The 57130-nt window shown below is 70.6% G+C and carries 58 protein-coding genes (2 of these 58 only partly in view); 34 read left to right on the top strand and 24 right to left on the bottom strand.

Annotated features, from left to right (window positions below; translation table 11 throughout):
- A protein-coding gene (locus KF837_10315; GenBank protein ID MBX3227700.1) for a hypothetical protein crosses the window boundary here: on the bottom strand, positions 1–223 show its 5' portion. Its footprint begins 1442 nt before the window's first position; only the first 223 of its 1665 coding nucleotides appear in the window; the start codon lies at positions 221–223; its stop codon lies beyond the left edge, outside the window.
- 158 nt (positions 224–381) lie between these two features.
- On the opposite strand from KF837_10315, the gene KF837_10310 reads away from it, so the two are divergent.
- Positions 382–1239 carry a hypothetical protein gene (locus tag KF837_10310; GenBank protein ID MBX3227699.1) on the top strand — a complete coding sequence of 286 codons (858 nt, stop codon included), beginning with the start codon at positions 382–384 and terminating at the stop codon, positions 1237–1239.
- A gap of 11 nt (positions 1240–1250) precedes the next feature.
- Here the strand turns inward: KF837_10310 and KF837_10305 are convergent, their stop codons facing one another.
- The 3 genes from KF837_10305 to KF837_10295 all read right to left on the bottom strand — a co-directional run bounded on the left by KF837_10305 (position 1251) and on the right by KF837_10295 (position 3789).
- The gene (locus KF837_10305) at positions 1251–2108 is read right to left on the bottom strand and encodes an Hsp33 family molecular chaperone HslO (protein MBX3227698.1); all 858 of its coding nucleotides are present in this window, start codon (positions 2106–2108) and stop codon (positions 1251–1253) included.
- Positions 2109–2200: 92 nt separating this feature from the next.
- The gene (locus KF837_10300; protein ID MBX3227697.1) at positions 2201–3112 is read right to left on the bottom strand and encodes a hypothetical protein; all 912 of its coding nucleotides are present in this window, start codon (positions 3110–3112) and stop codon (positions 2201–2203) included.
- A gap of 8 nt (positions 3113–3120) precedes the next feature.
- Positions 3121–3789 (bottom strand): hypothetical protein, encoded by a 669-nt coding sequence (locus KF837_10295; GenBank protein ID MBX3227696.1) that lies wholly within the window; start codon positions 3787–3789, stop codon positions 3121–3123.
- A gap of 60 nt (positions 3790–3849) precedes the next feature.
- Between KF837_10295 and KF837_10290 the strand changes: the two genes are divergently transcribed.
- Together KF837_10290 and KF837_10285 are read left to right on the top strand one after the other, a co-directional pair.
- The gene (locus KF837_10290) at positions 3850–5499 is read left to right on the top strand and encodes a hypothetical protein (GenBank protein MBX3227695.1); all 1650 of its coding nucleotides are present in this window, start codon (positions 3850–3852) and stop codon (positions 5497–5499) included.
- On the top strand, positions 5499–6521 hold the full coding sequence (locus tag KF837_10285) for a hypothetical protein (protein ID MBX3227694.1): 1023 nt from the start codon (positions 5499–5501) through the stop codon (positions 6519–6521). The genes KF837_10290 and KF837_10285 overlap by 1 nt, the downstream gene beginning before the upstream one ends.
- A 2-nt stretch (positions 6522–6523) precedes the next feature.
- Here the strand turns inward: KF837_10285 and KF837_10280 are convergent, their stop codons facing one another.
- Positions 6524–7474 (bottom strand): alpha/beta hydrolase fold domain-containing protein, encoded by a 951-nt coding sequence (locus tag KF837_10280; protein MBX3227693.1) that lies wholly within the window; start codon positions 7472–7474, stop codon positions 6524–6526.
- A 34-nt stretch (positions 7475–7508) separates the two neighbouring features.
- Here KF837_10280 and KF837_10275 point away from each other — a divergent pair, with 34 nt between their 5' ends.
- Positions 7509–9314: an SUMF1/EgtB/PvdO family nonheme iron enzyme gene (locus KF837_10275; GenBank protein ID MBX3227692.1), complete on the top strand. Its 1806-nt coding sequence runs from the start codon at positions 7509–7511 to the stop codon at positions 9312–9314.
- A 5-nt stretch (positions 9315–9319) separates the two neighbouring features.
- On the opposite strand, the gene KF837_10270 is transcribed toward KF837_10275, so the two are convergent.
- Positions 9320–9751, bottom strand: a complete 432-nt coding sequence (locus tag KF837_10270; GenBank protein ID MBX3227691.1) for a hypothetical protein — start codon at positions 9749–9751, stop codon at positions 9320–9322.
- A gap of 91 nt (positions 9752–9842) precedes the next feature.
- On the opposite strand from KF837_10270, the gene KF837_10265 reads away from it, so the two are divergent.
- The gene (locus KF837_10265) at positions 9843–10970 is read left to right on the top strand and encodes an aminotransferase class I/II-fold pyridoxal phosphate-dependent enzyme (protein MBX3227690.1); all 1128 of its coding nucleotides are present in this window, start codon (positions 9843–9845) and stop codon (positions 10968–10970) included.
- Here KF837_10265 and KF837_10260 read toward each other — a convergent pair.
- Positions 10965–11774, bottom strand: coding sequence for a hypothetical protein (locus KF837_10260; protein ID MBX3227689.1), 810 nt, complete (start codon positions 11772–11774; stop codon positions 10965–10967). The two genes, KF837_10265 and KF837_10260, sit on opposite strands and share 6 nt — an antisense overlap.
- Before the next feature lie 194 nt (positions 11775–11968).
- Positions 11969–13237: a hypothetical protein gene (locus KF837_10255; protein MBX3227688.1), complete on the bottom strand. Its 1269-nt coding sequence runs from the start codon at positions 13235–13237 to the stop codon at positions 11969–11971.
- Positions 13238–13558: 321 nt separating this feature from the next.
- Here KF837_10255 and KF837_10250 point away from each other — a divergent pair, with 321 nt between their 5' ends.
- From KF837_10250 to KF837_10240, 3 genes are all read left to right on the top strand, one after another.
- Positions 13559–14503, top strand: coding sequence for a LysR family transcriptional regulator (locus tag KF837_10250; protein MBX3227687.1), 945 nt, complete (start codon positions 13559–13561; stop codon positions 14501–14503).
- 109 nt (positions 14504–14612) lie between these two features.
- Positions 14613–15686 (top strand): hypothetical protein, encoded by a 1074-nt coding sequence (locus KF837_10245; protein MBX3227686.1) that lies wholly within the window; start codon positions 14613–14615, stop codon positions 15684–15686.
- A 67-nt stretch (positions 15687–15753) separates the two neighbouring features.
- Positions 15754–16155 carry a hypothetical protein gene (locus KF837_10240; protein ID MBX3227685.1) on the top strand — a complete coding sequence of 134 codons (402 nt, stop codon included), beginning with the start codon at positions 15754–15756 and terminating at the stop codon, positions 16153–16155.
- Between the two features lie 10 nt (positions 16156–16165).
- Here the strand turns inward: KF837_10240 and KF837_10235 are convergent, their stop codons facing one another.
- Entirely contained in the window at positions 16166–16930 is a 765-nt protein-coding gene (locus KF837_10235) for a PDZ domain-containing protein (protein MBX3227684.1), read from the bottom strand.
- 101 nt (positions 16931–17031) lie between these two features.
- Between KF837_10235 and KF837_10230 the strand changes: the two genes are divergently transcribed.
- From KF837_10230 to KF837_10200, 7 genes are all read left to right on the top strand, one after another.
- A complete protein-coding gene (locus KF837_10230) occupies positions 17032–18012 on the top strand; it encodes an alpha/beta fold hydrolase (protein ID MBX3227683.1) in 981 nt (326 codons plus the stop codon).
- Positions 18009–18647 carry a DUF4347 domain-containing protein gene (locus KF837_10225; GenBank protein MBX3227682.1) on the top strand — a complete coding sequence of 213 codons (639 nt, stop codon included), beginning with the start codon at positions 18009–18011 and terminating at the stop codon, positions 18645–18647. The genes KF837_10230 and KF837_10225 overlap by 4 nt, the downstream gene beginning before the upstream one ends.
- A 184-nt stretch (positions 18648–18831) precedes the next feature.
- Entirely contained in the window at positions 18832–19452 is a 621-nt protein-coding gene (locus KF837_10220) for a DUF4214 domain-containing protein (GenBank protein MBX3227681.1), read from the top strand.
- A gap of 45 nt (positions 19453–19497) precedes the next feature.
- Complete coding sequence (locus KF837_10215) at positions 19498–20289, top strand: peptidylprolyl isomerase (protein MBX3227680.1); 792 nt, start codon at positions 19498–19500, stop codon at positions 20287–20289.
- A gap of 82 nt (positions 20290–20371) precedes the next feature.
- Positions 20372–21892, top strand: coding sequence for a serine/threonine protein kinase (locus KF837_10210; GenBank protein ID MBX3227679.1), 1521 nt, complete (start codon positions 20372–20374; stop codon positions 21890–21892).
- Between the two features lie 74 nt (positions 21893–21966).
- Positions 21967–22656 carry a PEGA domain-containing protein gene (locus KF837_10205; GenBank protein MBX3227678.1) on the top strand — a complete coding sequence of 230 codons (690 nt, stop codon included), beginning with the start codon at positions 21967–21969 and terminating at the stop codon, positions 22654–22656.
- Positions 22653–23963 carry a hypothetical protein gene (locus tag KF837_10200; protein MBX3227677.1) on the top strand — a complete coding sequence of 437 codons (1311 nt, stop codon included), beginning with the start codon at positions 22653–22655 and terminating at the stop codon, positions 23961–23963. The genes KF837_10205 and KF837_10200 overlap by 4 nt, the downstream gene beginning before the upstream one ends.
- On the opposite strand, the gene KF837_10195 is transcribed toward KF837_10200, so the two are convergent.
- The 3 genes from KF837_10195 to KF837_10185 form a co-directional block, all read right to left on the bottom strand.
- A complete protein-coding gene (locus tag KF837_10195) occupies positions 23960–24694 on the bottom strand; it encodes a metallophosphoesterase family protein (protein MBX3227676.1) in 735 nt (244 codons plus the stop codon). The genes KF837_10200 and KF837_10195 overlap by 4 nt on opposite strands.
- Complete coding sequence (locus KF837_10190; protein ID MBX3227675.1) at positions 24691–25380, bottom strand: hypothetical protein; 690 nt, start codon at positions 25378–25380, stop codon at positions 24691–24693. The genes KF837_10195 and KF837_10190 overlap by 4 nt, the downstream gene beginning before the upstream one ends.
- A gap of 261 nt (positions 25381–25641) precedes the next feature.
- Positions 25642–26952: a hypothetical protein gene (locus KF837_10185; protein MBX3227674.1), complete on the bottom strand. Its 1311-nt coding sequence runs from the start codon at positions 26950–26952 to the stop codon at positions 25642–25644.
- 42 nt (positions 26953–26994) lie between these two features.
- Here KF837_10185 and KF837_10180 point away from each other — a divergent pair, with 42 nt between their 5' ends.
- Both KF837_10180 and KF837_10175 read left to right on the top strand, forming a co-directional pair.
- Positions 26995–27315: a TMEM14 family protein gene (locus KF837_10180; protein ID MBX3227673.1), complete on the top strand. Its 321-nt coding sequence runs from the start codon at positions 26995–26997 to the stop codon at positions 27313–27315.
- A 6-nt stretch (positions 27316–27321) separates the two neighbouring features.
- A complete protein-coding gene (locus KF837_10175) occupies positions 27322–28020 on the top strand; it encodes a DUF2293 domain-containing protein (GenBank protein ID MBX3227672.1) in 699 nt (232 codons plus the stop codon).
- Here KF837_10175 and KF837_10170 read toward each other — a convergent pair.
- From KF837_10170 to KF837_10150, 5 genes are all read right to left on the bottom strand, one after another.
- Complete coding sequence (locus tag KF837_10170) at positions 28013–28219, bottom strand: hypothetical protein (protein MBX3227671.1); 207 nt, start codon at positions 28217–28219, stop codon at positions 28013–28015. The two genes, KF837_10175 and KF837_10170, sit on opposite strands and share 8 nt — an antisense overlap.
- Before the next feature lie 3 nt (positions 28220–28222).
- On the bottom strand, positions 28223–28558 hold the full coding sequence (locus tag KF837_10165) for a zeta toxin family protein (protein MBX3227670.1): 336 nt from the start codon (positions 28556–28558) through the stop codon (positions 28223–28225).
- Positions 28555–28758, bottom strand: coding sequence for a hypothetical protein (locus KF837_10160; protein ID MBX3227669.1), 204 nt, complete (start codon positions 28756–28758; stop codon positions 28555–28557). The genes KF837_10165 and KF837_10160 overlap by 4 nt, the downstream gene beginning before the upstream one ends.
- Positions 28759–28869: 111 nt before the next feature.
- A complete protein-coding gene (locus tag KF837_10155) occupies positions 28870–30732 on the bottom strand; it encodes a 2-hydroxyglutaryl-CoA dehydratase (protein ID MBX3227668.1) in 1863 nt (620 codons plus the stop codon).
- A gap of 14 nt (positions 30733–30746) precedes the next feature.
- Positions 30747–34406, bottom strand: coding sequence for a CoA activase (locus KF837_10150; protein ID MBX3227667.1), 3660 nt, complete (start codon positions 34404–34406; stop codon positions 30747–30749).
- 265 nt (positions 34407–34671) lie between these two features.
- Between KF837_10150 and KF837_10145 the strand changes: the two genes are divergently transcribed.
- Together KF837_10145 and KF837_10140 are read left to right on the top strand one after the other, a co-directional pair.
- Positions 34672–35124, top strand: a complete 453-nt coding sequence (locus KF837_10145; protein MBX3227666.1) for a hypothetical protein — start codon at positions 34672–34674, stop codon at positions 35122–35124.
- The gene (locus KF837_10140) at positions 35121–35780 is read left to right on the top strand and encodes a hypothetical protein (GenBank protein MBX3227665.1); all 660 of its coding nucleotides are present in this window, start codon (positions 35121–35123) and stop codon (positions 35778–35780) included. The genes KF837_10145 and KF837_10140 overlap by 4 nt, the downstream gene beginning before the upstream one ends.
- Before the next feature lie 6 nt (positions 35781–35786).
- Here KF837_10140 and KF837_10135 read toward each other — a convergent pair whose 3' ends face one another.
- Positions 35787–37256, bottom strand: coding sequence for a hypothetical protein (locus KF837_10135; protein MBX3227664.1), 1470 nt, complete (start codon positions 37254–37256; stop codon positions 35787–35789).
- Positions 37257–37399: 143 nt separating this feature from the next.
- Here KF837_10135 and KF837_10130 point away from each other — a divergent pair, with 143 nt between their 5' ends.
- On the top strand, positions 37400–37990 hold the full coding sequence (locus KF837_10130) for a TetR/AcrR family transcriptional regulator (GenBank protein ID MBX3227663.1): 591 nt from the start codon (positions 37400–37402) through the stop codon (positions 37988–37990).
- On the opposite strand, the gene KF837_10125 is transcribed toward KF837_10130, so the two are convergent.
- A complete protein-coding gene (locus tag KF837_10125; protein ID MBX3227662.1) occupies positions 37969–38688 on the bottom strand; it encodes a glutamine amidotransferase in 720 nt (239 codons plus the stop codon). The two genes, KF837_10130 and KF837_10125, sit on opposite strands and share 22 nt — an antisense overlap.
- A 74-nt stretch (positions 38689–38762) precedes the next feature.
- Here KF837_10125 and KF837_10120 point away from each other — a divergent pair, with 74 nt between their 5' ends.
- Together KF837_10120 and KF837_10115 are read left to right on the top strand one after the other, a co-directional pair.
- Positions 38763–40256, top strand: coding sequence for a lipase maturation factor family protein (locus KF837_10120; GenBank protein MBX3227661.1), 1494 nt, complete (start codon positions 38763–38765; stop codon positions 40254–40256).
- 15 nt (positions 40257–40271) lie between these two features.
- Positions 40272–41252 (top strand): hypothetical protein, encoded by a 981-nt coding sequence (locus KF837_10115; GenBank protein MBX3227660.1) that lies wholly within the window; start codon positions 40272–40274, stop codon positions 41250–41252.
- Here KF837_10115 and KF837_10110 read toward each other — a convergent pair.
- Positions 41245–41958 carry a MerR family transcriptional regulator gene (locus tag KF837_10110; protein ID MBX3227659.1) on the bottom strand — a complete coding sequence of 238 codons (714 nt, stop codon included), beginning with the start codon at positions 41956–41958 and terminating at the stop codon, positions 41245–41247. The genes KF837_10115 and KF837_10110 overlap by 8 nt on opposite strands.
- A 31-nt stretch (positions 41959–41989) precedes the next feature.
- Here KF837_10110 and KF837_10105 point away from each other — a divergent pair, with 31 nt between their 5' ends.
- The 11 genes from KF837_10105 (at position 41990) to KF837_10055 (ending at position 53049) form a co-directional block, all read left to right on the top strand.
- The gene (locus KF837_10105; GenBank protein ID MBX3227658.1) at positions 41990–42370 is read left to right on the top strand and encodes a hypothetical protein; all 381 of its coding nucleotides are present in this window, start codon (positions 41990–41992) and stop codon (positions 42368–42370) included.
- The gene (locus KF837_10100) at positions 42363–42869 is read left to right on the top strand and encodes a hypothetical protein (GenBank protein ID MBX3227657.1); all 507 of its coding nucleotides are present in this window, start codon (positions 42363–42365) and stop codon (positions 42867–42869) included. The genes KF837_10105 and KF837_10100 overlap by 8 nt, the downstream gene beginning before the upstream one ends.
- A 1426-nt stretch (positions 42870–44295) precedes the next feature.
- Positions 44296–45018, top strand: a complete 723-nt coding sequence (locus KF837_10095) for a hypothetical protein (GenBank protein MBX3227656.1) — start codon at positions 44296–44298, stop codon at positions 45016–45018.
- A gap of 107 nt (positions 45019–45125) precedes the next feature.
- Positions 45126–46805, top strand: coding sequence for an HAD-IG family 5'-nucleotidase (locus KF837_10090; GenBank protein ID MBX3227655.1), 1680 nt, complete (start codon positions 45126–45128; stop codon positions 46803–46805).
- A complete protein-coding gene (locus KF837_10085) occupies positions 46802–47875 on the top strand; it encodes a tRNA pseudouridine(13) synthase TruD (protein MBX3227654.1) in 1074 nt (357 codons plus the stop codon). Before KF837_10090 ends, KF837_10085 begins: the two co-directional genes overlap by 4 nt.
- Positions 47872–48606, top strand: a complete 735-nt coding sequence (locus KF837_10080; protein MBX3227653.1) for a MotA/TolQ/ExbB proton channel family protein — start codon at positions 47872–47874, stop codon at positions 48604–48606. Before KF837_10085 ends, KF837_10080 begins: the two co-directional genes overlap by 4 nt.
- Positions 48607–48611: 5 nt before the next feature.
- Positions 48612–49061 (top strand): biopolymer transporter ExbD, encoded by a 450-nt coding sequence (locus tag KF837_10075; protein MBX3227652.1) that lies wholly within the window; start codon positions 48612–48614, stop codon positions 49059–49061.
- A gap of 7 nt (positions 49062–49068) precedes the next feature.
- Entirely contained in the window at positions 49069–49938 is an 870-nt protein-coding gene (locus KF837_10070) for an energy transducer TonB (protein MBX3227651.1), read from the top strand.
- The gene (locus tag KF837_10065; protein ID MBX3227650.1) at positions 49935–50846 is read left to right on the top strand and encodes an ATP-binding cassette domain-containing protein; all 912 of its coding nucleotides are present in this window, start codon (positions 49935–49937) and stop codon (positions 50844–50846) included. Before KF837_10070 ends, KF837_10065 begins: the two co-directional genes overlap by 4 nt.
- Complete coding sequence (locus KF837_10060; protein ID MBX3227649.1) at positions 50839–52176, top strand: ABC transporter permease; 1338 nt, start codon at positions 50839–50841, stop codon at positions 52174–52176. Before KF837_10065 ends, KF837_10060 begins: the two co-directional genes overlap by 8 nt.
- A 231-nt stretch (positions 52177–52407) precedes the next feature.
- Positions 52408–53049, top strand: coding sequence for a uracil-DNA glycosylase (locus tag KF837_10055; protein ID MBX3227648.1), 642 nt, complete (start codon positions 52408–52410; stop codon positions 53047–53049).
- On the opposite strand, the gene KF837_10050 is transcribed toward KF837_10055, so the two are convergent.
- The 3 genes from KF837_10050 to KF837_10040 form a co-directional block, all read right to left on the bottom strand.
- Positions 53043–53615, bottom strand: a complete 573-nt coding sequence (locus KF837_10050) for a hypothetical protein (GenBank protein ID MBX3227647.1) — start codon at positions 53613–53615, stop codon at positions 53043–53045. The two genes, KF837_10055 and KF837_10050, sit on opposite strands and share 7 nt — an antisense overlap.
- Positions 53616–53904: 289 nt before the next feature.
- Positions 53905–54807: a trypsin-like serine protease gene (locus tag KF837_10045; protein MBX3227646.1), complete on the bottom strand. Its 903-nt coding sequence runs from the start codon at positions 54805–54807 to the stop codon at positions 53905–53907.
- Between the two features lie 235 nt (positions 54808–55042).
- Complete coding sequence (locus KF837_10040; GenBank protein MBX3227645.1) at positions 55043–56038, bottom strand: YihY/virulence factor BrkB family protein; 996 nt, start codon at positions 56036–56038, stop codon at positions 55043–55045.
- Positions 56039–56086: 48 nt separating this feature from the next.
- Here KF837_10040 and KF837_10035 point away from each other — a divergent pair, with 48 nt between their 5' ends.
- The gene (locus KF837_10035; protein MBX3227644.1) at positions 56087–56725 is read left to right on the top strand and encodes a DUF3105 domain-containing protein; all 639 of its coding nucleotides are present in this window, start codon (positions 56087–56089) and stop codon (positions 56723–56725) included.
- A gap of 2 nt (positions 56726–56727) precedes the next feature.
- Here the strand turns inward: KF837_10035 and KF837_10030 are convergent, their stop codons facing one another.
- Positions 56728–57130, bottom strand: the end of a protein-coding gene (locus tag KF837_10030) for a hypothetical protein (GenBank protein ID MBX3227643.1). It continues 1949 nt past the right edge of the window; the window shows 403 of its 2352 coding nt (coding positions 1950–2352); the start codon falls outside the window, past its right edge; it ends in the stop codon at positions 56728–56730.

Here is a 57130-nt window from a genome sequence, read left to right as displayed (position 1 = left end):
GGAGCGCGCCGAACGCCGACTGCGTCTGCTGCTTCACGGTGAGGAGGATCTGGACGTCGCTCATCCCGTCCTCGACGTACACGTAGCCCGCGAACTCGAGCTTGCGCGAACGCGCGGTGAGGCTCGTGAGGTCCCCCGTGCTCGCCGCGGCGTCCTCGGACGCGGGGCTGCAGGCGGCGGCTCCGAGGAGCAGGAGAAGCGAAGCGCGGGCGAGGATCCCCATGACGCCCTCGCTCTAGCACCGCTGTAAGATGATGCACTCACTGCCCCCACGTTGAGACGCGGTTGTGCATTGCCTCGCAAACCTTCGAAATCGCGCCCATTTCCCAGATCTTCTTGCCCGTACGGAAACGTTCGCTCCGCTCATGCGTCCAAGAGCCGGTGGCCAAAACGTACCGACTGACGCGAGCCCTCGTCCTCTTCGCGCTCGCTGCCGTGCTCGCCGCCGGCATCTTCATCGTCCGGAGCGTGGTTCGTCACGCGATGGAGCCGTGCAAGGGCACGCTCGTCGAGGTCCCGCTCGGCGAGCTCACCGATCCGGCGCACGCCGAGCGAGAGGTCGAAGTCGGCTCGAACCTCGAGATCGAGGCCGAGCTCCGAACGAGCCGCGGAGGACCGTCGGTCTACGAGCAGGTCCGCGTCGTGTGGCGGCGCCCCGACGCCGCCTGCTCGTGCACCACGATCCCGCTCCCCGGCGGCGCGAAGACGTTCGAGCTGCGACGCGACCGCGAGACGGGCGCGTTCATCGCCGTCGACTACGTCGGGCGTCCGACGGTCGCGTTCCGGAAGACGGAGACGAGCGGCTCGGTCTTCCGTCCCAAGCGGCTCCTCGAGCCGAACAACGTCGGCGCCCTCGTCTTCCTCGTCGCCATCGGCGCGCTCTCCCTCGCGGTGTCGAAGGTCCTCCTCGCGCGCCCGTACGCGACGCGCCTCCGCAACTGGCAGAGCGCGACGCTCCGGAACGACGGCCTCGTCGAGAGCCCCACCGGCGCCTCGCTCGGCCGCATCGGCCCGCGCATCTACATCGCGGCGGGAGACGTCATCGTCGAACCCGCCGTCTACGAGGGCCGCGACGTCTACCGCGAGATGCCTCTCTTCGCGCGAAAGGACATCGCCGCCGGCCACCACGACCGCTGGACCAACGGCACGCTGCACCGCATGCGCGACGCCCGCACCCTCGCGATCCTCGCGACCGCAACCACCGGCATCGCCGTCCTCGCGCACATCATCAGCGCATAATCACGGCAGGATCAGTTTGCCGGGGCCAGGAGCGACTTGAGCTGGTCGACGGTGAATTTGTAGGTCTTGCGGCAGTAGTCGCATTCGATGTCGAGGGTGCGGCCGCCGTCGAGGAGGGACTGGATGTCGGCGCGTGGAAGCGAGGCGAGGCTGCCCATCAGGCGCTCGGGGGAGCAGTTGCAGCCGAAGGAGACCGGGCGATCGCCGACCTTCGTGTACGGCATGCCGTAGAGGGTCTCCGCGAGGAGCGCCGCCGGGGAGGCCGCGCCGCGCGCGAGGAGCGGGACGATGTCCTCGAAGTCGCGGAGGCGCTCGGTCATCACCATGAGCGGGCCCTCCGCGACCTCGGGGAGGAGCTGCACCATGTAGCCGCCCGCCGCGACGACCTCGCCCGCCGCGACGTAGGCGCCGACCGCGATGACCGTCGCCACCTGCTCCGACGCCTGCATGTACGCCATGAGCGCGCCCGAGATGGTGGGGTTGTCCTGCGGCACCTCGACGACGCCCTGATGGAGCGCGCCGTTGTGGAGCGTGCGCGCGATCTGGAGGACGCCCTGATCGAAGGCCATCGTCTTGGCGCCGCCGATCTGGAGGAGCCCGCGCGTCGCGCCGTCGGGGTGCGTGTCCGCGACCATGCGCGCGCGGCGATCGTTGCCCTGCAGGATCGCCTGGAGGCGGTACTCCGGCGCCATGCTCTCGCGGACGAGGACGGCGCCGGTGAGGAGGTCCGCGAACACCCGCGTGAGCTCGGCGCCCTCGGGGCGCTGCGCCTCGATCGCGCCGCGTACGGTCGCGGTCGTGTCGGCGGCGATGACGCGGAACGCGCCGTCGTCCGTCAGCGCGCGCAGCACGTTGTCTTCGTGAACCACTCCGGAGGATCTTCGCACGATCGCGCGTCCGCGTCGATCCGTCACCGCCGTCACCAACCGACGTCCGGATCGCCCGCAGGCATGGCTGGAGCTTACTCGATGCCGAGGTCGAACGAGCCACGGAGGCCGAGGTTCAGCGTGACTCCGATGCCGAAGCCGCCCTCCTTGTAGAGCGGGAGCTCGTCGACCTCGGGCGAGGGACCGAAGATCGACTGCGGGCGCGGCGCCTTCGCGCGCGAGAGGAACATGAAGTCGAGGCCGAGGAACGCGCCGACGCGGAACCACTTCGTGACCCAGTAATTCGCGCTGCCCTCGCCGCCGAGGAGGAGGCCCTTCACGTCGACGTCGGGCGGGAGGACGGTCCCTTCGGGGAGCGAGGAGCGGATGACGCTCGGCTCGATGCTCTGGTCGAACACGTAGCCGAGGTGCGCGCTGAAGATCGGCGTGACGGGGCGGTACTTGAGCGCGTAGCTCGCCGCGACCGCGAAGGACCAGAGCGTGAAGTCGGACGCGTCGTAGATGCGGTAGCGAAGGCCGATCGACAGGTCCTTCTTGCGGTAGCCCGCGGCGAGGCCGAGCAGGACGCCGTTCGACGCGCTGTTGTCGAAGGCCATCGACGACACGTCGATCGTGGCGAGGTCCGGCCGCGTGTAGCCGAGATCGGCCTGGACGTAGATCGCCTTCTCGGCCTCGACCGTGTCGTCCCACTCCCCCGGCGCGGGCTGCGGCTCCGCCGGCGCGGGCGTCGCCGCGGCGGCGGCCGCTGCCTTCTTCTTCTCTTCTTCCTCCGCCGCGGCCGCGGCCTCCGCTTCCTTGCGCTCCTGCTCCTTCTTCTTCTTCGCGGCCTCTTCCTGCTCTTGCTTCCTCTTCTGGCGCTCTTTCTTCGTGAGCGGACGGTTCCGTTGGGCGTGAGCCTCGCCCTCCCCGGGCAGATATGCCGCCCCGAGCGCGACTCCGAGCGAGAGCGCGAACACGGTCGCGCGGCTCGTACGCAAGATGGACATTGGCCGCATTAGACGACGCTCTCGCGGGGAACGCCACTTCGTTTCCGGCGCCGTCGTCCGCGCCACCAGCCGAGGAGAAGGAGGACGAAGCCCGCGGCGGTGGAGAGCGACGCGACGACGGCGCCGATCGCGGCGTTCCGGATCGCCGGCGGGAGCGCGTCGTCGTGGATGACGAGGCGACGCTCGAGCAGCGGATGACGTCCGACCCGATCGGGCCCGAGATCGACGTCGACGTCGAGCGGCGTGTCCGACGCGACGAGGAACGGTCCGGTCAAGCGCTCGACCGCGATCTCGCGCGCGGCGACGCGGGCCGGCGCGTGGAGCGGGCGCGAGTAGAACACGTTGGGGCGCTCGTTCGGATCGAGCCAGCCCACCGTCTCCGCGAGCGTGGTCCCCGCCTTGTCCTTCACCCGGACGACGAGCGACATCCGAGCCTCCACCGCCGCCATGCCGTCGCGGTCGGCGACGTGGGCGGGATCGAACACGGCCTGGACCGCGAGCGTGTAGCGGCGGCCTCCCCACGGCGTGAAGGAGTGGTGCGTCTGCCCGTCCGGGAGCGGCACCGACGCGATCGGGTTGCGCCCGTTCCACGTGAAGAACGTGCCGCACCCGTTCAGGGTGCAGACGACGAGCGCGACGAGACCGAGGAGAAAGAGAGCCGCACCGCCGAAGCGCACGCGCGCACGCTAGCACGAAGACGCTTGCGCATCCGCGAGCCTACGGAGATCCTGCGGGCGGTGAAGAGACTCGCCGGGGCGGTCGTGCTCGCGCTCTTCGCTCATACGTCGCGCGCGGGCGCGGCGGAGCCGTGGTCGGACGCCGATCCGGTGAGCCCGCCGGCGCGCCTGCCGATCAGCTCGTCCGTCGGCTTCAAGGGTGGGGTCGAATACCGCGCCAACGCCGCAGTCGTGAGGCCGCTCGATCTCGCGAGCGCGCGCGACCGGAACTACGGGGTGGTGGAGCATCGCCTCCGCCTCGACGCCGGCCTCGACTGGGAGGACAAGGTCCGCATCGTCACGTCGACCGACGTCCTCGACGGCGTCTTGTGGGGCGACAACGGCACGCGCGCCGACACCGTGCCGACGACGAGCGGCGCCGACGTCGCGACGATCAACCCGAACGCGGCCGGCCCCTGCGTCGCGCTCCGGCCCGGCGACTCGCCGACGAGCCCGGACAGCTATCGCTACGGCCTCTGCAGCGCCGATCCGGTGTTCGTGCGCCGGCTCTACGGCGACGTGCTCACGCCGATCGGCCTCTTCCGCATCGGGCGGCAGCCGTTCACGGAGGGCGCCTCGGTCGTGGTCAACGACGGCGACGGGCGCAAGAACCGCTTCGGCTTCGCGCGCCGCGGCAACAGCGCCGACCGCGTCCTCTTCGCGACGAAGCCGCTCGAGGCGTTCAAGCCGCCGGCGGAGCGCGACGCGAGCGAGGGGCGCGGCGGCTTCCTCATCCTCGCGTACGACCGCCTCTCGGGCGACAACCCGCAGCGCTACGCCGACGACCTCCACGGCTGGATCACGGCGCTGCGCTGGCTCGAGCCGACCCATCGCATCGGCGGCGACTTCGAGGCGCAGCTCTACCACGCGTACCGCTGGAGCAAGGACAACGACACGGGCGTCTCCGCGATCGGCGGGCGGCTGATGTCGAAGCTCGGGAGCGACCTCCACGCCGGGATCGAGGCGACCTTCCTCACCGGCGCGACACGCGAGGTCGGTGCGGCCTACCGCGTCGTGACGAACGATCCCGCGGTGAAGCAGGACATCCACCAGCTCGGCGCGCGCGCGGTCGTGCGCTACGACCGCCCGTTCTATTCGCTTTATCTCGAAGGCGATTATGCCTCCGGCGACGCCGACCCCAACGTCAACACCGCGCTCACGCAATTCCGATTTGCGCAAGACTCCCGGGTCGGGCTCCTCCTCTTCGAGCACGTCCTCGCTTATCAGAGCGCGCGCGCCGCCGCGTCGGGCATCGCGCTACTTCGTAATCTGAACGCGCCCTCCCTCCCCGTCGATCAGGTCGCCACGCGCGGCTCGTTCACCAACGCCGCCGCGCTCTTCCCGCAGGTCGACCTTCATCCGATCAAGGACATGTTGATCCGCGGCGGCGTCCTCTTCGCGTGGGCGCCGGCGCGCGTCGTCGATCCGATCGCGTCGCTCCAGCGCCGCGACGGAGCCCGCATCGACGACGACCTCGTCAATTACGCCGGCGGCCGCCCGGGCCGTTATTACGGCACCGAATTCGATCTCCGGCTCCAATACCGCCTCTACGAACATTTCGCGGCCGACGTGGAGGGCGCGATGCTCCTCCCCGGCAGCGCGCTGCAAGACGCCAACGGCGACGCGGTGCGGAGCTTCCTCTTCCAGACCCGCGCGAGCTTCTTCTTCTGATGCTGCCCCGAACCCTCCCCCTCCTCTTCGTCGCCGCGATCGCGTGCGAGCGCTACGAGGCCCCGCCGGAGCCGGTCATCGAGGGCGGCGAGACGGGTGTGCTGGAGGACTCGCGCGCGCCGCTCGTGATCCGCTTCGGCACGGAGATCGATCCGGCGACGCTGCGCCTCGCGATCGTGCACGACGTGACCGACGCGGAGGGGAACCTCGCCGACGAGGACGCCGATCCACAGACCCAGCTCGACGTCCTCCTCCGCCACGATCCGACGACGGACTTCAACACGCGCACGGAGCTCACGCCCGACCGCACCGCCGTCGTCCTCACGCCCGCGCGCACGATGCCGGTCGGCCCGAAGCTCCTCCTCCTCGTCGAGCCCGGCCTCCGCTCGCGGATGGGGCGCACCTCGAACCGGCGCGTGAAGATCCCCTTCTCCTACGGCGTGAAGTGCACCGGCGGCGCGACCCGGCTCGAGAGCGGCCGCTACTTCATGCTCTTCGACGTCGAGCGGCCGGTCGGCCTCCAGATCCAGATCTTCGCCGACCTCACGATCGATCCGACGAACGGCGCGCTGACCGGCCGCTTCACGAGCGGCGATCGCCGGACGGACCTGACCTGCCCGACCGCGTGCAGCGCCGACACGGTGTGCCGCCTCCTGCCCGCGCCGGCGTGCGCGCTCCCGTCCGAGATCGCGAACGACGTCGAGGAGCACACCGACTTCGCCCCGAACCCGACCCCGCCGATCGGCTTCTCGTTCGTCGCCGCGGGCTGCGCCGCCGACGACGGCGAAGGCACGGGCGTGCTCACCGCGCCGGCGACGATGGCGGTGGAGCAGCCGCCGGTCACGGCGGAGGGGCTCGTCCTCACCGCCCGCTTCGCGCCGGGCCCGGACGGCGTCGTCCGCGCGAGCGGCACCCTCACCGCCGATCGCATCGTCGCCGGCGCCACGACGGAGGGCGCGCCGATCCCGCCGGTCGATCTCGGCGCCGGCACCGGCAAGATGACGGCGCGCCGGATCCCCTGAAGTCAGGGCTTCGGGTGGGCGTCGAGGAAGGAGTAGACGGCCTCGGCCCACGCCGGCTGCGCGAAGGTGGGGACGTGCTTGCCGCCGGCGATCGTCCAGAGCTCGGCCGCGCCGGTCGTGCAGGCGTGGCGGGCGACGGTGGTCTCCGCGCCGGCGAGGGTGCGCTCGAGGTCGAGGGCGTCGCGCGCCGGCTCGAGCGTGGGGCTGCAGCCGTTCTTCGCCGCCCACGTCGCGACCGTCTGCTTCGCGCTCGGGTACGACTTGCCAAAGAAGACGCCGCCTTCGTAGGTGACGGTCTCGTCTTGATCGCCGTGGACCTGCAGCACCGCGACCGGCGCGGACGGCGTGCACTTCGTCGCGTCGGCGAACTGGCCGCCGGCGAGGCTCACGATCGCCGCGATCTCGCCGGCGAGCTCGCACGCGAGGCGATGGCTCATGAAGCCGCCGTTCGAGTGGCCGACGACGTAGACGCGCTTCGGATCGACCGCGTAGCGCAGCTTCATGTCGGCGAGGACCGCGCGCAAGTAGGCGACGTCGTCGACGGCGGCGTTCACGAAGTTGCAGCATGCGTCCGTCGCGGCCCAGAACGGGTTGCCGGCGGCGTCCTTCGTGCCGTTCGGCAGGGCGACGAGGAAGCCCTTCGTCTCCGCGAGCGCGCTGATGCCGAAGTAGGCGTCTTGGTCCTTCGCGTTGCTCGTGTAGCCGTGGAGCAGCATGACGAGCGGCGCCGGCTTGCTCGCGTCGTAGCTCGCCGGCACCGTGCGCTCGTACGGCCGCGCCGTGAGGAGCGGATCGTCCGGCTCGCCGCCGCTCGACGACGACGACGACGTCGATGAAGACGACGATGACGACGTGGACGACGACGATGAAGACGCGACCGGCGCGCCGCTCGTCCCGCCGTCGGAGCAGCCAACGGCGACGAACGCGAGCGCGAGCGCGGACAGGAGCTTCACGGCCGGGACCTTAGCAGTAGAATGCGCGTGGACGATGGCGGACGGCGCGTGCCCTTCGTGCGGTCAGGCGCTCGCGGCGCCGGATGCGCGCTTTTGTCATCATTGCGGCTTCGCGATGACGCCGGCCGCGCCCGCCGCCTCGGCCGCGCCCGTCGTCGCGCGCTCGAGCGACACGCAGTTTGCGTCGACCGAGCTCGCGGCGCCGCTGTCGCCGCCGCCCGCGACGAGCCTGCCGCCGATGCGCATCCCGGAGGGCACCACGATCGGCGTGTACCGGATCGAGTCGGTGCTCGGCGAAGGCGGGATGGGCGTCGTCTACAAGGCGCGCGACATGGCGCTCGGCCGCGACGTCGCGGTCAAGTGCCTCCACCTGAACCTCGCCGGCGATCCGGAGGTGCGGAACCGCTTCGTGCGCGAGGCGCGCGTGCTCCGGACGTGGAGCCACCCCGGCGCGGTCGCGGTCTACGACTTCATCGAGCACGAGCACGTCCTCGCGATCGTGATGGAGCTCGTCGAGGGCGAGAACCTCGCGCAACACCTCGCGCGCTGGCGCGGGAAGATGCCCTACGACGAGGTCCGCACGATCATGGGCGACGTGCTGCTCGCGATGGACGACGCGCACGCGAACGGCGTCGTCCACCGCGACCTCAAGCCGGACAACGTCCTCGTGCGGAAGGACGGCGCCCGGCTCCGCCCGAAGATCGCCGACTTCGGGATCGCGAAGGTCCTCGAAGGCACGACCTACACCGTGAGCGGCGCGCTGCTCGGGACGTGCCGCTACATGTCGCCGGAGCAGGTGAAGACGCCGAGCCTCGCCGATCATCGCTCCGACATCTATTCGCTCGGCGTCACGCTCTACGAGCTCGTCGCCGGGCGCCCGCCGTTCGACGGCACGCACTTCAGCGTGATGATGGCGCACGTCACCAACGTGCCGCGTCCTCCCGGCAAGCTCCGCCCCGACGTCCCGCCTCCGCTCGAGAAGCTCATCCTCGAGGCGCTCTCGAAGGATCCGACGAAGCGCCCCGCCTCGTGCGCCGCGTTCCGCGAGCGCCTCCTCGACGCGCTGCCGCCGCCGGCGTCGGAGCGCATGACCGCGACCGCGGTCTCGTCGTCGGTCCCGCTCCCCACCACCCTGCGCGAGACCGGCGGCCGCGAGATGGTCCTCGTGCCGGGCGGCAACTTCGCGATGGGCCCCGCGCGGCGCGAGATCCATATCGATGCATTTTACATAGATCGCACCCCCGTCACGAACGCGCAGTTCCTCGTCTTCCTCGAGACGACGCAGTACCGCCCGACCGACGCGGGGGCGAAGCGCTTCCTCGCGCACTGGCGCAACGGGAGGCCGGCGCGCGGCGACGACCGCCACCCCGTCGTCTACGTGTCCTGGTACGACGCGCGCGCGTACGCGAAGTGGGCGGGGCAAAGGCTCCCGGCCGAGGCGGAGTGGGAGAAGGCGGCGCGCGGCACCGACGGCCGGCGCTACCCGTGGGGACGGGCGGAGCCGAAGCCGAGTCACGCGAACTTCGCGCGCGTCCGCGAGGGCACGACCATCGTCGGCGCGTACCCGGAGGGCGCGTCGCCGTACGGCTGCCTCGATCTCGCGGGCAACGTCTGGGAGTGGTGCGAGGACCTCTTCGACGAGGACTTCTACGAGAACGGCCCGAGCATGAACCCGAAGCTCGCGCCCTCGCCGCAAGGAAAGAAGGGCGCCGGCCACGTCATGCGCGGCGGCTCCTTCATGTACGACGCGCGCGCGCTCCGCACGTACGCCCGCATCTCGTTCGATCCGCACTACCGCTTCGCCGAAGGCGGCTTCCGCTGCGCCAAGACGCCGGCTTGACGCAGCTACGCCGCGGGGCGCCGGAACCCGTTCGCCCACGCGGCGCTGACGACGAGCGCGGGGAGCACGACGACGGCGAGCAAGAGCGCGGCGATGACGTCGTTGCCGAGCCTGCCCTGGAACTCGATCCCTCGCTCGCCGACGAACGACGCGACGAGGGTGACGAGCCAGTTGCCGTAGGTCGGCAGGAGCGCGCCGTTCGCGAGCCGCTCCTTCGCCTTCGCGTCGTACGAGAGCATCGGCAACGTCCACGCGATCGCGACGAGCCAGAAGCAGCCGAACAGCGCGTTCAAGTGCGCCGCGAGCGCGAGGTGCGGGACGTCGACCTTCACCTTGCCGGCGAGCGCGATGCCGCTCCAGATGCCGGTGAACATGCCGATCGCCATGAGGAGCGCCGCGCGCCCGACCACCTTGCGCTGGAGCGGATCGAAGGTCACGAGGAGCGACTACGTCGCTGGGACACGAACGGTTGCACCGTCCAGCTCAGCACGTACGATGCGGGCTCGTGGCGGAGGCCAGGAAGAGCGCTTGAACCATCCGTTCGACGATGTGAGCGAGGCCGCGCTGCGCGTTCGGCAGAGCGCGAAGTGGAAGGTGTACCCCGACGACGTGCTCCCGCTGTGGGTCGCGGAGATGGACTATCCGCTCGCGGACCCGATCAAGCGCGTGCTCCACGCCGCGATCGACGCCGACGACGCGGGCTACGCCGATCCGCGCGGGCTCGGGGCCGCCTTCGCGCCGTGGGCGAAGGCGCGCTGGGGCTGGGAGGTCGATCCCGCCGACGTGAAGGTCGCGCCCGACGTCGTCACCGCGCTCACCGAGCTCCTCCTCGTCACGACGGAGCCGGGCGACGGCGTCGTCATCGATCCGCCGGTGTACATGCCGTTCGCGTGGACGATCCGGCGCTACGGGCGCACCGTCGTCGAGGCGCCGATCGCGAACGGCCGCCTCGACCTCGAAGCGATCGCGCGCGCCTACGCGAGCGGCGCGAAGGTGCACGTCCTCTGCTCGCCCCACAACCCGTCCGGGACGGTGCACACGCGCGCGGAGCTCGAGGCGATCGCCGCGCTCGCCCGCGCCCACGACGTGCTCGTCGTCAGCGACGAGATCCACGCGCCGCTGACGCACGCCCCGCACGAGCACGTCCCCTTCCCGCTCGTCGATCCGAGCGTCAGCGTCGTCCTCACGTCGGCGTCGAAGACGTTCAACCTCGCCGGCCTGAAGGCCTCGGTGATCGTCGCCTGCCACGATCGCGCCCGCGCGGTGGTGGGGCGGCTGCCGGTGGAGCTGCCGTACCACGCCGGCCACCTCGGCATCGTCGCCGCGCGCGCGGCCTTCGAGCACGGCGACCCATGGCTCGCGGAGACGAGGCGCATCCTCGATCGGAACCGCGCGCTGCTCGGGGAGCTCCTCGGGGAGCACCTCCCGCGCGTGCGCTACACGCCGCCGGCGGCGGGCTACCTCGCGTGGCTCGACTGCCGCGCGCTCGGGCTCGGCGCCGATCCCGCGAAGGTGTTCCTCGAGCGCGCCCGCGTCGCGCTCTCGCCCGGCCCGCCGTTCGGGACCAACGGCGAGGGCTTCGCGCGCCTCAACTTCGCGACGACGCGCGCGATCCTCGAAGAGGCCGTCCGCCGGATGGCGGGGGCGACGTCATAGCGCCGTCTCGTCGAACTTCGCCGCGGGGACGACGGCGCCCTTCGCGTCGATCGAGTACGTCGTCGTGAACGTGCGCGTCCGGTCGGGCTCTCCCTCGCCGTGATGCGCGACGGCCTTCGCCTCGACGACCTCCGCCTGCGCGCACGCGGCGCCCGCGCGGCACGACCGCGCGGAGGCGAGCGTGAGCTCACCGTAGTCGTCGTCGTCCTTGTAGTAGCCGCGGCCCGACTCGATCGTCACGACGACACGGTCGCCGTCCTCGTGGACGTCCTTGATCGCGACCTCGCGCTCGATCGAGCCGCAGCCGGGATCGTCGTCGAACGCGTTGAGGAACGGAGTGCGGACAGCCTCCCAGCCCGACGTGCCGAGGACGAGGAGGTAGACCTCCGTTCCGCCGCCGATCTCGACGCGGACCGCCTTGAGATCGAGGAACGGATCGGTCATCGCGCCGGCGAGCGCCTCGGGGAGCTCGTTGCAGGCCGGCTTCGCGTTCAGCGCACCCATGCCGTTCTGGATCCAGCTCGCGTTCGCCTCGGCGATCCGCGGCGCGACGAGCTTCTCCTGCGCGGCGCAGAACGCGCGGACATCCGCGAACGCGCCGGTCGGCAGCCGATCCGCGACCGGATCGACGACCGGCTCCACGCGCGCCGGCGCCTCGGGTTCGCTCAGCGAGCTCGGCGTCGCCTCGTCGAGCTCGAGGATCGGGGTGGGCTCCGCCGTGACCGTGACCGGCTCCTCCTTCGCCGAGGAGGCGCACGCGAACGCGGAGGCGAGGAGCAGGGTCGAGAACACGAGACGCTTCATCGACCGGAGCACCTTTCACGGCCCGTGCCGCGACGAGAACACGGAAAAACCAGAGCGAGCCGCGCCCGCGCCGTGGCCGCCGAGCCACGCGGCGTGTCTCGTCCCCCTCGACGGAGGGGCTCACGCCTTCGCGCGGAGCAGGGCGACACCGGCGAGCACACGAAGTCGGAGCCTCGCGTCGTCGCGGTGGTCGCTCACGGCTCGTAGCGCGCGAGCGCGAAGGCGGAGGAGTCCGCGAGCGCGGAGCCGGCGAGCACCACCCGCGTCTCGCCGGGGGTGGCGGCGGGCTGGAGCGCGAGCGCGCGCGCGAGCCCGTGCGCCGATCCTGCCATCGGCGTGAGCACGATCCCGCCGGCGCCGAACGTCGGATCGAGCGCGCCGGCCGCGTCGAGGCAGAGGAGCGCGAACTGCCGGCGCGCCCCCTCGCCGGCGCGCGCGAACCCGCCGACGACGACGCGACCGTCCGCGAGGAGCCCCAGGCCCGTCCCCATCCCCTCCTCTGCCTCCTCCGCCGCGCGGATCGCGACGCGCTTCGTCCCGCCCTCGCCGAAGCGCGGATCGGGCGCCCCGCGCGCGTCGATGCGCGCCGCCGCGACGTCGCCCTGCGCGTGACCGGTCACGACGAGCGCGCCGTCCGCCGCCACGGCGACGGCGTTGAAGGCTCCGCTCGCCGCGTCGAAGAGGCCTCGCACGAAGCCGGCGTCGCCGAAGCTCTCGTCGACGCGGCCGTCCGGGAGATAACGAGCCACGACCGGTCCGCCGTCGGTCCCGACCACGACGATCCGAAGCTCGCCGTCGACGGAGTGAAGCGCCATTCCGTAGATTGCGTCCCTCCCGGCTCCACCGACAACGTCGGTCATCACCTTTCCATCGACTCCGAAGCCGTCGTCGAGCGCTCCGTCGGCGCGGTAGCGAGCGAGCGCGAAGTCCAGGCCGGTCGCGTCGGCGAAGGAGGACCCCGCGACGACGATCTTGCCGTCCGGCTGGACGACCACGGCGTGCGCGCGATCGACCGGACCCCCGAAGGAGGTGAACACGCGCCCGTCGCCGCTCGGCCCGAACGAAGGATCGAGATCTCCGCCCGCCGTGTAGCGCGCGACGAAGACGTCCGTGCCCGTCGGCGCGCCGTGCGACGCCCCTGCCACCACGATCTTTCCGTCGTCCTGCAGCGCGACGGCGAGCCCCTCCGCGCTCGCGCCGAACGCCGTTCGGACCACACCTCGATCGCCGAACGACTCGTCGAGCGCGCCGTCGGGCTCGTAGCGGACCAGCGCGACGCGCAGGCCCCGCGGCCCCACCGCATCTCCCACGACGAGGATCCTCCGATCGGGCTGCACCACCATCGCGCGCACGTCGGCGTCGCCGGGCCCCAGCTTCGTGACGACGAGCCCCGCGTCGCCGAAGGAGCGATCGAGGCCACGAACGCGCGCGGACGCGTCCTCCACGATCGACGCATCGCTCACGATGGACGCATCACCCACAATCGACGCATCACCCACAATCGACGCATCGCCCACGATGGACGCGTCGCCCACGATCGTGGAGCCGCCCGGGTCCGCGTGTTGAAGAGCCGGCTCTCCCGACACGCACGCGGCGGGGAGGAGGAGCGCGGCGAGCACGACACCACGACGACGCGTCATGGCTCGCGCGCCGTCGATCTTCGTTCGTCTCGGCACGTCCTGTCTCCCTGCGACCATGAGCAAGAAGATGGGCCGAGAACGGTCCCACGATAAGACCGAGCGCGGGCACTAGACTGCGGACAGTTTGTCCACAATACTCCGGGCGTGGACCTGACCAGCGGGATCCAGACGTTCGTCCGCGTCGTCGAGCACGGGAGCTTGACGCGGGCGGCGCGCGCGCTCGGCGTCACGCCGTCGGGTGTCGGCAAGACGCTCACGCGGCTCGAGGGTGAGCTCGGGCTACGACTGCTCACGCGCACCACACGCCACGTGGCGATGACCGAGGACGGCGAGCTGTTCTTCGAGCAGTGCCGCAAGGTGCTCGACGAGCTCGAAAACGCGCGGAGCATGATCACGAGCCGGCGCGCGGCCGCACGCGGGCGCCTGCGCGTCACGATCGCCTCGACGTTGGGGAAGCTCTATCTCGTGCCGGCGCTCGTGGACTTCGTCGCGAAGCACCCCGACGTGAAGCCCGATCTCTTGCTCACGGACCGCTTCGTCAACATCGTCGAGGAGGGGATCGACGTCGCGATCCGGATCGGCGGCCTCCCGGACTCGTCGTTCGCGGCGCGGCGGATCGGCACGCAGCAGATCGTCACCGTCGCGCCTCCGACGCTCGCGCGTCGCCGTCGGATCGCGACGCCGGCGGACGCGATCGCTCTTCCCGCCGTACTCTTCCGTCGCCCGTCGAGCGGGACGCCGCGGCCGTGGACCTTCGCCGAGCGCGGCCACGTGCTCACGCTGCATCCGGAGCCGCGCATGAGCATCGACGACGGCGAGGCGCTCGTGGCCGCGGTCCGCGCCGGGCTCGGCGTCGCCCAGGTCCCGAGCTACATGGCGGAGGTCGCGCTCGCCGCCGGCGAGGTCGTGGAGGTCCTGAGCGCCTTCCGGCCGCCGAGCGAGCCGATCTTCGCCGTCCACCCGGCGCGACGGAACCAGCCGCTGCGCACGCTCGCGTTCATCGAGTTCCTCGCGACGCGCCCGATCGAGCCGGCGGTCCTCGGCGGGCCGTCGAAGAGCCAAGCGCCTCCTCGCCGGCGGAGCCGCTGAGCGCGCCTCAGCGCCGCGGAGCCGCGGAGCGCCTCGGCGCCTCGCCTGTACGGGGTGTGGCGGTGATGATAGCGTCGCCGTCGTGCAGGGGCGTGCTGGGCTGGGCGTCGTGATCTTCGTCGCGGCGAGTGTATGGTTGGCTTGCACGGGTGGTGGCTCCGGCTCCGGCGACGATCCCTCCTCCACGTGCGGGCCGGAGACGCGCTGCGCGGATCCGCCGGACGCTGCCACGTCGTCCACCTCCTCCTCTTCGTCGTCTTCGTCTTCGACTTCGACCTCCACGTCGTCCTCCTCTTCGTCGTCCTCGTCCTCGTCGTCGTCGTCCTCCTCCTCCTCTTCGTCGTCCTCGTCCTCGTCCTCCGGCGGCACGAACGTCGACTACGGGTCCTACTTCGACGCGTACTGCACCTACCAGGTTCGGTGCTACCCGAGCCTCTACGCAGACCAGGCGGCGTGCCGCGCTTCGTACGACGCGATGCCCGCCGGATCGCTCGACGGCCTCCCGCTGCGGACGCAAGGAGACGTCGACGCGTGCGTGACCAAGCTCCAGACGCTGACCACCTGCGACGGCGCCCTCGCCGCGCTGCTCAGTCCGGAGTGTCAGCCCCCCGGGTCCCTCGAGGACGGCGCCCCATGCATCAGCGCCTCGCAATGCAAGAACGGCGCGTGCAACGGGGCCACGACCACCGCGTGCGGCACATGCGCGCCGGGAGGCAAGCTCGGCGACGACTGCGAGAGCCTCATGTCATGCCGGCTCGGGCTCTTCTGCATCGACGGGAAGTGCGCGGGGCCGATCCCGCGAGGCGGCACGTGCAGCTCTCTCTCGACCCCCTTCTGCGACGTCAATACGAGGTGCGTCGCCGGCGTGTGCACGGACGGCGTGGACGTCGGCGGCGGCTGCACGATCGCGTACGGCGGTCAGGAGTGCAAAGCCCCCCTCCGGTGCGACTTCTCCTCGCTCGAGTGCGCGCCGAAGGCGATCAAGAACGTCGGTGAGACGTGCTCCTTCGCCGACGAGGACATCTGCAAAGCCTCCTACTGCGCGGACGGCATCCCCGGCCCAGGCACGTGCAAGCCCTACGTCCAGAAGGGCGAGGCCTGCACGAGCGGCATCGAGTGCGCCCCGATGCTGTCGTGCGTGAACGGCACGTGCGAAGACGCGGCGAGCTCGACCTGCGAGTAGCCCGCGGCGTCACCTCCCAAGCGAATACACCATTGGGGCGAGCCTTCGGTGCTCGGCACACTGAGGTATGCGCATCCTCTTCGTCCTCTCGATCTTGGCGATGCTCGCGTGCGAGTCGAGCGAGCCCGCGGACACCGACGCGGGGACGCAGTCCAGCGCGTCCGGCACCTGCGACAGCGCGTGCGTCTACTACCTGCGATGCAAGGGCGCCGAGAGCGCGGAGAACCAAGCCTCGTGCAAGGACGCGTGCGTCCAGCAAGGATGGACGTCCGCGCAGCTCCTCGAGGTCGAGCGGATGGACTGCGTGTCCGGCGTCGCGGCGATCGAGAACGGCGGCAGCAGCAGCAGCGGCGGCTCCACATGCAACGACTGCAACGGCTGCTACTGGGAGGAAGACACGTGCATGTACACCTACGGCTACGTCGCCACCGGCATCAAGGAGGCCTGCAATCGCTGCTGCTGCCCCTGACACGAACGCGTCAGCGCCGGCGCGAGCGCGGGAAGAACACGAGCGCGACGACGAAGGGCACGACGAGGCCGTACGCGCTGAGACCGCCGAGCAGACGGAGCGCCGCACCCGCGCCCGCACGATACGCCTGGCTCGTCCCGGCGGCGATCCCGATCGGACCGGAGAGCTCGTGCTCGCTCCCGCGCACGACGCGACCCCACCCGATGACCGTCGACCGGACGACGGCGAACGGCTCCACCACGCCGCGCGCGAGGGCCGAGCCGATCCCGACCGGGCGCGTCTCGACCCAAGGCCCGACGCCGATCTTGCCCGCCGCGCTCGGCGTCGGCGTGAGCGTGAGCTCCTCTTCGCCGCGTCGCACCGCGACGAGGACCGGCGTCTCGGGACGCGCCGCCACCTCGCGCTTCAGCGTGTCCCAGTCATGAACGGGCGCGCCGTCGACGCGGAGGATCTGGTCGCCGTCGCGAAACCCCGCCGCCGCGGCCGGGCTCGCCGCCGCGACGCGCACGCGCATGCTCGTCTCGTCGATGCGCGTCTCCCCGGTCAGCAGCAAGCCGAACGTGAGCAGCAGCGCGGTGACGAGGTAACAGCCGAACGGTCCGACCGCCGTGAAGAGCACGCGGCGCGCGAGCGACACCGCGGACCACGGCGCGTGGTCGATCGCGAGCACCGGCTTCATCCCGCGAACGCCGGCGCGGCGCGCGACGAGCCAGCGGAGAGCGACGAACGTGACGCCGTGAAGGAGCACGGTGAGGAGGAGCAGGAGCGCGCCCATCCCGCGCATCCTCGCACGTCCGCGCTGGCTGGAAAGCTCGCGCGGTCATGGAAGATCGGACGGAGACGAGCGCGCATTTCAGAAAGTGGTAAGCCCCGCCGGTGTTTCTTCGCTCGATCCCCTGGCTCGCCGTCGCGATCGCGGCGGCCGGATGCTCCGCCGCGACCGAGGACGAGGACGAGAGCGCGACGACGGAGAGCGCCGCGACGGAGGCGCTCCCCTGCCCGCGGGCGCCGTGCGCCGCGCGCCCGGTCGTCTTCATCCACGGCCACAACGGCCACAACGGCGACGGCGACGCGATCTTCGCCGCGCTCACCGCGCCCGGCGAGCGATGGGACGCGCGTCGCTCGATCGGCACCGGCGATCACGCGGACTGGGCGGCGCGCAGCATCCCGCGCCGCGAGTGGCTCTTCGCGTTCGACTACTACGTCACGCGCGGCAGCGACGCGCCGAAGTCCTTCACCGCCGGACCGGGCCGCATCGGCTCGAACGGGCAGCTCGTGCCGGACTCGGACTCGTACGATCGCGGCGTCACGCACGACTTCACGAAGGACCTCGCCGCCGCGATCGACGACATCCTCCGCGCGACGGGCGCCGACAAGGTCGACGTCGTCGCCCACAGCATGGGCGGCCTCATCACGCGCTCGTATCTCGCGTTCTTCCCCGGCGCGAAGGCGAAGATCGGCGAGGTGCTCTTCCTCGCGACGCCGCACCAAGGTGTCCCCTTCGCCGTCGGCGAGTCGTGGTTCAGCGACGACCCGATCTGGATGGACGACCACGAGCTGACGGAGCTCGATCGCGTGAGCTGGACGGCGCGCTCCAAGTTCACGGTGCGGGGTCGGTCGGGGCGCGACGTCTGGACGAAGGCGCTCATGAAGGCCGAGCTCGCGCAGCCCGCCGGCGGCCCGGTGAAGCACTGCATGAAGGGCGCGAAGGACCGCTTCATCTTCGACGACTCCGCGCGCTACGAGCGCTGCGCCGACTACCAGGTCGTCGGCGGCGTCGATCACGGCGGCCTCCTCCGCGCGCGCGAGGCGACCGACTTCGCGCGCGCGGTCCTCGGTGGCACGATCACGGAGTGACGGCGCTCCGGCTCATCGTCTACGACCGCACGTGCACGCGCTGGGGCGTCGGCCTCTCGACCGCGTGGGCGGCGGGCGCGCGGCTCTACCATCGGCTCGATCGCCACGACGCCGCGTACGGGGCGACGAGCTGGGCCGACGCGCTCGCGTGGATCGCGTCGTACGAGCCTTCGCGCTCGATCGCCGAGGTCCAGTACTGGGGCCACGGCAAATGGGGCCGCGTGCTCGCGGGCGACGATCGGCTCGATCGCGCCACGTTCGAAGGCGCGCACGCGCGCGCGTTCGCGTCGATCCGCGAGCGCCTGCTCCCGGACGGAGGCTCGCTCCTCTGGCTGCGCACGTGCGAGGCGTTCGGCGGCGACGCCGGTCACGACTTCGCGCGCTGCCTCGCCGACGGCCTCGGCGCGCGCGTCGCGGGGCACACGTTCATCATCGGCGTGCTGCAGAGCGGCTTGAGGACGCTCGCGCCCGGCATGCGCCCGGCGTGGCGCGCGACGGAGGGGATCGCCGAGGGCACCCCGGCGAAGCCGCTGCGCGCGCACGAGTCCTCCGCGCTCTCCCCGCGCACGGTCCATTGCCTCACGAACGTCGTCCCGCGCACCTGGCTCGCGGAGGACGGCGTTGCGCAACCGTGAAGCGGATCGCCCGCGGCCCCTCGCTTCGCGCAAGCGCCTGCGCAAGCCTCCACGACGCGTGGTGTGGGTCGCGCCCGCCTGCGGATCGACGACGATCCGGCGCAGTCTCACTGGAAATAGCGGCAATTTCAGATTCCGGACGGAGGCGCGCGCCGGTACGGCGGCTGCAACGTCGGGGGACATCATGCGCTTCGGTTGGCTCGTCTTCGTCGCCGTGTTCGCGGCTGGCTGCGCGGTGGAGGATCCGTCGGGTACGAAGGTCCGCGGCAACGGCGCGGTGCAGAACGACGACGACGACCCGAGCGATCCGACGCCGACCGATCAGCCGGCGAACGGCAACGACGGCGTCGCGCCCGTGATCACGCCGTCGACGCCGGCGCAGACGCAAACGCAAACGCCCGGGAACACCCCGGCGAGCCCGGCGAAGAAGCCGGCGATCGCGTGCCTGACGGACACGGACTCGGTGAAGGCGTCGTACTTCATCGCGCTGCAGCGCGATCCCGATCCGGGCGGCCTCCAGCACTGGGTCGGCATCATCCAGGCGGGCGAGTCGCGGCTCGGCGTGCTGAAGCAGATCCTCCAGTCGCCCGAGTTCATCGCGTCGCGCGAGCAGCTCACGAACGAGGACTACGTCACGAGCCTCTACCGCAGCTTCTTCGATCGCGAGCCCGACGCGGCGGGCTTCGCGCTGTGGCTCGACAGCCTGAACAAGGGCGGCTCGCGCAGCGGCATCGCGCTCGCGTTCGCCGATAGCGCCGAGTTCAAGGACCCGGGCTCGAACCGCGCCGCGGCCTGCTACTTCTGATTCGCTTCCGCAGCGAGTCGTCGAGGGGGCATACTACGCGCCCCGATGCGCGTCCTGGTCGCTTCACTGCTGCTCTTCTTTGCGTGTGTCCCCGTTCCGCCGGGGCTGCCTCCGCAGTCGAACGAGATCGTGTACGTCGACGCCGGCCCGGTCGAGGTCGCGCCGGCGGGACCGAGCGAAGAGGAGCGCGCGCGCATCCGGCAGGAGGTCGCGCAGCGCCGCGCCGCCGCGCTCGACGGCGGGCTCGTCGAACAGCCGCCCGACGGCAACGATCCGCTGCGCGGCAGCTACACGATCGAAGAAGCGACCGCGTCGCTCCCCGGCGCCGGCCGCCTCGTCGCGACGATCGACACGAGCGCGGGGCGCATCACGTGCGACCTCTGGGAGGACAAAGCCCCGAACACGGTCGCGAACTTCATCGGCCTCGCGAACGGGACGCGCCCCTTCAAGGCGGGGCGCGCGTGGATGAAGGAGCCCTACTACGACGGCACGACCTTCCACCGCGTCATCAAGGGCTTCATGATCCAAGGCGGCGACCGGAACGGGAACGGGACCGGCGAGCCCGGCTACGTCATCCCCGACGAGATCTGGCCGGGCGCGAAGCACGATCGAGCGGGCCTCCTCTGCATGGCGAACCGCGGCAAGGACACCAACGGCGCCCAGTTCTTCATCACCGACGCGGCGGTCCCGGGCCTCGACGGGAACTACACGATCTTCGGCGTCTGCGCGCCGACCTCGATCGTCCACGCGATCGCGACGACGCCGCGCGACTCGGGCGATCGCCCGATGTCGCCGGTGGTCATCGATCGCGTCGTCGTCACGCGCGAAGCCTCGTAGCCCACGCGCACCGACAGCGGCGCCTTCTTCATTTTCTGCGCTGAACCACCGCGATCACGTGGTGATACGATCGCGGGCGGTCATGTCCGAGCCCATCCGGATAGGGCGCTACGTCGTCGGCCGTGAGCTCGCGGCCGGCGGCATGGCGAGCGTCTACCTCGGCCGCATGTCCGGACCGGCGGGCTTCGGCAAGACCGTCGCGATCAAGCGGATGCATCCGCAGTTCGCGAAGGATCCCGAGTTCATCTCGATGTTCCTCGACGAGGCGCGCATCACGTCGGGCCTCAGCCACCCCAACGTCGTGCTGACGCTCGACGTCCTCGAGGAGCCGGGCGAGCTCCTCCTCGTGATGGAGTACGTGCACGGCGGCTCGCTCGCCTCGATCCTCCGCGCCGCGCAGGGCCAGGGCCTGTCGACCCCACCCGCGATCGCGAGCGCGATCGTCGTCGCCACGCTGAACGGCCTCCACGCCGCGCACGAGACGCGAGGCGACGACGGCCAGCCGCTGCACCTCGTCCATCGCGACGTCTCTCCGCAGAACATCCTCGTGAGCGCCGACGGCCTCGCGAAGATCGCGGACTTCGGCATCGCGAAGGCGGTCGGGCAGGTGCACGCGACGAGCGAGGGCGTCACGAAGGGCAAGCAGGCGTACATGGCGCCGGAGCAGGCGATCGGCGAGGCCCTCACCGCGCGCGCCGACGTGTTCGCCGCCGGCATCGTGCTCTGGGAGGCGCTCGTCGGCAAACGCCTCATCAACGGAGCCAACGGCGCCGAGCGCCTCCACGCGCTCTTGAACCTGAAGGTGCCGCCGCCGAGCGGCCTCGTCGCTTCGCTGCCAGGCGCGATCGACGACGTGGTCCTGCGCGCGCTCGCCCGCGATCCCAACGACCGCTTCGCGACCGCGAGCGAGATGGCGGTCGCGCTCGAGCACGCGATCGCGCCGGCGAGCCCGCGCGACGTCGGAGGTTGGGTCCGCAGCGCGATCGCGAAGGACCTCGCGAGCCGCGACGAGAAGCTCGCCGATCTCCACCGCTGGTGCCGGACCGCGGCGCCGGAGATGGCGTCGAGCGTCCGCGACGTCGCCGCGATCGCGGCGAGCACGACCATGCCCGCCGCCGGAGGCACCGCGATCCTCGGCCCGCACTCCGCCGCCGAGACGGTGAAGAGCGACACCGGCATCTCGACGGAGCGAGACGTCCTCCCGCCGGGTCTGCTCGCGGGCGTTCCCTCGCGCAAGGTGATGCTCGTCGGCGGCGCGGTGCTCGGAGGCTTCGCGCTGATCGGGCTCGTGCTCATCATCGCCGTGATCGCCGCGCGCACCTCGACGCCAAAGGCGAACGCGGCGCCGAGCGCGCCGCCGTCGATCGAGCCGCCGATCGCGGTCACGACGCCGGTGACGGCCCCGCCCCCGCCTCCGCCCGAGCCCGTACCCGAGCCCGAGCCCGCGCCCGAGCCGGCGGAGCCGCCCGCGCCATCACCTGCTCCGCCGCCGCCCGTCGCGGCGAAGCCGAAGCCCCCCGCGAGCGCGAAGCCCCCGACTTGCCGCATCGTCCCGCAGAAGGACGCCGCGGGGAGGACCGTGTTCAAGGAGATCTGTCCGTGAGGCGAGCGTCACTCGTCGTCGCCGCGCTGCTCGCATTCGCGGGATCAGCGGAAGCCGCCGACAAAAAGAAATGTATGGACGCCGCTCCGAAGGGCCAGGAGCTCCGCGATCAGGGCAAGCTGCTCGAGGCGCGCGAGCAGTTCCTCGTGTGCGCCGATCCCGCGTGCCCGCCGCCGGTGCCGACCTACTGCGCGGAGTGGCTCGAGGACGTGAAGAAGAAGCTCCCCTCGATCGCGCTCCGCGTCGTCGACGCGAGCGGCAAGGACGTCGCCGGCGCGACGATCACGATCGACGGGAAGCCCGCGAGCGCGGACAACAAGCCGATCGACGTCGACCCCGGGAGCCATCGCGTGAAGGTCTCGCGTCCGGGCGCGCGTGACGTCGAGCAGACCGTCGTCGCCGCGGTCGGCGAGCGCGGACGCGTCGTGTCGGTGAAGCTCGACGCCGACGGCACCGCGAGCGAGCCGACGAAGTCCGGCTCGCCCTTGAGCAAGTTCCCGACCGGATCGCTCATCGGCTGGGGCGTCGGGGCGGTGGGCCTCCTCGGGTTCACCGCCTTCGGCATCAAGGCGAACCTCGACTATGGCAGCTACGAGAGCTCGTGCGGCCATGGCTGCACGACCTCCGATCGCGACGACGTCGCGCGCACGATGGTCATCGCGGACGTCTTCCTCGCGGTGGGCCTCGTCGCGGCCGGGGTCGGGACCCTCCTCTATTTCGCGACGCCGCCGCCGGCGGAGCGCCACGCGCGGAGCACGCGATGAAACGATCTCGCTCACCGCTCGCCCTCGCCGCGGGCCTCGCGTTCGCGGCCGCGGTCGTGGCATGCCACGCGTTCCTCGATCCCGACGACCTCGTGTCCGGGATCGCGGCCGACGGCGGGACCTCGCCGGTCGTCGATCCGGACGGGAGCACGAGCGGCGGCTCGTCCGGAGACACCGGCGTCCCGGGCTGCGTTCCGGCGCCCCCGAGCGGCGCGCAGGTCGTCGCCGTCGTCCGCGGATCGCCCGGCGCCGTTCCCGCGTGCCCGAGCGGCTACGAAGCCTCGGGGCAAATCGGCTTCGGCGACGTCGCGAACGACACCTTCGAGTGCGCGACGGGCTCGTGCGCGTGCGGCGCAGCGACGGGCTCGGCCGACTCGATCAAGTGCGTCACCCCGGCGCTCAGCTTCTACTCGGACGACACGTGCACGACGAAGGTGGGGTCGAGCCCCTTCACGAACGTCATCCTCGGCTGCCCGCGCGTCGCGCGGCCGGCGACCGCGACGCACGCGCAGGTCACGGCCGTGCCGCAGGCGGCGGACGCGACCTCGGTGTGTCCGCCTTCGGGCACGCCGACCACGACGAAGCAGCCGCCGCGCGTCGACCTCGAGGTGCACGTGTGCCGTCCCACCGCGCAGCCTTCGAGCACCTGCAGCGGCGGCGACGCTCCGGCCGTCGCCGCCACCACCGGCTCCGCCTGCTACGTGTCCACGTCGGGGAGCTGCGCGGCGCCGTGGCGTGAACAGCGATCGTATTCGCCGGCGCCGGACTTCACCGACACGCGCGCGTGCCAGTGCGCGTGCGCGCTCGATCCCGCGAGCGTCAAGTGCTCCGGCGGCACCGTGCACCGGGCGCCCACCGCGGGGGCGGCCTGCTCGTCCGGCGAGCCGGTCCCCGACGCGCCCTGTCGCGCGGTCGCCGACTACGGGACGACGACGATGCGGCTCGAGAAGGTGCCGGAGGCGGATCCGACCGACGCGAAGTGTGTCCCCACCACGACGAAGGAGGGCGACGTCACGTTCACGAACGCGCCGTCTCTCCAGCTCTGCTGCCTCAGCGAGTGCACGGTCTGCCGCCAGGCCGCGATCGCGCCGGGCGGCGCCTGCGCGACGACGATCAAGGCGTGCACCGACGACGCGGAGTGCAAGCCCTACTACGACTGCCGTCAGACGTGCGGCTCCAGCTCCGGCGGCAGCTGCTCGGCGTGCACGGAGCCCGCTCCGGCGGCGGCGGCGCTCTACGAAGCGATCGCGACGTGCCGCTCGAAGGCGTGCAGCGCCTCGAGGTGCCGCAACGACGACGACAGCTAGTCGATCTCGACGACGGCCCGATCGACGAACCGCGGGTTGAGCTCGAAGCGGACGTACCCGAACGGGTTCGCGAGCACGCGCGTCGCGCCGACGACGGCGTCCACCGTGTCGTGCGTGTGGCCGTGCACCCAGCACGCGGGCTCGCGCGCGCGGATGAGCGCCTCGACGTCGCAGAGGAAGAACGGGTTGAGCGCGCTGCCCTTCCAGCGCGGCGCGACGCTCACCTCGGCGGGGAGGTAGTGGGTGACGACGAAGTCGCCGCGCGCGAGCTCGCGGTCGAAGAAGGCGAGCGCGCGAGCGTTCTCCTCGTAGACCCACGTGTCGAAGCGCTCGATCTGGCTGAAGTCGTTCATCGCGGCGGCGAGGCGGCGGACGCCGGCCGGCTTCTTGAACCACATCGGCGCGCCGAGGAACCGAACGCCGCCGATCGTCACGACGTCGCCGTCGAGCCAGGCGAGGTTCGGGTTCCGCGCGCACGCCTCGCGCGTGATCGCGACGACGTCTTCGCGCGTCGTGCCGTAGAACTCGTGATTGCCGTGGACGTACAGCACGCGCGCGTCCGCGTACCGCCGGCAGAAGCGATCGAGCGCGGGCCCGATGCCGCGACCCACCGCGACGTCGCCCGCGAGCACGAGCACGTCGATCCCATCGGGCTCGAGCGACTCCACGAAAGACTCGCCCTCGTCCGCGTGGAACTCGATGTGGACGTCGGAGACGTACTGGACCTTCACCGCTCCGGACGTTGTACCGAAAAACGGCCGGGCCGCCAGGAGACGAGGCGCACGCTCCCGCCGAGCACCGCGTCACGCCGCTGCTCGGCGACGACGCGCGCGGTGCGGGAGGCGGTCCCGAAGGCCGGGTCCTCGAGCCCGACGCAGCGCACCTCGCCGACGTCGCCCCAGACCATCGCCTTCAGCGCCTCGCACTCGCTCGTGTCGATCGTGTCGCTCGTGTCGATCGCGACGGCGGCGGCGCTCGGGCTCTTGCGCTCGAGCGGCTCGAACCGCTCCTCCACGCTCTCGCGCTCCGGCTCCTCCATCGTCAGCGCCGGGACCGTCGCGCGCTCGATCGCGGCGCCGACGCCGAGCACCGCGGCGAACGCCGCGACGACCACGATCGTCGCGCGCCGCGCATGCCGCCGCGCCGCGCCCGGACCGCACTCCTCCTTCATGATGCGCCCGTCCCGTCGCCGGACACAGACCGTGCCCGTCCCGTCCTCCGCGTCGAGGAGCGCGTCCACCTCGCCGGCGTCCATCGCGGACACGTCGTACACGGTCTTGCTGCACACGCAGCAGAGCCGCGCGACGTCGTCCCCGACCATCTCGTCCCACGCCACGGCGCACGGCGTCCGCGCGCGCGCGCGCTCGAGCAGCAGCGGCAGCCGACTCCGCGAGTCACGAGGCGCGCGATAGGGCATCTCGCGCGCTGACACCCGCGCCGCCGGGATGTTCCGGCTTGTTCGGCGCGCGGAAGGTTGAAAGGATGCAGCCATGAGCAGCTACCACATCGATCTCTCGAAGTGCCCCGACGGTCACTCGGTCCCCGGCGTCCTCGCGACGTTCGCGGACTGGCTCGCGACGCAGGACCACGGCGTGGTCGGCTACTTCGACGCGCTGAAGCTCGGAGAGATCCCGAAGGAGTGGAACGACGCGAAGGCGGCGAAGCTGCAGCGCGCGGGCTACGTGTTCCTCCACCTCCCCGACGGCTCGCTCCTCGCCCTCCTCGACACCGGCGCGAAGGACGCGCCGCGCGCGGTGGTGCTCCTCGACTCCGAAGGCGACGCGCGCACGGTCGCGACGAGCATGGAGGACTTCTTCGTGAAGCTCTCGCAAGGCAAGACGGGCATCGGCGACCTCGACGACGAGGACGCCTCGAGCGGCCGCCCCGCGCTCGCGACGTGGATCGAGACGAAGAAGGTCGTGGCGCCGGCCGCGCCGCCGTTCGACTTCGCCGCCTGGCTCGCGCGCGACTGACGCTCCACCGTCAATCGGGGAGCTTCGTCGCCCCCCGCCGCGACGAGCTCGTAGCAGCGCATCAGCCACGCCTCTTCGCCTTTCCAGAAGCGCTTGCAGTCTTCGATGTAGTCGAGGACGGCCTCGCGCTCCCCCGCGGCGAGGAGGGCGCGCGCGAGCTCGAAGTCGGGCCCGAAGCTGTCGAGCTGCGGCGAGCCGGGCGTCTTCCCGGCGCGGCGCAGGCACGCCGCGCCGCCGGCGAAGTCGCCGCCGACGTACGCGCACCACCCGAGCGCGAGGTGGGCGTCGTGGATCGCGTTGCCGTACTGGAACGTCCGCCGGCACGTCTCGTTGTCCGCGAGCACACGCCGCGCGGTCTCCGCGAGCTCGTCCCACCGCTCCGCGAGCTGCAGCGCCTCGAGCAAGTCGATGCGCAGCCCGAGCGCGATCCAGTCCACGTCCGTGAGCGCCAGCGCGGTGCGGAGCTCCTCGACCGCCTCCGCGGCGAGCACCTCGGGGCGCTCCGCGTCATCGCGTCGCGCGGCGGCGAGCAGCCTCTGCGCGCGCCGCTTCCGCCATTCGTACGCCGCCGGTTCGCGCGCGCTCGCGCGGCGGTAGAGCTCCGCCGCCTCTTCGGGGTGCTCGAACCCGATGAACGAAGCGGCGTTGTGCAGCGTCGCGAGGTCGACGTCGGGTCCAAGCGCCACGTCACGCCACGCCGCGAGGGCGACGGCGTGCTGCTCGGGCGCGAGCTCGGCGATGAGCGTCCCGTACCCGCCGAGGCCGACGTCCGGCCGATTCCGCGCGAGCCACGCGAGGTGCTCGCCGCGCACGCCCTGCTTGTCCGGCCACAGCGACGCCAAGAAGTAGCAGCCGACGAGCTTCACCCGCGCCTCGACGTCGTTCGGATCGCTCGCGACACGCGCCTCGAGCGCCGCAGCCACCTCCGCGCCCGCGCCCGGGTCCGCGCCTGCCTCCGCGTCCGCGCCCGCGCTCATCGCGGCCTCGTGGCAAACGCGCGCCCACTCCGTGCTCACACGCGACAGCGTAGCGCGTCGCTATCGCGTAGGATGCCTCCGATGCTCGATCTCGTCCGCGTCTATCTCGTCGGCTTCGGAGTGGTCACGATCGCCGGCGGCGTCCTCGGGTTCGTGAAGGCGAAGAGCAAAGCGTCGATCATCGCCGGCAGCATCTCCGGCGCCGCGCTCGTCGCGGCGGGCGCGCTCGTCGGCGGCGCGGCCACGACGACGGGCCTCGCGCTCGGCTTCGCGGTCTCGCTCGCGCTCACCGGCCGATTCGGCAACGCGTACCGCCAGACGAAGAAGCTCATGCCCGCCGGCCTCATCGCCGTCCTCGGCGCCGGCGGCATGGTCCTCACGCTCCTCGCGTTCCGCCGCTGACACGCGATGCCCGACTCGCTCGTCCTCGCGCCGACCGCCGACCCACACGTCTTCCTCTCCCCCAACGGAGAGAGGCTCTCACCGCCCGACGGCTGGGCGTGCCTCCCGCCCGGCGACGCCGCGATCACGCGCAAGGTGAAGCTCGCCGGCCCTTCGTGGGCGGTCCTCGAGAAGAAGGGCCGCAAGGTCTTCTCGAAGGGCCTCTGGGCGCCGCACGCGAACATCGAGCGCGCACGGGCGGAGGTCGCGAGCCAGCGCGAGACGCCGGAGTACGCCCGAACGCGCGCCCAGGCCACCGCGCGCCGCGAGCGCGACGAGGCGGGTTACGTCGTCGAGTTCGGCGAGGCCGTGCTCGCGTTCCTCCGCTTCTCGAAGGAGTGGCACCCGCTCGCGTTGGAGCTCGCGCGTCGCGTCGCGGCGCACGCGACGCCGGTAGGCAGCGGCACCGTCGCGCGCACGAAGCGCATCCCGGTGGAGGAGCGCGCGGAGGCGGCGGTCATCGCGTGGATGCGCCACCAGACGACGGCCTACGACTCCTTGCAGATCGCACGCATCAAGGGCGAACGCCGCGCCGTCCGCCGCGCCCTCGCCGAGGTCTCCCGCGCCGTCCTGGACCTCCACCGCCGCGACGCCCCCCACGCCATCACGCAGTGCCCCCTCTGCCGCGCCATCGCCCCCGACGACGACGACCCCGACCTCACGTAGCCCCGCGCCCGTCGACGAACCCCACATGCTTCGGCAAATCGACGACGGCATCAGAGATCCACTCCGGCAGCTCCCGATAGATCTTCCGTAGCGCACCGTCCTGCGTGCGCGCGCAGAGCGCCGCTTCCGCGTCGTTCACGGAGTTGTCGTAGATGTAGACACGATCAGCGAGCTCGATCGCCGCCGCCAGGTTGATCATCGACTACTTCGTGCGCGTGTTCTTCGTGAGCACGTCGGATGTGGAGATCGCGCGACGGATGAACGAAATCTTGTCGTCGGCCGACATCACGGTCTCGAACGCGATGCTCTCGCGCTTCGCGAGGAGCTCCTCGCGACGTGCGGTCGTCCACTTTGCCGCCTCGAGCACGGCGCTCTCGGAGTTCCAGTCGCCGAAGCGCGTCTGTGCGATGTCGTCGGGATTCAAGTACTCGACGCCCTCGCTCCAATGATCGGCGCGCAGGCGCACCGTGATCGTCGTCTTGCCAGAGCCGTTGGGACCACCGATGACGAGGAGGACAGGCGTTCCGAAGTCGCTCAAGCGCCCTGACCGCCCCGAGCGCGCTCTTCGGCGAGCCTCTTTCGCAACGCTGCACGGCCTGCGCGAATTCGTTCGCGCGTCGCCGTGAGCTGCGCCTTGCGCTCCGCGGCGACGTGCGCGAACGCCCGCCGCGACAGCTCCTGAAGCTGCTCCCCCGTCGGCTCGAACGCCGGATCCGCGAGGTTGATACGCGCGCTCACCCAGCCATCCTAGCACCGCCCCCGCCCCGCCAAAGGCTCCCTCCCGAGTCCACAACCCAGCCCGTGGGCGGAGCGCACGTCGCTGCCGCCCCGGGTGGGTGTCGTTGCGAGCTACTCCTCCGCCGCGGCGTCGAGCGTGTCGACCGGGTTCTTCTTCTGCTGCTTCTTCAGCGCGCGGATCTCGCGCACGATCGTGATGTCCTCCTTGAGGCGCTCGGCGAAGGCGGGGGCTTGCTTCACGCCCTCGACGAGGCTGACCGCGAGGTGCGGGGTCTCTTGCACCACCTTCTTCGTGCCCGTCACCGCGTTCGCGAGGCGGTCCTTCCAGCGCTGCGTGCGCGTCTTCAGGATGTACGGGGCGACCGCCGCGACGATGTCGGCGTTGTTACCGCAGTAGACGTGCTTCGCCTTGTAGAACGGGCTCCGGAACTTCGGGTTCGCGTCGAGGAACGCGGCGACCTGCTCGCGCGTGACGCCCTGCTCCGTGAGCGCGCGCTCGTACTCCGCCTGCGCGGCCTGCTTCGCCTTGAAGAGGTACATCTGCACGCGCGAGTAGAAGTTCACGCGGCCGTCGCCGCTCGTCTCGACCGGGCAGAAGATGGTGCCGGGGAACTTCTCCGTGATCGCCGTCTGCACGCCGTCGGAGACGCCCGCGCTCGGCATGCAGCCGAACGGCTTCACGCTCAGCGTCATGTGGCACTTCTGGTGGAGCACGTTGACGATCAGCTTGCCGACCTCCATGTGCCCCTCGCCGCCGCGGAGATCGTTGTTGTAGTAGTCGTGCGCGACCTCCGCGACCTCCTCCATACTCGCGAACTTGTAGCCGTAGAGGCCGACCATGTGCGCGAACACCTGGAAGATGCCCTTCACCGCCTTGTCGCCGAGGTGGCTGATCGCGAGCTTCTGGAAGACCTGGAACGGCCCGCCGCCGCCGAGGCCGTACTTCGCCGTGTCCCACTCGCGGAGGTCCGCGCGGTCGGCGGTGTCGTTCCGGACCTCCCACAGCATGTAGAGCATCCAGGCCGCGACGAGCTGGATGTCACACTCCGCGCCCTCCGCCTCGAGGAACTCCTGGAGCTGGTAGTTGCCGTCGCCCTCCGTCGTCATCGCCCAGAACTCGCCGATGATGGAGACCTTCGGCTTCACCATCGTCTTGTCGACCTCGATGCTGCGGAGGATCGGCTTGCACTTGGAGAGCGCGACGAGGATGTTCGTCTTGTCCTCGAGCGCCTTGTAAAGGAGGTCCTTGCACTCCTGGATCTTCTTGTTCGCGTCGCCCTTCACCTTCTCGTAGGGACGCACGCGATAGCCGTAGGCGTTCAGCACGTCGCCGACGAACATGCCCTTCAGGATCGCCCAGAAGAACGTGCCGTTCAGCTCGAGGCCGAGCTCGTCGCCGGTCGCCTGCTTGATGCCGCCGGTCTGCTGGAAGAGGAGCACGCGGAAGCCGTCGAAGCCCGCGTCGCGCAGCGCCTTCCGGTACTCCGTGACGTACATGCCGAAGCGGCAGGGACCGCACGCGCCCGCGGTGAGGAACGCGTAGTTCTTGACGATCTCCTCGCTCGACATCCCCTTGTCGCGGAGCTTGATGAGGTACTGAACCAGGTTGCCGACCGTGAAGTAGGTCGGGTTGCACTGGCCGCGGTTGCCGAACTCCTTGCCCGCCTGGAACGCCGCCGTGTCCGGCACGTTCAGCATCTGCACGTTGTAGCCGACGCCCTTGAGGCCGCCCTCGATCAGGTAGTCGTGCGCGAGCGTGAGGCCGCCGATGAGGAGCGTGACGTTGTCGCGCTCCTTGCGCGTGAACTGGAGGTCGACCATGTCGTCGAGCCACTGCTCGGTCTTCTGGTCGAGCCCGAGGCGCTTCCGCTCCTCCGCCTCGAACTTCGCGATCTCCGCGTCGAGGTCGAGGTCCTGCCCCGCGATCTTGAGGCTCTTCTTGCCGTTGATGCCGTTGAAGGTCGTATCGTTCATGGTCATCTCCTCAATCACTCAGCAGCGGAAGCGGAATCGACGACGGCGACGCGTGTGATGCTGCCGTCTTTGTTCTTCTTGCCCAGCTTCACCATGTTCTTGGCCTCGGCGTCGGCCGGGCCGTCCATCGTGAACGTCTTGGGCTTGTAGGCGCGCACCCTCTCGCGGAGGGCTTCGATCTGGGCACGGAGAGCGGCGTCCTGGACGCGCCGCGCCTCGAGCTGCGCGCCCTTCAGCTCGAGGAGCTCGAGGCGCTTCTCGTCGAGGCGGTGCTCGAGCTCGTGGCGGCGCTTCGATGCATCCTGCAAGCGCTCCTCGTGCAGCTTGAGCGCGTGCGCGTACGTCTTCACGCGGATCTTGATCGACCCCGACGGCTTGTTCGCGTCGATGTCGTGGAGCGCGGCGTACGGCGTCTTCGACTTCTCGATGATCGAGTCGATGAGGCCGTAGATCGGCGCGTCGTGACCGCACTTGAACGACGAGAGGTCGAGGACGACCACGTTCGGGTGGTGCGCCGCGAAGACGGAGCCCCAGACCTTCTGCGCGCTGTTGACGGAGTAGTTCTCCGGCCAGACGTGGTTCAGCTCGAGCGGCGTCTTCATCTGCCCCGACTCGAGCTCCTCCTTGAAGTACTTGTCGAGGTACTCGCGCGTCTTCGGGATCGAGCGCACCGACAGGATCGGGTAGCCGAGGACCTGGAACTCCTCCGGGATGCCGTGGTTGAGGCCCGGGTCGGAGTGGTACGGGCGCCCGATCATGAGGATCGCGACGCGGTCCTCCGCCTCCACCGTCTCGAGGATCGCGCGGCCCTTCTCCTGCACGTCGTTCTCGAAGATCGTGAGCGCGCGCCACGCCTCGCGGCAGGCGTGGTCGTTCTCGTCCTCGGTGATGCCGAGGCGCGACCCCCACGTGTCGAAGAGCCGCTTCGCCATCAGGTTCGGCTCCACGAACGAGAGCGCGGGATCGAGGAACTCGATGCCGCGCGTCGCGAAGAAGTCGACCTCCTTCGTGAAGGCCGCCTTCATGACGTCGGGCGCGCCGGCGACGATGGGGCAGCTCGCGTTGTCCATCGTGTCCGCGACGAAGTTCGTCACGTGGGTGAGGATCGGGAAGAAGATGTACTTGAGCGGCTTCTTCGCCGTGTGCTGGTGGAAGATCAGGTTGTGGATGTGCGCCTGCGCGACCTTGCTCGGGTAGCACGGGTCGATCGAGCCGTACTTGCCACCCTCGACCCACATCTCTTCCGTCGTCTCGTCGGAGAAGACGACGTTCTGCTTCGGGATGCCGAGCGCCTCGAGGTACGTCCGGAGGAACGGCGCCGTCGAGTAGATGTTGAGGACGCGCGGGATGCCGATGCGGACCCGCTTCCGCGCCGCCCACGCCTCCGGGCTCGAGCGCTGGAACGGCCGCGTGATCTCGACGCGGCGCTGGCCGAAGATGCCCTTCTTGATCTCGATGTCCTTGATCGGCGAGCCGTGCTCCGGCATCGGCGCGGCGTCGTAGAAGTGCATGAACGCGCGCTTCGCCTCGTAGTCCACCATGTTGGGGAACTGCTGCGCGGTCTTCTTGCGCTCGGCGACGAGGTCGAGCATCGCCTCCTTCGACTCGACGGTGCCCTTCTCGCAGGAGAAGCCGGCGATGTAGCGCGACGTGCGGCCGTCCGGCGTCTTCGTGTCGATGAACGTGCGCTTGCACTCGTTCGGACAGAAGTGACACACCGTCTCTTCGTCGTTCTTCGTCGTGTACTCGAGGTCGATCGCGGCATCGAGCCCGATGAAGGAGCTCTTGCCCTTCCGCTTCACGACGCGGCGGGTCTCCATCGCCGCGCCGATCGCGCCGGCCTCGCCCGTGTGCGGGTGGACGAACACCTCGCCGTTCGGGACGCGCTCCTTGATGTAGTCGACCTGCGCCTTGACCGCGGCGAGGTTGTACTGCGTGCCGCCCTGGAGCACGAACTTGCGCCCGAGCGACGCGAGGCGCGGGATCTGGACGACGTACTGCCAGACGTTCTTCGGCAGCACCTGCGCGAGGCCCGCGAGCATCTCCTCCTTGGAGAAGCCCTCCTTCTGGAAGTTGACGCGATCGGTGTCGAGGAAGACGGCGCAGCCGTAGCTGAACTTCGGCGCGAGCTCCGCCTTGAACGCGACGTCGGCGAACTGTTGCACCGGGACGCCGAACGAGTCCGCCGTGCCCTGCAGCAGCGTGCCGTTGCCGGCGCTGCACGAGTTCGAGAGGCGGAAGTTCGCGATGTCGCCGTTCTTCATGAACAGGACCTTGATGTCCTGCCCGCCGATGTCACAGATGACGTCGACGTCGCCGAAGTAGTGCACCGCGCTAAGCATGTGCGCGACCGTCTCGACGATGTTGACGTCGCTCTTCACGCACTCCTCGAGCACGTCGGCGGCGTAGCCGGTCGCGCCGAAGCCCATCACCTCGAGCTCGGCGCCCTGCTTCGTGACGTAGCCCTTCAGCTGCGCGAGGAGCTCCTTCGTGTCGGCGATCGGGTTGCCCTTCGAGAGCTGGTACGCCTTCGTGAGGATGCGTCCGTCGTCGTAGTCGACGAGGACCGCCTTCGACGACGTGGAGCCGCCGTCGAGGCCGATGACGGCGCGGACCTTCTGCCCGGCCTCGAGCTTCTCCGGCTCGTACTTCGGGATCTTGTAGAGCTCACGGAACTCCTCGAGCTCCTGCTCGCTCTTGCTGAGCGGCGGACCCGCGCTCTCGCCGAGGCGCGCCTTGCGGCCGGTCGTGATGTAGTCGCGGAGCTCGACGAGGTCGCCCTTGAGCCAGCCGACGTGCGCCTCCTCGTGGAGGCCGTAGAGCACGGCGCCGAGGGCGGCGTAGTACTGCGCGTTCTCGGGGACGAAGACGAGCTCCTCGATCGGCACGTCCTTCGGGTAGTCGTAGCCGCGCTCCTGCCAGACCTGCGGGATGCGGAGGCGCCAGCAGTCCTGGAGGAACGGGAGGTACGTGTTCGGTCCGCCGAGGAGGAGCACCCGCGACTTCAGCGTGTTGCCACGCGTGAGGACGGAGAGGTTCTGCATGACGATCGCGTCGGCGAGCGAGCAGAGGACCTCGGTGCTCGGAATGCCACTCTTGATGAGGTTGACGATGTCCGTCTCGGCAAAGACGCCACACTTCGCCGCGACGTGGTGCAGCTTGGAGTCGTCGAAGCGGAGCGTGGTGACGAGCTCCGGCGGCGCGTTGACCTTGAGGAAGCACTTGTCGATGGTGGCGCCCGTGCCGGACGCGCACTTGTCGTTCATCGACGCCATCGCCGTCTTCTCGCCGGTCGCCTCGTCCGCCTTGAACATGATGATCTTGGCGTCCTGACCACCGAGCTCGACGACGCTGAGGACGTCGGGGTGGAGGTGCTCGACCGCGAGCGTGACCGCGTTCACCTCCTGCACGAACTTGCCGCCCGTCGACGGCGCGAGCGGCGCGGAGCCGGACCCGGTGAGGAAGATGCGCCAGCCGTCCTGGGGATGATCCGGGAACGCGGCGATGATGGTCTCGAGCAGCTCGAGGCACTTCTCCGGCTGCTTCGTGTGGTGGCGCTGGTAGTCGCTCCAGAGGATCGCCTTCGAGACCGGATCGACGACGGTGGCCTTCACCGTGGTCGAGCCGACATCCATTCCGATCGCCAGGAAGGGCTTGTTCACTGCAGACGACATCCGTGGGCTCCGCGGCACTTAAAAGGAGAGGGCCGGGCGAGCCCGGCTGGACTGACACGTCAGTTCAGTCGCCCAGCCTACGCGCATTCGGCCCGAGGGCAAAGCCTTTCGACACTCCGTTTTTATGCGCATTTTCCATAGGTTAGCCGCATGCTGACGCAGCCGGGATACAGGCCTGACACGCACACCGGGGGTCGGGACGCCCGACAGGCCGTCAATGCGCGGAAATCGCGGCCGGCACGAGGCGTGCTCGAGCTCCTCCGTCATGGCTTCTCTTCGACGGCGCGTCCCGGTGGGCGCCCTCCTCGCGGTCGGGCTCGGGGTCGTCATCGCGTGCGGCGATCCCGATCACGACGAGGACGACACGCAGTTCCGGCAGGACGTCATCTGGTGCGAGGAGGCGGTCGCGCGCCTCTCCGAGTGTTGCGGCGCGACGTTCGAGCCGAGCGTCGTCGAGTGCCGCCACTACTACTCGAAGGACACGGGCTGCGGCACGACGGAGGTCAACCGCGTCGATCCTGCGTTCACGATCGAGGAGAGCCGCTGCATCCACGACACGTCGTGCGACCGCATCGTGCAGACGAACGTCTGCCAGCGCGCGACCGCCGCCGGGAAGGCGCGCGTCACCTCGTACCGGAGCGACACCGTCTCCACCACTTCTTCTTCGACGACGAGCACGTCCGGTGGCTCGTCCGCGATCGGTCCGGTGTGCCCATGAACCGCGTGCTCGCCCTCGCCTCCGCCGTCGTCCTCCTCCTCACGCCCGCGCTCGCGCACGCCGACGACGGCGACCTGCCGGCAGAAGAGCCGGCGCCCGCGCCCACGCCCGCGCCTCCCGCGCCCGCGCCTTCCGCGCCCGCGCCCGCCGAGACGCCGGCGCCCGTGAGGCCGCAGCGTCAGATCCCGGTCGGCGTCCGCGCCGACGGGGGCTACGGGCTCCGCGCGCTCGAGAAGCTGCCGGTCTCCGGCGCCGACCTCGGGCTCGCGGTCGGCGCGCAGCCGGGCAGGCACTTCGCGTTTTGGGGCGAATTTCGCCTCTTCCTCGGTTCCACCGAAAACGGGCTCGGCGTGAAGAGCGGCCGCTTCAACTTCGACCTCGACATCGTCATCGATCGCCTCCGCATCACGCTCGACCCCGGCATCTTCGTCGTCGGCGTCGACCGCGCGACGAAGAACCAGACGATCGTGTCGTGGGGCCCCAAGCTCGGCGCCGCCGCGCGCCTCGACGTCCTGCAGTCGGAGTCGTTCGCGCTCTTCGCGCGCGCCGCGATCGAGGGAGGGCCGACCTTCGCCGACGGCTCGCTCTTCGGCGGCTTCACGTTCGGCGGCGGCATCGACTTCGACATCAAGAGGGGCGACCGGAGCTCCCTCTGACGCGCGCTACTTGCCCGGCGATCCGTACGGGTTCGGCGGAGGCGTGACGCCACCGCCGCCGCTGTTCGTCTTCGGTGCGGCCGGCTCGACGCGCGGCTCCCCGACCGGCGCAGGTTTCTTCGGCGGCTTCTTCGCCGACGGCGCGGGGCTCTCCGGCTCCTCCGACGCGGCCCCGAGCGGATCGCCGATCACGATGCCGGGGCCGGGCGGGAGCGGCGCGGGCTCCGGCGGCGGCGGCTCCGCGGACGGCGAAGCGGAGTCGCTCCCGACCGGCGCGATCCGATCGTGCTTCGGATCGTCGGTCGACACCATGATGACGGCGGCGGCGGTGATGAGCACGATGACGCCGCCGACGACGGCGAGCGCGATCTTCACTCCGATGTTCGGCTTCTTGTCGTCCGGCTGGATCACCGGGAGGCTTCGCATCGGGCCGCGGCCGCTCGCGACGTCCTGCGCGGTGTAGACCTGGAACGTGACCGGCGAGCCGTCGTTCGGCATCTCCGAGATGTCCGGCGACGACCAGCGCTTGAAGTCGTACTGCTTCGGTCCCGTCGGCGTGTGGACCGCGCCGGGAGGACGCGAGCCCATCGCCCCCGGCGGGCGCGAGCCCATCGCCCCCGGCGGACGCGACTGCGCCGTCGCCGACGGCGTCGTCTTCGTCGGGTTGACCCCCGGCGGGATCGATCCCGGGCGATCGGGCTGCACGCGGAGCCCGCCGCCACCGCCGACGACGGCGATCGGGAGCGGCGTGCGTTGCGGCGCGAGCGGCATGCCGGTGCCCGGCTTGAGGCCGAGCGCGGGCGTCCCCATCGGCGCGGTCGCGGAGGACACCGGCGGCACCGCGCCTCCGAGCAGCGCGCTGATCACCTTCGGATCGTCGGTGACGACGGGCGGAGGCGGCGGCCCCGTGTTGATCGGCGGCGGGATCGACGCCATCGAGCGGCGCACCGAGCTCGCGAGGTCGCGGAGGTCGGGGACGTCGGCCTGCGGCGGCGGCGGCTTGATGCTGATCGGCCGGTTCGCGCCGGTCTGCCCCGCCGACGGCGGCGGACGTTGCGACGCCGGCCCCTGCGGCGCGCCGGGCGGCGGACGTTGCGATGGCGGCCCCTGCAGCCCCTGCACGGCGCCCGACCTCGACGACGGCGGCGGCGCCGGAGCGGGCGCGCCGGCCTGACGCTGGCGCTGGAGCTGCGCGAGAGCGTTCGAGAATTCGTTCGGATTGAGCGCCGCCGTCGGCGCGTCCTTCTCGACGATCGGCGAGAGCGACTTCCGTCGCGCGGCGGCGATCTCGAGCGCCTTCTTCGCTTCGTCCCCGAGCGCGGGCCGCGTCTCGCCCTGCTCCTCCTCGAAGCCCTCCGGCTCGATCGCCTCCGGCGTCACGCGCGGCGCCGGAGACGACACGGGCGCGCGGCTGCGCGCTTCGTAGCCGTCGGGCTGCGAGTAACGAGGAGGTGCGGGAGCCTTGGGATTTCTCACGGTGGGGAAAGCCGCGAAACGACGGAACAAGCATACGCGTTCCAGCTTTCCTTGTCTTCTCGACGCACAGCGATTTGGCGGCGTTGTAGGTCTACTGTCGAGGTGCGCGGGGGTGCGTTCATGCGATACTCGGGGGGAACTGCGTGGACAAAGCCGAGCGTCGCCAGCAGATATTGCAGAATGCACGCGATGTGTTCGCGCGGCTCGGGTACCACGCGGCGAAGATCGACGACATCGTGGCGGCGGCCGGCATCGCGCGCGGCACGTTCTACTCGTACTTCGAGGACAAGCGCGCCATCTTCGAGGAGATCGTCGACCAGACCTTCGCGCGCATCGGCGCCTCGATCGTCCACGTCGACACCGACGATCCGGCGCGGAGCGTCGCGGAGCAGGTCCGCCAGAACATCCGCGCGATCGTGCACGCACTCCTCGAGGACCGCGCGACGACGAAGATCCTCCTCTCCGACGCGGTCGGGCTCGATCCCGAGCTCGACAAGAAGCTGATGAGCTTCTACGAGGGCGTCGGCCAGCTCCTCGAAGGCTCACTCACCGACGGCCAGGAGCGCGGCATCGTCGCGCCGGGCGACGTCCGCATGTTCGCGATCATGAGCCTCGGCGCGATGAAGGAGATCATGTACCAGGTCACGATGCGGGACCTCGACTACCCCGAGGACCGCATCGTCGAGCAGATCTACGCCTTCCTCTCCGGCGGCTACCTGCGCGTCGCGACGTAGCGGAGGAAGTTCTTGAGCGTCGCGGCGCCGTGCGGAGCGTCGACCGCGCGCGCGTGGAGCGCCTTCGCGTCGAGGCCCTCCGCGTCGATGAGGTGCGCGCGCGCCTCGACGTAGCCGCGCATCGAGTCGCCGTCGAACTCGGGGTGGAACTGCACGCACTTCGTCGTCGGCCCGAGCGCGAACATCGCGTTGGGCTCGAGGCTCGTCGATCCGAGCCGCCGCGCCCCCGGCGGCAGCGTGACCACGCTGTCGACGTGCGAGTGGTTCGCGGTGAACGTGCGCGGCAGCCCGGCGAGGATCGGGTCGTCCGCGTCGGCGGCGAGCGTGACCTCGCAGGTGCCGATCTCGCGGCCGTTCGGGTTCTTCGCGACCTTCCCGCCGAGCGCCTCGCCGATCATCTGGTGCCCGAAGCAGATCCCGAGGAGAGGGACCTTCCGCGCGTGGAGCTCGCGGAGGAGCGCCTCCGTCCGCAACATCCACGGCGCGCGCTCCGTCACGCTGCTGCTCGAGCCCGTCACGATGAACGCGCGCGCGTCGTCCGGCGACGGCAGCGGCGCCGTGACGTCGCGCACGTCGTGCTCGTGCCAGTCGCCGCTCCACGCCCCCTCCCCTTCGCGACGGATCCACGAGAAGAACTCGCCGCGCCGAGCGGCGACGGGCGCGGCGGCGTCGCCGGCGCGGAGGACGATGACCTTCATCGCCCGGCACCATAGCGGAATCTCGGCCCGGGTCCCGCGCTACGATGCGGCGCGCGGTGGACGACGAAGAGGCGATGCCGGACCTGCGGGAGCGCCCGCGGATCGCGCGGTGGCTCGCGGACGGCTCGTCGTTCGTCGTGACGCGCACGGTGCTCCTGCGGCTGCTCGGCGGCGTGTACTTCGTCACGTTCCTCTCGACGTTCCTGCAAGGACCCGCGCTGATCGGCGAGCACGGGCTCCTGCCGATGCGCGGCTGGCTCGCCGCGATCGCGCGCGCCCAAGGATCGCGCTTCAGCGGCTTCCTCGCCGCGCCGTCGGTGTTCTGGGTGAACGCGTCGGACGCGATGCTCCGCGGCGTCACCGCCTTCGGGATGCTGCTCGCGCTCGCGGTGGTGCTCGGCGCGACGAACGCCGCCGTCATGCTCGCGCTCTGGGCGATCCAGTTTTCGCTCTACGACGTCGGCCAGGTCTTCTGGGGTTACGGCTGGGAGATGCAGCTCCTCGAGACGGGGATGCTCGCGGCGATCGTGTGTCCGCTGCGGACGTGGCGGCCGTTCGCGTCGGCGCCGCCGGCCTCCGCGATCTGGCTCTTTCGCTGGCTCATCGCGCGCGTGATGCTCGGCGCCGGCCTCATCAAGCTCCGCGGCGACGAGTGCTGGCGCGCCCTCACGTGCCTGCAGACGCACTACGAGACGCAGCCGAACCCGAGCCCGGTCTCGTGGCTGCTTCACCAGCTGCCGCCGTGGTTCCACACCGGCGGCGTGCTCGTGAACCACTTCGTCGAGCTCGTCGCGCCGTTCCTGCTCTTGGGTCCGCGGCGCGCGCGGCGGTTCGCGGGGGCGTGTTTCGTCGGGTTCCAGGCGGTGTTGATCGCGAGCGGCAACCTCTCGTTCCTCAACTGGCTCACGATCGTCCCCGCGCTCGCGTGCTTCGACGACGAGCTCGTCCCCGCGCGCTGGCGCGTCACCGCGCCGGAGCCGAGCCGCGCGCATCGACGTGTCGCGCTCGGGTACGCGGCGATCGTGGGCGTCCTGAGCCTCGGACCGATCGGGAACCTGCTCTCGTCGCGGCAGGCGATGAACGCGTCGTTCGATCCGCTCCACCTCGTGAGCACCTACGGCGCCTTCGGATCGGTGAACGCGGTGCGCGACGAGATCGTGCTCGAGGGCTCGCGCGACGGCGAGCGATGGGAGGAGTACGAGCTGCCGTGCAAGCCCGGCGACGTGCGGCGGCGGCCGTGCCTCGTCTCGCCGTACCACTACCGCCTCGACTGGCAGATGTGGTTCGCGGCGATGAGCAGCTACGACGAGGAGCCGTGGATCGTCGAGCTCGTCGACAAGCTGCTCCGCGGCGACCACGCCGTCGACCCGCTCCTCGCCCGCGATCCCTTCGCGGGCGGCCCGCCGCCCCGCTTCGTGCGCGCGCGCCTGTTTCGCTACGAGCTGACGACCTGGTCGACCCGGCGCGAGGGCTGGTGGAGGCGAGGAGGTGGATCCGAATACCTCCGGCCGCTCTCGCTCGGAGACCCTGATTTGGCGCTCTTTCTCGCGGCGCATCGACTGCGTTGAAGCTACGATCGAGGGATGCTTCGCCGTCTTCTTCCGCTCGGTCTGTTCGGTGCAATCGTGGCGTTGGCGTGTGGCAGCGAGCCGGGGAGCACGTTCCCGGACGGCACGTCGTCGTCGTCGAGCGGCGGTCAGTTCCCACCCGACGGCGGCGGCATCATCGGCGGCGGCGACACCAAGGACGGCCCGCCTCCTGCGACGCCGGTCGAGTGCAAGAAGATGGACATCATCTTCGTGATCGACAACTCGGTGTCGATGAAGCAGGAGCAAGACGCGCTCATCACGAGCATCCCCGGCTTCATCAAGCTGATCGAGGAGTACAAGACGGCGGCGGACGAGCTCCTCGACTACCGCATCGGCATCCTCTCGACCGACGTCAGCGCCGATCAGGGCCGGATGCGGAAGTCGCGCGGCGCCGATCCGGACACGCAGAGCTGCAACCCGCTCGACAACGACAAGCCGTGGCTCGAGCGGACCGACGGCACCGAGTCGCTGCCGGTCAGCGACGTCTTCGCGTGCCGCGCGCGCCTCGGCACGACGGGCAGCCCGGTCGAGCTGCCGCTCGAGTCCACGCGCCTCGCGCTCTACGAACGCATCACCGATCAGTCGAACGTGCTGAAGTCGCAGAACGAGCCGTTTTTGCGGAAAGACGCGCTCCTCGCGATCGTCGTCATCACGGACGAGGACGAGGGCGGCGGCGACAACGATCAGACGCTCAAGCCCGCGCCGCTCAACACGCCGGAGTTCTACGCCGGCAAGTTCGACGACGTGAAGGAGGGCTACCGCGCGCGCTGGGCCACGGCCGTCATCGCGGGCGAGGAGCAGTGCACGTCGGCGCTCGGCTCCGCCGACAAGGCGGTGCGCCTCAAGAAGCTCGTCGAGGCGAACGCGACGAACGGCGTGTTCGACTCGATCTGCAAGGACGACTTCAGCGGCAGCCTCAAGCGCGCCTTCGACGTCTTCTCGAACGCCTGCAAGGCCTTCCCCGGCGTCAAGTAGCGCGCTTCTTCTTCCGCGCCGGCTTCTCCCGCGCCGGCTTCTTCCGCACGAGCGCCGTCGTGTAGTGCTCGTGCAGCGCGCGGCGAAGGCCGATGAGGATCGGCTCGAACAGCACGGTCCCGAGGATGGCGAGCTCGAGCGAGCTCTCCTTGTCCGAGCGGAGGACCGCGCTCGTCTCTTCGTTCTCGATCTCTTCCTTCGCGAGCGGACGGAGGAGCGCGACGTACCGCGCGAGGTCCTCGATCGCGATCGGCGACCCGATCCGGCGGAGCGACGCGATCGCCCCGGCGATCGTCTCCCGCGATCCTGCCCGCGCGCGCACCGAGAGCCGCTCACGCACGAACAGCTCCTTCACGTCCGCCCTCGCGCGCACGAGCGCGGCGGGGGCGGCGGCGGGGCGAGCGGCGAGCGCGTCGATGGCGGGGGCGATCACGTCGACGACGTCGCTGCCCGGCCGTTCGATCGCGGCGAGCGCGCGGCCGATCGCGTCGAGCGACAGACCGCCGGCGTCGCGGAGGGCGCGGATGGTCGTGAGCCGCTGCGCGTGGCGTCCGTCGTAGTAGGCGCGCCGCGGCCGCGACGACACGGGCGCGGGGAGGAGCCCCTCCCGCACGTAGAACTTGATGCTCGCGACCGACACGCCGGTCGCCCGCGAGAGCTCCTGGATCGTGAAGGTATCTGCCACCGCGTAGCGAGGCGCGAGCATCGTCCCGACCATAGCGTGTTAACTTCGACGCGTGGCCGTCCAGGGAACCATCGTCCGCCGTCCCGCCATCGCGCGCCTCGCCGGCGTCGCGCTCGTGGGATGCTCGCTCTATCTCTTGAAGTCGGGCGTCATCGACGTCCTCGCCGCCGCGAGGCGCCACGAGGAGGCGGTGAGCTTCTCGCTCGGGCGCACGGCCGCGGCGCCGCTCTTCCTCCTCATGAGCGTGCTCGTCCTCGTCGCGTCGTTCGCGCCGGCGTCGTTCAACCAGCGCATGAACCACGCCTTCAGGGACCCCGCGACCGGCAAGCGGAAGCCCGCGGCCATCGTCTTCTCGCTGCTCCTCGCCGCGATCAGCCTCGGCTTCGCGCTGTGGGTCCGAGCGACGATCCGCGGCTACGGCTACGATGTCTGAGTACCGCCGCGGCGCCGCGGCCGCCGCCCCGCCGCTGACGCTCTGGTTCGTTCCGGCGCCGTGGACCAACGTGCTCACGCCGGCCCTCTTCGCGGCCGGCGTCGTCTGGGCGGCGTCCCAGAAGGCGGGCGCGGAGCAGCTGAAGCAGATCGTGGCGGGCGTCCTCTTCGTCTCGTTCCTCCTCGCGATCATGTTCCCCGTCGTCCGCATCCACGTGCGCTACGAGGCCGGCAACGTCATCACGAGCGGCCGCCGCTGGCCCGGCGCAGAGGTGACATGGAGCGCCAGCCTCACCGAGGTCCGCGCCTTCGGAGTCGCCGAGCAACCCAACGGCCGCCGCACCCACCGCACGCTCACCCTGGACCTCGAAGACAACCGCCGCCTCGGCCTCACGCCCTTGCTCTACGCCGGCCCCAAGACGCAGCACGACCGCCAAGCCAGCCACCTCAACACCTGGCTCGATGCTCTCCGCGAGCTGCACGGCAGGCCGAGCCGATAGAAGCACTATCGGTTGAGCGGAACGCGCGCCGGCCCGAGAGGATGACTGCCCGGCGACACGACGCCCGGCAGCGCGCGGCGGCGCGGCATCGCGGCGGCGCAGCATCGCGGCGCCGTCGGGGCGCCCGGCGCGTCCGGCGGCGACACGGCGCGGCATCGCGGCGTCCGGCAGCGCGGCATCCAAATCGAGGCGGCGTCGCGGTGTCGCGGCAGCGTGCGGCGTCGGCGCCCGGCATCGTGAACGCCCGACGGCGCGCCCCCCTCTTCGCGGCGGCGTCGCGGTATTGCGACACCCGACATCGCAGTCTCGCGACGGCCCCCCCACTTCGCGGCGGCGGCACGGTATCGCGCCCCCGACGCCGCGGTATCGCGGCGTCGCAGTATCGCTGCGGCACACCCACTTCGCGGTATCGCGGCGGCGGCACGGTATCGCGGCGGCGTCGCGGTATCGCGGCGGCGTCGCGGTATCGCGGCGGCGTCGCGGTATCGCGCACCCGACATCGCGGCAACACCCGACGTCGCGGTGGCGTCGCAGTATCGCGGCGGTACGACGTCGCGGCAGCTCCAGCGTCGCGTCGGTACACGACGTCGCCGCAGCGCCGACGTCGCAGCAGCGTCCCGGCGGCGGCGGCGCGGCGGCACCCGGCGTCCGGTGGTGGTGCCCGAGGTCACGGCGTCCGGGCCCGCGTGAACGGAAACCGGCTCGTCTCAACGACCCGGTCGAGGATTCGGGAACAAAACGATAGTAGTACTATCCGATAGCACTACTATCAGATGGAGGCGGAATGACGAACACGGAACGGGGCGGAGCCGGGGCCGAAGCGACGGCGGGGAGCGGAGCGCCGCAGGAGACCGGAGCAGCGACCGAAGCGACGCCGAGCAGAGCGCCGCCGGAGACCGGGGCCGCGGCGGCGGACGGAGCGGCGGGGATTGGTGGCGCTGGAACGGGAGCTGGCGGCGACATTGGGGCGGCCTTGTCGGCGCGGCGCGGTGAATTCGCCGCACGCCGCAGCGAATCGGCGCCCCGACGCGGCGAGCTGGCCCCGCGACGCGACGACCTGGGCGCGCGACGCGACGACTTGGGCCCGCGACGCGACGACCTGGGCGCGCGACGCGACGACTTGGGCCCGCGACGCGACGACCTGGGCCCGCGACGCGACGACCTGGGCCCGCGACGCGACGACTTGGGCGCGCGGCGCGACGACTTGGGCGCGCGGCGCGACGACTTGGGCGCGCGGCGCGACGACCTGGGGCCGCGAGGGCGGTCGGGGAAGTGGCTCGCGGCTTGTGCGGCGTTCGTTGTGCTCGTCTGTGTGGCGTATGTGGTGAGTCGGTGGGAGGTTGGGAGGCGGAAGCGGGGGCTCGCGGCGGAGGTTGCGCGGGAGCGCGCGGGGTTGGCGGAGCGGCCGCGGGCGCTCGTGGATGCGATGGATGACGTGATGCTCGAGGCGGCGCGGGTGGAGTGGCCGGGGGACCTCGTTCCGCGTGAGCGCGCGGCGCTCTTCGGGAAGACGATGCTCTTCGTGCGGGCGGCGGTGCCCGAGATCGCGCGGCTCGATGCGATCGGGGCCGCGGTGCGGCGGTCCGAGAAGGACACCGTCGCGCTGTGCCTCGTCAAGCCGCCTGCGACCGACGCGCCCGACGACGTGCACGCCGGCGCGACCCGGTACTGGCTCGGCGGCGCGCTCTTCGACGACGCGACGCACGACGTGCTGCCCCTCCGCGCCGTGCACTCCGGGCTCCGACCGCTCTCGAAGGCGTTCGCCGCCGAGCTCGCGGAGGCGGACGATCACCTCTCCGTGCGACGGCTCGAAGAAGAGTACGAGCTCCGCAAGCCGCTCGCGATCGCGCTCGCGCGCACCGCCGCGGACGCGGAGCTCCTCGTCGTCGTCGCGGACGAGCTGCCAGAAGGCATGCCCGAGCCCGTCGTCGGAAAGGGCCTCACCGCGACGCGTCGCCCCGCCGTGCTCCCCGGCATCGAGGCCAAACCGCACACCGTCCGCGTCGTCGTGTGGAGCGCGGCCGAGCGCGCCGTCGTCCTCCGCGTGCGCGGCCGCGTCGACGCGAAGGCTCATCCGTCGACGCGACGCCCCGAAGCGCTGGTCGAGATGCACGGCTGCCAGGCCGCCCTCCTCGCCCGCGGCCACTGAGGAGGACTTGCCGCTTTCACGCTCAGCGTGAAACACTTTGTGCGTGAGCGAGGTCCTGCGAGTTTGAACCGAACTGGACGGAGTCCAGCCGTGCTGGACGGAGTCCGGTGAGGACCACGGAGCGAAGCGAAGTGAACACGCCGAGCGAAGAGCCGCCGCACACCCAACAGCTCGCCCTGCCGCTCGATGACTTCTCGCGCGACGCGCGCGGGCCCGGGATCCCCCGCACGGCGCGTGTATTCTGCAATCGTAACCTCAAGATGTCCGGCATCAGCTGGGTCGGCTTCGACATGGACTACACGCTGGCGATCTACGACCAGCCGGCGATGGACGACCTGTCGATCCGCGCGACGATCGACAAGCTGATCAAGCGCGGATACCCCGACTTCATCAAGACGATCCCGGTGTCGACGCAGTTCCCCGTGCGCGGCCTGCTCATCGACAAGCGCTTCGGGCACGTCCTCAAGATGGACCGCTACAAGGTCGTCCACAAGGGCTACCACGGGTTCCGTGAGCTCTCGAAAGAGGAGCTCCGCGCGCTCTACCACTCGAAGAAGATCCGGCCCGCGACCCCGCGCTACCACTGGATCGACACGCTCTACGCCCTCTCCGAGGTCGCCACCTACGCCGCGCTCGTCGACGCGATGGAGAAGAAGGGCTACGCCGTCGACTACGCGCGGCTCTTCACCGACATCCGCGAGTGCATCGACGAGGCGCACCGCGACGGGACGATCCTCGACGAGGTGATGAGCAACCTCCCCCGGTTCCTCCACCGCGACCCGAACCTCGCGCCGACCCTCCACAAGCTGCGGAGCGCGGGGAAGAAGATCTTCCTCCTCACCAACTCGCGCTGGGCCTACACCGACAAGCTGATGACGTACCTGCTCGGCGGCGCGATGACGGAGTACCCCACCTGGCGGAACTTCTTCGACGTCGTCATCGTCGCCGCGACGAAGCCCATCTTCTTCACCGAGAAGCGCCCGCTGCTGGAGCGCGAGGGCGAGCCGCCGATGCCGCGCGCCTCCACCCCGAACCTCGACTCCGAGCCGAAGGACGTGAACAAGGCCGCGCGCGGATCGCAGCCGCCCGCGCCCGCGTCGCCGCCCAACCCGAACGCGCCGGCGACGCACCCCGCGCGCAAGCTCGAGCGCGGCAAGGTCTACGAGGGCGGCAACCTCCAGGACTTCGAGCGCGCGCTCGGCGTCACCGGCGACGAGATCCTCTACGTCGGCGACCACATCTACGGCGACATCCTTCGATCGAAGAAGGACAGCGCGTGGCGCACCGTGATGGTGATCCAGGAGCTCGAGACCGAGATCGCCGCCTACGAGTCGTGCCGCGAGGACTTCGCGATGCTCGAGCAGCTCGAGGACGCGCGCGAGAAGCTCGAGGACGACCTCCGCTACTACCAGGCGCGGATCAAGGACGCGACGCGCCAGATCGATCACCGCGCCTCGAAGGCGCAGGACGGAGCGCCGCGCGAAGGCCCCTCGCAAGCGGAGCTCGAGGCCGATCGGATGCGCTTCAAGCGCGCGGTCGAGCGGATCCGCGGCAAGCTCCGCCAGATCGAGGCCGAGGTCACCGCGCTCGAGCGGCGCACCGACCTCCGCTTCCACCCGTACTGGGGCTCGCTCCTCAAGGAGAGCGCCGAGCAATCGAGCTTCGGCAAGCAGGTCGACGACTACGCGTGCCTCTACACCTCGCGCGTCTCGAACTTCCTCTCCTACTCGCCGCAGCAGACGTTCCGCTCGCCGCGCGACGTCATGGCCCACGAGATCGGAATGTGAAGCCCCGCGGCACGATCAAGTCCACGCCGGCGGACTTCCAGGTCGACGAGATCCCGGCCTACGAGCCGAGCGGCGAAGGGAGCCACCTCTACCTTCACCTCCGGAAGACGAACCGCACCACCGATCAGGTCGTCGCCGACGTCGCGCGCGCGCTCGGGATCGAGCGACGCGGCGTCGGCGTCGCGGGCGTGAAGGACAAGGTCGCGGTCACGACGCAGTGGATCAGCGTCCCCGCGGAGGGCGGCGGCGACCTCGACGAGCGGGCCCGCGCGCTCGCGATCGACGGCGTCGACGTGCTCGCGGTGAAGCGGCACGGCAACAAGCTGAAGACGGGCCACCTCCACGGCAACCGCTTCGCGATCGTCGTCCGCGGGGTCGACCCTGCGCGCGCGGCGGAGATCGCCGCCTCGTTCGAGCGCATCGCGAAGGAGGGCGTGCCCAACGCCTTCGGCGCGCAGCGATTCGGGAAACATGGCGACAACGTGGAACGTGCGCGGGCCTGGCTCACCGGGAGCGCGCGCGCGCCGGCGGACCCGCGGCTCCGGCGCTTCCACTTCTCCGCGGTGCAGTCCGCGGCCTTCAACGCCGTGCTCGAGGAGCGCGTGAAGGACGGGTCGTGGATCGTCCCGCTCCACGGCGACCTCCTCAAGAAGGAGGAGACCGGCGGGATGTTCGTCTGCACGGACGTTCAGCAGGACCGTGAACGCGCCGCCGCAGGTGAGGTGTGTCCCACCGGTCCCATCGTCGGCGACAAGATGAGGCAGCCCGAAGCGGATGCGTTCGATCTGGAGCAACGGATCGTCGCTCCCTTCATCGAAGGTATCGACCTCCGCCGTGCGCGCAGCCTCGGTGAAGGCACACGCCGCGCCCTGCGCTTACGTGTTTCCGAGCTGTTGCACTCTTCAACGAATGATGAAGTAGCCCCGACTCCGGGGGCGGTCGGACAAAGCTACGTGTCGGTGCGATTCGTGCTACCCAAAGGTGCCTACGCGACGACGGTCTTGTCGAACGTGTTCGACATGATCGATGCCGACCGAGAGCCACTTAGCGAGAACGAGACAGAAGAATGATCGAGAAGGTCAAGAGCGCGATGGTCGGTTTGGGGGCCGGCTGGGTCCTCATCCTGATGCTGGTGCTGAGCGTGATCTCGCTCGCCATCATGCTCGAGCGAGCGTGGCTCTACTGGTCGCTCCGCGACGACGCCGCCGCGCTGATGCGCGACCTCGGGCGCTTCCTCCGCGGCGGTGACCTCGACGGCGCGAAGAAGCGCCTCGAGCAGTCGCCGAGCGCCGAGGCCGCGGTCGTGATGGCCGGCATCGTCGAGGCGCGCATGGGCGCCGAGGCGGCGGAGGAGGCGATGGCGGGCGCGAGCGCGCTGCAGAAGCTGAAGCTCGAGCGGCGCATCACGTTCCTCGGAACGCTCGGCAACAACGCGCCGTTCATCGGCCTCCTCGGCACCGTCATCGGCATCGTCGGCGCGTTCGACGAGCTCGGCAAGGCGAAGAACGCGACGCTCACCGGCGCGGCGCAGGTCGCGCCCGAGGCGGTCATGGCGAACATCGCCGAGGCGCTCGTCGCGACCGCGGTCGGCCTCCTCGTCGCGATCCCGGCCGTCGCGGCCTTCAACACGTTCCAGCGCATCGTCCGCACCACGCTCGGGAACACCGAGGCGCTCGCGCACGTCCTCCTCGCGCACCTCAAGGCGACGGGCGAAGGCGGGGCCGCGGTCGAAGAGGCGATGCAGACGGCGGCGTCCCACGCCGAGCGCCCGAGCAAGCACTCGCGGAAGGACGCGGAGTAACCTCGATGGCGGGCGGCGCATCCACGGGCGACGGCGAAGACGCGATCACCGGCATCAACGTCACGCCGCTGGTCGACATCGTCCTCGTGCTCCTGATCATCTTCATGGTGACGGCGAAGCTCATCGTGAACAAGTCGGTGCCGCTCGACCTGCCGAAGGCGGCGACGGGCTCGGACATCCAGACCGTGTTCAGCATCGTCCTCGCCTCCGACGGCTCGACGATGGTGGACAGCAAGGCCGTCCCGAACGACGACGTCATCCTCGGGATGGCGCGCTCCGCGCACGAGAAGAACCCCGAGCTCCGCGCGGTCATCAAGGCCGACTCCGCCGTCCCGCACGGTCGAGTGATCCACGTGCTCGACCTGCTCAAGCAGGCGCAGGTAGCGAAAATCGCGTTCGGCGTGTCTCCGGTGCCCCCTGGCGTGCCGGGTGCACCAGCACCGGCACCGAAGTAAGAAGACCATGGGCAGCAGTACCAACGGCAAAGCGGGCAAGAGCCCGGCCATGCTCCTCGACGATCCGATGGCGCGGGTCCTCGACGCCCCGCGCGTCCCGACCGAGGTGACGATCGCGGGCGCGATCGTGCTCCACCTCGTCATCGGCGCGGGCGCGGTGGGCGCCGGCCTCTACGAGGACATCGCCTCGTGGCAGCGCGGCATCCGCGACGTCATCGCGTACCAGCTCCAGCAATACGAGGTCGACGTCGTCAAGGAGCCGGAGAAGCCGCCCGAGCCCGAGCCCGAGAAGGAGCCCGAGCCCGAACCGGAGCCGGAGCCGGAGAAGGCGCCGCCGCCGAAGGAGGCTCCGCCCGAGGCGCCCCCGCAGCCGGCCGAGGCCGCGAACGTCCTCACCTCCGATCCGAACCCCAACGAGCCGGTCGATCTCACCGGCGGGTTCGTCACCGGCAGCGGCAACACGTACGCCGGCGGCTCGACGAGCTCGCAGGGCACGAGCAAGACCGCGGTCTACAACCCGGCCGCCGCGAACACGGGCGTGCCCGGCGGCACCGGCACCGCGCCGGCCCCTCCCCCGCCGCGCAAGGACGACAAGTCCCGCGGCGCCGGCCTCCTCGGCTCCTCGGACTGGAACGACTGCCCGTTCCCGGGCGAGGCCGACGCCGAGCAGATCGACTCGATGAAGGTCCTCATCAAGGTGGACGTGAAGCCCGACGGCTCGCCGTCGAACGTCACCGTGGTGGAGGATCCGGGCCACGGCTTCGGCCGCGAGGCGCGCAAATGCGCCATGAGGAAGAAGTACTCCCCCGGCCTCGACGCCGACGGCAATCCGATCGCCAGCACGACGAAGCCGTTCCGCGTACGCTTCGAGCGTTGAGCGGCGCGCACGCAGTCGAGATCGAAGGAGTCACCAAGACGTTCGGGAAGCAGGTCGCGGTGGACGACCTGTCGCTCGCGGTACCCGAGGGCGTCGTCTACGGCTTCATCGGACCGAACGGGTCCGGGAAGACGACGACGCTCCGGATGATCACGCGCATCTACCACCCCGATCGCGGGCGCATCCGCATCCTCGGCGAGGAGCGGTGGTCGGCGGTGAACGACCGCGTCGCGTACCTCCCCGAGGAACGTGGACTCTACAAACAAATGACGGTCCGCGACGTCCTCGCGTTCTACGCCGCGCTGAAGGGGGTCTCCGACGCGAAGCCCGCGATCGATCGCTGGCTCGAGCGCCTCGGCCTCGCCGCCCACGGCGACAAGCGCGTCGCGAGCCTCTCGAAGGGCATGTCGCAGAAGGTGCAGTTCATCGCGACCGTGATCGCGTCGCCGAAGCTGGTGCTGCTCGACGAGCCGTTCAGCGGGCTCGATCCCGTGAACGCGGTCGTGTTGCGGGAGGCGATCCTCGAGCTGAAGAAGACGGCGACGGTCATCTTCTCCACCCACGACATGGAGATCGCCGAGCGCATGTGCGACGCGATCTTCATGATCTTCCGCGGCAAGAAGGTCCTCGACGGCACGCTGGAGCAGATCCAGGACGCGCACGGCGAGGACACGATCCGCGTGAAGCTCGACGGCTCGCCGAGCCTCGGCGACCTCCCCGGCGTGAGCGCGGTGACGGACTTCGGGAAGCTGCAGCAGCTCCGCATCGAGCCGGGCACTGATCCGCAGCGCATCCTCGCCGAGCTCGTGAAGCGCGGGACCGTCCGCCACTTCGAGCTCGCGCGCCCGTCGCTCCAGGAGATCTTCGTGCGCATCGCGCGGCCCGAGCTCGACGCCCCCCATGCGTAGGGCCCTCCTCATCGCGCGCCGCGACTACCTCGCCGCGGTGCGGACGCGCGCGTTCATCGTGAGCCTCTTGCTGATGCCGATCCTGAGCTCGCTCGCGATCGGCTTCCAGGTCATGACCGCGCAGGCGGAGCGAGGGACGACGAAGCGCTACGCCGTCGTCGATCGCACGCGCTCCTTCCGCGAGGCGCTCGAGGAGGCGAACACGCGGCGCACCAACGTCGAGATCGTCGACCCGAAGACGAAGCTCCTCAACGCGCCGATCTACGGGCTCGAGTTCGTCGAGCCCTCCGCCGACGAGCCGGACGCGGTGCAGCAGCAGCGGCTCCTCCTCTCGCAGCGCCATCAGCGCGGCGAGCTCGAGGGCTTCCTCGACATCGGCCCCGACGTCCTCCTCGTCGCGCCGCGCACGGGGCCGCCCGACGATCGGCGCAGCGTCCGCTTCCAGTCGGAGAAGGCGATCGAGCGCGACTTCTCGACCTGGGCGGGGCGCGTGATCAACGACGCCGTCCAGGCGAGGCGCTTCGCCGCGCACGGCCTCACTCCGGAGATGATCCGCGAGGCGCAGACGCCGGTCCGCCAGCAGTTCAAGGGCGCGACGCGGCTCGATCCCGCGAGCGGCAAGATCGCCGACTCGACCGACGACCACCGCATCGTCTCGTTCGTCCTCCCCGCCATCCTCGTCGCGATGATGCTCATGGTCGTCGTGCTCTCCGCCGTCCCCGCGATGCAGGGGATCGTCGAAGAGAAGCAGCAGCGCATCGCGGAGGTGCTCCTCGGCTGCGTGACGCCGTTCGAGATGATGCTCGGCAAGCTCCTCGGCGTCGTCGCGGTCTCGCTCACGATCGCGACGGTGTACCTCGGCGGCGGCTACCTCGTCGCGGGCCGCTTCGGCGCCGCGAGCGTGGTGTCGCCCGCGCTCATCGCGTGGTTCGTCGTGTTCCTCGTCCTCGCCGTCCTCGCGTACGGCTCGCTCTTCATGGCGGTGGGGGCGGCGGCGGGGGACCTGAAGGAGACGCAGTCGCTGCAGATGCCGGTCACCTTCGTCGCGGTGATGCCGATCCTGCTCCTCGGGACGATCCTGCGCGAGCCGAACGGCAAGGTCGCGCTCGTCGGCTCGTTCATCCCGTTCTCGAGCCCGATGCTGATGATGGCGCGCCTCTCGACCTCGGCGGAGGTCCCCTTCTGGCAGCCCGCCCTCGCGGCGGTCGGCGTGCTCGTGACCGCGCTCGCGTGCGTCTGGGCGGCGGGGCGGATCTTCCGCGTCGGGCTCCTCCTGCAGGGCAAGGGCGTGCGGATGAGCGATCTCGTCCGTTGGGTCGTCCGCGGCTAGTTCTTCAACGCAGGGGCTCCGCTCGCTTTCGACGCGGGGGCTGCGTTCCTGAACTATTCTCCAGACGTCATGACGGAGCGCGAGGAGCTGGCTGGCATCGCAGCGTCGCTGCGCGCGTACCTCGAGTGGCAGGTCGACTGCGGGAGCTTCGGCATCCCGCGCCGTCCCCGCGCGGCCGCTCCCGCGCCGATGCCGGCGCCCGCGCCCGCACCTGCGCCGATGCCCGCGCCGATGCCGGTCGCCGTGCCCGAAGCTCCCCCTCCCTCGCCGAAGGCGGCGCCGCGCGCGCTCGACGTCATCCAGGAAGAAGTTGCATCCTGCATGAAGTGCGGGCTCGGGGCGACGCGCCAGAACACCGTGTTCGCGCGCGGCAACCCCGAGGCGAAGCTGTGCTTCGTCGGCGAAGCGCCGGGCGCCGACGAGGACGCGCAGGGCCTGCCGTTCGTCGGGCGCGCGGGGCAGCTCCTCGATCGGATGATCGTGGCGATGGGGCTCGATCCCGAGAAGGACGTCTACGTCTGCAACATCATCAAGTGCCGGCCGCCCGGCAACCGGCGGCCGGAGCCGCCGGAGATCGAGGCGTGCATCCCGTACCTCCACGAGCAGCTCGCGAAGGTCGACCCGAAGGCGATCGTCGCGCTCGGGAACACGGCCGTCGCCGCGCTCATCGGCACGAAGATGGGCATCACGAAGGTCCGCGGCTCGTGGAAGCTCTATCGCGGCAAGGTCCCCGTGATGCCGACGTACCATCCGTCGTACCTCCTTCGCCCCGGCGCGACGCAGGCGGAGGCGAAGCGTCAGGTCTGGGAAGACTTGCAGACCGTGATGAAGGAGCTCGGGCTCGAGTCCCCCGCGAAGAAGCCGCGTCAGTAGGCGAGCGTAAAGGCGACGCCGGTGCCGTTCTGGCCGACGACGATCGGCGCGATCGTCCACGCCGCCTTCGCGCCGTCGCCGCCGATGTCGCCGTGGCGGTAGCGGCGGAGCGCGGTGCGGGCGCCTTGCGGCGCGACGAAGATGCGGAGCTCGGTGACGAGCTCGGCGAGGGCGGTGTTGAGGATCGCGTTCCGCCAGTGCCCGTAGCCGAGGCCGAGCGTGAGGCCGCTCGCGACGTTGAAGACGAGCGGTACGACGTGATAGAGCGCGCTCCTTCGCTTCGTCTCGTCCTTCGCGACGCCGAGGAGCACGCGCTCGCGCTCCTGCACTTCCGCGCACGGCGAGAGGCCCGCCGGCACGCTCGTCTTCACGCGGAGCGGGTTCGTGACCGAGAGGAAGAGGAGACCGCCCGCCGCCGCCGCGGCGAAGTAGCGGCTGACGCGGACATCGTAGCTCGCGAGCGCGCCCCAGACGAGGTTGCCGGCGAGCCCGATCGCCCCCGCCGTCGCGAACCCGACGTTCCAGAACATCGCGTCACGCCGCTCCTCCTCGAGAAACTCCCGCAACCACCGCGCACGCGCCGCCTCCCCGATCGCATCGACGTCCCGCTCCCCATCGACGACGTTCCTACACTCCGCCCGCGCAACCCCGGGCACGAACACGAAGCAAAACGTGAACGCGCACATCGCGCGAGCGGAACTCACTCCCAGAGCCTACCGAAAACCACCCCCCGCATCACGCAAGCCGCAGCCAAAGCGAGCACGCGGCAGAAAAACGTTCCGACGTTTTTCTGCATCGTGCGAGCGGGGTGCAGGGGCGCAGCCCCTGCGTTGAAAGCCCTGCGTTGAAAGCCCCTCAGCGGTCGAGGACCGGGATGTCGCGGGAGGCGAACTTGGACTCGCGGTCGGCCGCGACGAAGGCCGCGGTCGCGAGCTTGTTGTACGCGTCGACGCGCGTGTAGACGTGGTTGCCGTGCGCGGAGCAGCTGCCGCCGCGCGAGACGACGCCGACGATCTCGCCGCTGTTCACGTCGATGGCGGGGCCGCCCGAGTCGCCGCGGCACGTCGCGCGATCGACCTCGAACTCGCGCGGGCCGAGGACCGCGCCCGTCGCCGCGTTCGCGGAGGGGCCGGTCGCGAGGACGGTGCTCTTCGAGCGCGCGACCTTGTGGCCTACGATGTTGAGCGGACCGCCGCCGAAGCCCACCGGGACGACGACGTCGCCGGTCTCGACCGGCGCGTGGAGGCGCATCGAGAGCACGGTGCTGTTCACGACCGGACGATCGAGGACGAGGAACGCGACGTCCGAGTCGCAGAGCACCTGACCGGCGGGGTGGAGCGTGCGCACCGCGCGCGCGGCGGGGGCGTCGACGTCGGGGCGGACGTGCGCACCCGTGTAGATTGCAATCGCCGCGGGGTCGACGTCCTCGGCGAGGTGATCGCCGTTGTGCGAGCGGCCGCGCGCGTCGCACGACGGCGTCGCGGTCACCGCGCGCGAGACGCAGTGACGCGCGGTGAGGACGAGGTTCGGAGCGACGAGCGCGCCGCTGCAGAGCGTGATGTGCGAAGGCGAGTCCGCCATCGTCGTCGCGATCGCGACGACACCCGACGAAGCCTCCTGCTCCACCGCCTGCACCATGTGATCGTCGGGGATCGACTGACGACGAACGCAACCGGCGCCGAGGAGCGCGAGCATCGTCGTGGCGACGAAGGTGGAGGTACCGGCGAGAGGAAGGCGGCGAAGAGCGTCGGTGATCATTCGTGCGTTGCTTCGTTGCTTCGTGGGAGCGGTTGGCTCGTCTGCAGCTCTTGCTTCAGTCCGCCTCACTCCCATTCATCATCGTGCACGATCGCCTCACGCTGTGCGAGCGCGAGCACGCGTTAAAAGTGCTTTAAAATAGGCCTACACGCGCGCTCCGAAGATCACCTTCGCGCATGGATCAAACGTGCCCCGCTCGCGCTGACTACATCGTCGCTCGGCGTGTGCGCACGTGTCAGGGCTCGGAGCGGAGCGCGTCGCGCAAGCCTTCGAGCTGGGAATTCAGCTCCGCGCCGATGAGCATCGCGATGCTGACGAGCCACAACCACACGAGGAGCACAGCGACCACCGCGAGGCTCCCGTAGTAGACGGTGTAGTTGCTCAGGCTCTGGACGTAGACACCGAACCCCCACGACACGATGATCCAGAGCGCGACCGCGACGATCGCCCCCGGGAGCACGCGACGCTTCACCTTGCGCGAGTGCGCGACCGCGAAGCGATAGAACGCCGCGAGCCCGCCGATCGCGACCGCGAGCGAAGAGGCCGCGCCGAAGACGCGCGCGCCGCCGGTCTTCAGCACGCTCAGCGTCGGCACGAGGACGGTGGTCCCGCTCTCGGGATCGAAGCGCGTGACGTTGTCCCATTCGATGATGCCGTACGACGCGATCGCGAACGCGATGAGCGTCGCGACGACCCACGCGAGCGCGAGCGCGCGCTTCTTCCACCACGGCCGCGGCTTCGCGCCGACGACGCGCTCCATCGCGTCCATGAGCCCGTGGATGCCGCCGGAGGCGACCCAGAAGAACCCCGCGAGCGCGATCGGTCCGAGGCGATCCGCCCGCGCGAGCGCGGTGACCTCGCTCTTGAGGACCGCCTCGGTCGAGGTCGGGAGGTTCTCGAGGAAGAGCGCGAGCACGGTCGTGACGCCCTTCTGCTCCGCGATGATGCCGAGCACGTAGCCGACGAACGCGAGCAGCGGCAAGAGGCTCAGGAAGAAGTGGAACGCCATCGCGGGCGCGACCTGGAAGACGTCGTGGAAGTAGAGCCCTTGCCCGAGCCGGAAGAGCGCGCGCCCGAAGCGACGCCACCGCGGCGCGGTCGCCTCGAGCGGCGGACGGATGCGTCCTCGCGGATGCGAGAGCTCGTAGTGCGACTCGAACGGAGGCCGTGACGTCGGCAGCGGCGTCACTCCCAGGTTCTCCATCGGCGTGGGCTCGTCGCGTTCCGCCACGCCTTCGGAGCCTACGTCAAACCATGCCGATCGCGGTATGGTGCCGTCGTGAAGTCTTGCTTGGCCCTCGCTCTCTCGGTCATCGCGCTCATCGCCGCGTGCAGCTCCGACTCGGACGACAACTCTGGGACGACGTCGAGCTCGACGAGCGGCGCGCCCCCCGACGCCGACGCGGGGCCGGCGGTGTGCTCCGCCGATCCCACGCCGCCCGACGTCCGCAACGCCTCGTGCGCGGTGACGATCAACACCCACGCGCTGCAGGAGCCCGCGAACAAGCACGTGCAGGTCGGCACCGCGGTCGACTACTGCACGAACCCGCCGTCGAGCGGCCCGCACTACTTCGCGTGGACGAGCTTCGGCGAGTTCACGCAGCCGGTGGAGTGGCAGTACCTCGTCCACAGCGAGGAGCACGGCGCGGTGCTGCTGCTCTACAAGTGCGACCCCGCGTGCCCGGAGATCGTGGAGCAGCTCCGCGAGGTGAAGACGCGCGCGCCGAACGACTGCGGCGGCAACAAGCGCATCATCATCGCGCCCGCCCCGAGCATCCCGACGAAGGTCGCCGCCGCGGCGTGGGGCAAGACGCTCACCGCCGACTGCGTCGACGGTCCCACCTTCGACGAGTTCGTCGCGAACAACATCGCGAAGGGCCCCGAAGACATCTGCGTCCCGGGCCAGGTGTTTCCGTAGCGCTACCTCGGGTGCGAGGGCGTCGGCTCGGTGCAGAAGCCGTTGATGCAGGTGGTGCCCGCGGGGGCGTTGCAGCAGTCGGCGTTGACGCTGCAGCGTTCGCTGTCGTTGGCGCAGCCGGTGGGGGGCGGGACGCACATGTTCGCGGTGCCGCCGTCGGGTTGCGAGACGGCGCGGCAGAAGCCGTTGCAGCACTCGTCGCCCGCCTCGCAGCCGGCGCCGTTCGCCTTGCACGGGTCGAGCGCCCAGAAGCCGCGCATGTTGCCGGCCTCCGTCTCCTGACCCTCGAGGAGGAACGCGGGGTGGCTCGGGTCCCTGCCCGGCTGCCCGTTGATGTCGATCGCCGCGACCCACAGCTTCTTGCGCCAGCCCTTGATCGCGTTGCTCGTGTCGCGCGTGTTGTCG

This window comes from Labilithrix sp. (assembly GCA_019637155.1).
Lineage (GTDB): Bacteria > Myxococcota_A > Polyangia > Polyangiales > Polyangiaceae > Labilithrix.
This window is presented reverse-complemented; position numbering and strand designations above follow the sequence as displayed.

Bases quoted from the DNA above. Each gene is read 5' to 3' on its own strand.
- KF837_10300 (MBX3227697.1), bottom strand. From the start codon at position 3,112: ATGTCCATCTTGCGTACGAGCCGCGCGACCGTGTTCGCGCTCTCGCTC.
- KF837_10285 (MBX3227694.1), top strand. From the start codon at position 5,499: ATGCTGCCCCGAACCCTCCCCCTCCTCTTCGTCGCCGCGATCGCGTGC.
- KF837_10275 (MBX3227692.1), top strand. From the start codon at position 7,509: ATGGCGGACGGCGCGTGCCCTTCGTGCGGTCAGGCGCTCGCGGCGCCG.
- KF837_10260 (MBX3227689.1), bottom strand. From the start codon at position 11,774: ATGAAGCGTCTCGTGTTCTCGACCCTGCTCCTCGCCTCCGCGTTCGCG.
- KF837_10240 (MBX3227685.1), top strand. From the start codon at position 15,754: ATGCGCATCCTCTTCGTCCTCTCGATCTTGGCGATGCTCGCGTGCGAG.
- KF837_10235 (MBX3227684.1), bottom strand. From the start codon at position 16,930: ATGGGCGCGCTCCTGCTCCTCCTCACCGTGCTCCTTCACGGCGTCACG.
- KF837_10220 (MBX3227681.1), top strand. From the start codon at position 18,832: ATGCGCTTCGGTTGGCTCGTCTTCGTCGCCGTGTTCGCGGCTGGCTGC.
- KF837_10215 (MBX3227680.1), top strand. From the start codon at position 19,498: ATGCGCGTCCTGGTCGCTTCACTGCTGCTCTTCTTTGCGTGTGTCCCC.
- KF837_10210 (MBX3227679.1), top strand. From the start codon at position 20,372: ATGTCCGAGCCCATCCGGATAGGGCGCTACGTCGTCGGCCGTGAGCTC.
- KF837_10205 (MBX3227678.1), top strand. From the start codon at position 21,967: ATGGACGCCGCTCCGAAGGGCCAGGAGCTCCGCGATCAGGGCAAGCTG.
- KF837_10200 (MBX3227677.1), top strand. From the start codon at position 22,653: ATGAAACGATCTCGCTCACCGCTCGCCCTCGCCGCGGGCCTCGCGTTC.
- KF837_10190 (MBX3227675.1), bottom strand. From the start codon at position 25,380: ATGCCCTATCGCGCGCCTCGTGACTCGCGGAGTCGGCTGCCGCTGCTG.
- KF837_10180 (MBX3227673.1), top strand. From the start codon at position 26,995: ATGCTCGATCTCGTCCGCGTCTATCTCGTCGGCTTCGGAGTGGTCACG.
- KF837_10175 (MBX3227672.1), top strand. From the start codon at position 27,322: ATGCCCGACTCGCTCGTCCTCGCGCCGACCGCCGACCCACACGTCTTC.
- KF837_10170 (MBX3227671.1), bottom strand. From the start codon at position 28,219: ATGATCAACCTGGCGGCGGCGATCGAGCTCGCTGATCGTGTCTACATC.
- KF837_10155 (MBX3227668.1), bottom strand. From the start codon at position 30,732: ATGAACGATACGACCTTCAACGGCATCAACGGCAAGAAGAGCCTCAAG.
- KF837_10150 (MBX3227667.1), bottom strand. From the start codon at position 34,406: ATGTCGTCTGCAGTGAACAAGCCCTTCCTGGCGATCGGAATGGATGTC.
- KF837_10145 (MBX3227666.1), top strand. From the start codon at position 34,672: ATGGCTTCTCTTCGACGGCGCGTCCCGGTGGGCGCCCTCCTCGCGGTC.
- KF837_10140 (MBX3227665.1), top strand. From the start codon at position 35,121: ATGAACCGCGTGCTCGCCCTCGCCTCCGCCGTCGTCCTCCTCCTCACG.
- KF837_10125 (MBX3227662.1), bottom strand. From the start codon at position 38,688: ATGAAGGTCATCGTCCTCCGCGCCGGCGACGCCGCCGCGCCCGTCGCC.
- KF837_10120 (MBX3227661.1), top strand. From the start codon at position 38,763: ATGCCGGACCTGCGGGAGCGCCCGCGGATCGCGCGGTGGCTCGCGGAC.
- KF837_10115 (MBX3227660.1), top strand. From the start codon at position 40,272: ATGCTTCGCCGTCTTCTTCCGCTCGGTCTGTTCGGTGCAATCGTGGCG.
- KF837_10110 (MBX3227659.1), bottom strand. From the start codon at position 41,958: ATGCTCGCGCCTCGCTACGCGGTGGCAGATACCTTCACGATCCAGGAG.
- KF837_10100 (MBX3227657.1), top strand. From the start codon at position 42,363: ATGTCTGAGTACCGCCGCGGCGCCGCGGCCGCCGCCCCGCCGCTGACG.
- KF837_10095 (MBX3227656.1), top strand. From the start codon at position 44,296: ATGGATGACGTGATGCTCGAGGCGGCGCGGGTGGAGTGGCCGGGGGAC.
- KF837_10080 (MBX3227653.1), top strand. From the start codon at position 47,872: ATGATCGAGAAGGTCAAGAGCGCGATGGTCGGTTTGGGGGCCGGCTGG.
- KF837_10075 (MBX3227652.1), top strand. From the start codon at position 48,612: ATGGCGGGCGGCGCATCCACGGGCGACGGCGAAGACGCGATCACCGGC.
- KF837_10070 (MBX3227651.1), top strand. From the start codon at position 49,069: ATGGGCAGCAGTACCAACGGCAAAGCGGGCAAGAGCCCGGCCATGCTC.
- KF837_10060 (MBX3227649.1), top strand. From the start codon at position 50,839: ATGCGTAGGGCCCTCCTCATCGCGCGCCGCGACTACCTCGCCGCGGTG.
- KF837_10055 (MBX3227648.1), top strand. From the start codon at position 52,408: ATGCCGGTCGCCGTGCCCGAAGCTCCCCCTCCCTCGCCGAAGGCGGCG.
- KF837_10045 (MBX3227646.1), bottom strand. From the start codon at position 54,807: ATGATCACCGACGCTCTTCGCCGCCTTCCTCTCGCCGGTACCTCCACC.